We start from the raw sequence: 57,671 nt of genomic DNA on the forward strand, positions 1-57,671 counted from the left end.
AACGCCAAGTAGTTGTTTTAAGTCTTGATATTAATCCACCATAGCGAATGTCAAGTATTTCCCAGCCAAAGGGTTTGTTAGATGTAAACCAGATTTTTTTATGAATACTGTGCAAATGATCAGTTAATTCAATAAGACAGACAGCTTCTTTTTCTAAAAGTGGAAGTAACTCTTTGGAATCTGTTTGATAAGCCTCTCGCAAACGGGGACCAAAAACAGCTTTTTTTGCTAATAATTTTGCAAGTGAGTAATAGAATGTGAATAAATCTGTTGTATTTTTTGTCACTGTACAATGTGCGAGTTTTTTTGCCAATTGTTCATAATGTCTATGCAAATGAAATGGAGAAATTGTTTGATCATAGAGACCGATGAGAGGGTCTTGATAGAAAATAAGCTTGCTTACAGCAGAAGCATGTGGATTGTTCTCAGAAACACCAGGTGTTTGATCAAATTGGTCTAACAAAAGAAAGCTTTCCATTGACTCATTTTGATAGAGTGAAAATTGCTTCTTTAACAAATCCATTGATACAGAACAATTGAATTGATGTTCAGCAAAAAGCTGTAGACCTAACAAAGCAGTATCAAAAGGAGTTTCTGCGCCGTCATCTCCCCATAAGGTTGCATAGACAGATTGGATATTCGCCTCTTTGCAGGCAGAAAGTCCAGCATTTGTCGTAGCAATCGTCTTTCCGTAGTTTGGAGCAATCCCGTTCCAAATCCAAATACCTCCGGCAAAATGAATAGGCTTTTTTAGTGTTTGATGTTTTTTCAGAAGCTGCAGATACTGTGCCTTCTCATGATGATAGTAGTCCCAATAAACCATTGAGACATCTGGCATCGCAGAAATAACCTCAGCGGTGATAATTGAGTGTTCATCATAATAATCGCCAGTCTTTGAACCGAGTCTAAAAAACATATCGCTCCACATTTCTGGCTTTAAGTTTAATTTATTCGTTATCTCTATGACTCTAGTTAAATGATCATTCATCAGCTTGAACCGATTTTGAAAACCATGCGCTTCCAGTGACTTTCCTAATCCCAATTGCTGTGCTTCGTCCATCCCAATATGAATATGTGAGGACCTGAAGGGTTTTGTTGCGGCTTTGATTGCTTTTTCTAAAAACTGATACGTTTTTTCTTCATTTACTAATAGTATTTCTTCTGTATCACGAATTTCTTGACTGAAATTCCATTTCAGAGGATTTTTCAAATGTCCGAGTACCTGAATTGCCGGAATTACCTCAATTCCCAAGTTATAGCCAAAATCATCTATTTCTTTTAACTCTTGATAGCTGTAAGCTCCCCTGAGATAACCAAAATAGGGATATTCTGGAATTTGATAGGTATCTTCCATATAAAGCAACAGTTGGTTTAAACCCAAGGTACTGCATGTTAAAAGAATTTGTTTTATTTTATCAATACTGTAGACGGCATTTCTAGAAAGATCTAACATAGGACCAATCTTTTTGAAATGAGGGACTTCTTCATAATCTGAAAGGTTCTCCCAGTCATTTAATAATCGAGTGAGCATTCTAAACAAATGTGCAGGTTCTGAGTAGAGTATCTGAATCTTTTTTTCTCTACGTATTACGTGTAAATTTCCTTCTTGTTGAATGAGTTTGATGGATTCTCCAGAAGATTCAATGGTAAATGATAATTTTTTCTGCAAAAGAATAAGCCCTTCTTGTACTGGTTGGATGTCCCCATAAAAAAATAGCGTTTTCATTTTTTTCTCCTCTCTAGTTCTTTCTTCCATTATAAAAATTGTAGAGAGAACAATCTACGCAGAGCGCAAATTCACATAGTGAAAGAAAATTTTACATAGTGCTGGGAAAGAGAAACGTCTTTTTTGTCACACAAACGTACCCGTAACTCTTACTATAGCTGGATTTTCTTGGTGAACAAAACTACATATTGAGTACCATTTAGATAATTTATAAAATGGAAGCGTTAACAAGAATGGAGGAGGAGTCATGGAGCTTGTATCGAACAAGCCAAAAGCGATAAGAGGAAAAGAAAGTAGAAAGAAGAAGTTTATTAGAAGCCGACAACTATACTTATTTATCCTTCCAGCTTTTTTGGTCATTTTTATTTTTTCATATATTCCAATGTATGGTGTATTGATTGCATTCAAAGATTTTGTTCCTAGCTTAGGTGTATGGGACAGTCCATGGGTTGGATTAAAACATTTTCAGAGATTTTTTGATTCTTATTATTTTTGGGATTTATTAAAGAATACATTAGGAATAAGTGTTTATTCCTTGATTGTTGGATTTCCATTGCCAATCATTCTTGCTTTAGCGCTGAATGAAGTAAAAGATGGACCATGGAAAAAATTTTCACAGACAATCACCTATGCACCCAATTTTATTTCGACTGTTGTCATGGTGGGGATGATTATTGCTTTTTTAAATCCTTCTACAGGAATTATCAATAATGCATTGAATTTTTTTGGTATAGATTCAATTTCATTTATGGAAAATCCAAGATGGTTTAAAACTGTCTACGTCTTATCAGGTGTTTGGCAAGGGACTGGTTGGGCGTCTGTCATTTACTTAGCGGCACTTGCTGGGGTAGATACGCAACTACACGAAGCAGCGATTGTTGATGGGGCAAGCAGACTCCAGAGAATCTGGCACATTAACTTGCCAACCATTCGACCAACGATGGTCATTTTATTGATTATGAATGTTGGTTCAATTATGAACTTAGGTTATGAAAAGATTCTGCTCATGCAAAATCCTCTAAATATGCAATCATCAAATGTGATTGCAACATTCGTCTATCAGCAAGGGCTGTTAGAAGCACAATATAGCTATGCTGCGGCAGTTGGGGTCTTTAATTCTGTGATTAATGCAATTTTGCTTATTGCAGTAAACAGAGTGGCTTCAAAATTGGGCGAATCAACTTTATTCTAAGGAGGAAAATATGAATAATCGACTAGTAAAAGACACAAAAACAGATAGACTATTTATGATATTTACTTACATTTTTGTTATTTTATCTGTATTGATTGTCTTATATCCACTAATCTATATAGTAAGCGCATCGATTAGTGATCCGCAAGCAGTGAATTCGGGGAAAATGTATCTGTTTCCTAAAGGAGTTACTTTGGAAGGATACAAAATCATTTTAGAAAACAACAGTATTTGGCGTGGTTATTTAAACACAATTTATTATACAGTGCTGGGAACAAGTATTAACTTACTGGTTACATTACCTGCAGCCTATGCTCTATCAAGAGCTGACTTTTATGGTCATAAGGTTTTTACCTCTTTTATGTTGGTCACGATGTTTGTGAGTGGAGGTTTAATTCCGAGTTATTTACTAATTAAAAATTTGGGTATGCTGAACACGGTATGGGCACTGGTCATCCCGGGAGCAGTTTCCGTTTATAACATTGTGGTTACAAGAACATTTTTTCAATCGACCATCCCTAGAGAAATGGAAGAAGCTGCAATCATTGACGGCTGTTCAGACTTTAAACTGTTTTGGACAATCATTTTACCTTTATCTACGCCAATTATTGCAGTTATGGCTTTGTTTTATGGCGTTGGGCACTGGAATGGCTTCTTTAGCTCATTAATTTATCTTTCTGATAAAACCATGTATCCACTTCAAATGGTTCTAAGAGAAATACTCGTGTTGCAGGATTTTAGTTCAAATGCGACGAATGGAAGTATGACAGGAGAAATGGCAGAATTAATGTTTAGTCGTCAACAATTATCTGCTGTAATCAAATATGGTGTCATGATTGTATCTACTTTGCCAATTATTATTATTTATCCGTTTTTACAAAAATATTTTGTAAAAGGAATGATGGTTGGCTCAGTTAAAGGATAGGAATAACGGGGGAACCCGTATTTATAAAAATAGGAAAGGGGAAAAATAATGAAGTTCAGAAAAAAATCAGTATTTTTAGTAGGCCTTATTACGTGTGGGTTATTACTTTCAGCGTGCGGGGGAGGGGAGACGAATAAAAAGAATGAAAAAAATGTAGAATTAGGAACAGTTGGTGAATTTCCAATTACTAAGGAAAAAACGACGATGTCAATGATGGGGCCTCATGTAGGAGAAATAGAATGGAAAGACATGGCATTTTTTAAAGATTATGCAAAGAAAACAAATATTGATTTTACTTTTACGACGCCTCCAATGGATGATTTTGGGACTAAATTAAATTTAGCATTTGCAAGTGGTGATCTGCCCGATGTCATCATTGGAACAAGCTCTGCGACTTTAACGCCTGCTATGGAGATGGATTATGGTGATCAAGGGATTCTAGTTGCACTAGAGGACATGATTGATGAAAATATGCCTAATTTAAAGAAATTATTGGACGCAGAGCCGGAGATTAAAAAGTCCATCACAACACCAGAGGGACATATTTATTCCTTACCGATGATTTCACGTGATTCAACAGCGATTTGGCCAAGAGGACCTGTATGGTATCGTGGGGACTGGCTAGAAAAACTTGGGATAAAAGAGTTACCGAAAACAACCGATGAATTTTATGACTTACTTGTTCGTTTCCGCGATGAAGATCCGAATGGAAATGGTAAGAAAGATGAGATCCCCTTAACTGATGTCAAAATGGACAGCACTAGACCTTGGATTATGGGTGCATTTGGAATGAAGGAACGAGGTATTCAAGAGGTAGACGGAAAAGTGGAATATACACCGATTACTGAAAACTATAAGGAATACTTGAAATATATGAATAAATTATATTCTGAAAAGCTATTGGATCAAGAAGTTTATAGCCAATCAGATGAACAAAAGAAAGCCAAGGGACAAAATAATCAAATTGGCTTGTTCCCAGATTGGTATTCATTCTTTACTACTGGAAAAACAGAAGAAGAAGCTATGAGCGATCCTATGTGGCAGCCATTAACTTCTCCTGTGTCAAAGACAGCGGTTGTTCCAGGAAGTCCACGATTATCACGTGGAACGTTTGCTATCACAAATAAGTGTGCCTCCCCAGAAGCAATGCTTCGTTGGGTTGATTACTTCTATAGTGAAGAAGGCTCATTTTACTTTAACAAAGGGCCTGAGGGTGCTTTTTGGGAATGGGCAAAAAATGATAAAGGGGACAAGGTTCGTGTATTTACAGATAAAGTGGACTTGGATGACTTAGAAAAAAGCAGATCAAAAGTTACGCCAAATTTTGGTATCACTGTTCCGACAATTGGACTGCCAACTACACCGGAAACCACTATTCTTAAGTCTGTAAATGATGTTCCAAATACAAGCTTTACTGATTTTATCACTAAAGAAACCGAGTCTAAAATTACGCCAAATGCACAAGTTCCATTTCCATTATTGTATTTGACAAAAGAAGAGACAGAGAAAACTCGTGATGCTGGAACGGATATGTCTACGTATGTAGAACAAATGGAAGCTAAATTTATTACAGGTGTAGAGCCGTTATCAAATTGGGATAATTATGTGAAAACACTTGAAGGCATGGGTGTAAAAGATTATGTGGCTGTTTATCAAACAGCATATGATCGATGGGCAGAATCAGAATAAGCAGCTAATAAGAGTGGCTGGGGCAGTGGAAGCCTTCAAAGCGATAGACAGAGTGTCTTAGCTGTTGATAAATTTCTTCTGTCCCGACCTCTTCTTGTTGCTGAGTTAGTTGAAAAAAATACTGGAAACGACCGACTTTGGAACTCGTTTGAGTAAAATTAATTTTTAAACATTCTTCATTATAGTTTATGACTGTATAGAAATGGGGTTAATTGGAAGAGGGGATTAAAATGGGAGACTTAAAAGGAATCATAAAAGGGAGTTATGTTATTGGAGAAATAGTGATACAGGCAATGAAGTATCAGATATTTTTTTTCTTATTTGTATTACGCGGAGGGATTTTATTTGGATTATTTCCCAGTATAGCAGCAGTTTCCCAAGGGATATATCAGCAAATCATTGAAGAAGAGTCTATTTCTCTGAAAAAATTTTCAACACATTATAAACAATATTTTAAAATAGGCAATCAACTTGGTTATACGGTATGCGGAGCACTTGTCTTTTTATGGATAGATTTAAGAATTTCTGCTACATACATTCAACTGCCTATTCTTCACTACTTTCTGCTTTTTTTATTCATCCTTTTTATGGGGGGAAGCCTATATATTTTTCCTTCTTTATGTCGTTATGAATTAACGTATCGTCAGTATATTCAGCGTAGCGGACTTTTGGTTTTCTGTAATTTAATAGAAACGATCGCAATTATTTTTGGCCTCTATTTATCTACCATTCTCATGGCATTCTTTCCGATTTTGCTCGTTGTTGCTTCAGTTGCTCTGTATGGATTCCCAATAGTGTGGTTTGGCATACAGTCAATGAAAAGAGCGGAAAGAAAGGCTGCTAAGTTATGAGGAAACCTTTGCTAGCTAAAATCAAATTCAAGAAAAAGAATTTTCAAAGATATATTTTATCTTATTTGTTAGTATTTTTGGTTCCTTTTTCTTTAATCTCTATTATTTGGTATAAAACCTCTATAGACAGTTTAAATGACCAAATTCGTTTATCTAGCAGGAACTACCTTTTGCAAGTTCGTTCTATTATAGCGAATAACATGAGTCAACTAGACATGTTGACAAAAGAAATTGGCGCAAATCCAAAAACAACGGAGAAGATGGCGAAACATCCCTATTATTCTGTGGAAATGATGAAGGAACTGCAGCGTTACAAAATAACTAGCAATATCATTGATGAAATGTATATCTATTATTATGATGAACCAAATAAATTTTACTCCTCAGCAGGAAGTCTTGACTTAGAGACTTTTGGAAAAGTGAGGTATCAATCCTATAACATTGATAAGAAGCAAATGAAAAAACTATTGGATACCAAAGTACCCAGTATAGAAACTATTCCCAGCGGTAATCAGGCTTTGGGCTTGTTAACGTATTTAGTTCCGCTTACTTCAACGAGTGGAAGTGCCTACGGATTAGTCATGTATACTATGAAAATGACAGACATAGAGGGGATACTAGATAAAACGGTAGACAAGGATACAGGCAGAGTCTATATGGTGGGTGAAAATAATCATTTGCTTGCCTCATCAAGCGGCGAAAAACTTCCTAGTTATTTTAAAGAACCAAAAGAAATTCAATTGGCGATGAACTCTTCAATGATTAAAACGTCAGATGGTGTGATTCGTATGAATCGTCTTAAGGACAACGATTTTGGGATTCAGTATGTCTCTTTTACCAATACAAGTCAGATATTTAAAGAATTAAATCGGACAAATGCGCTTGTATTGCTTGTTGTATTTATCGTGTTGATAACGGGGATTGGCGCTATTCTCATTATTGGAAGAAAACAATATCAGCCGATTAGAAAAATTGAGCGGATGATTGACAATCGAGTAGATGCCATTGTTGAACCAAGCCATTTATCTGATTTTGATAAGTTTGAATATCATGTAACCCACTTTTTAAAGCAAAATGAACAGCTCCATCAAGAAGTATTGCGTCAGACACCTTATGCGAGAGAACAAGTTATTCGGCGCTTGTTAATGGGGAGATTCAACCAGCTAGAGGAGATTCAATTGCTGCTGCAATCCGTGAATATCCATCTATTTGATGCTGGTTATTTCGTTATGCTAATTGATACAAAAATGGTGAATTCTAAAACGAGTATTCAAAATCAGGAATTCTTAATGAGCTTTCTAGATGATCTTTCAGGAGAAAATTATCAGGCATATGGCTCAGAGATGCTTTCTGAACAGGCCATTGCACTATTTGTCAGTCTAGACAAAAAAGTGACACAACAGTCTGCTGTGACAGATATTCTAAAAAAGATTGTTTCAGCGAATAGTGTTGCCCCAGCTACAGGAATAGGCAGTGTGGTAAAAGAGTTAAAAAATATTAATCGAACTTATATTGAGGGGCTTGCGGCACTTGAATATAGTACGGTATTTGAAAAACGAACGAATATCCACTACTACGAGGAGATTTCTAAAAAACAAGAGGTAGATGGTTTTGAGTATCCAAAAGATGAAAAGTTAAAGCTAAATCAGAGTTTACTTCAAGGGGATTTTGAAATTGCAAGTGAAACAATTGAACTGATGATTACTAAAGCCATTAAAAGTCAGTTAAATCCAACAGAATTGAAACTTTATACATTTGATTTATTAAATTCCGTTGTTGGAATTGGCGTCGAGATTATTGGCCCCTCTCTTATAACAGAAGTAAATGTAGAATTTCGCAATCTTACAGAGTTAAAATTAGAGTTAATTCATATGAGTAAAAAAATCTGTTTAGCTGTTCAGGCAAAACCAAAAAGCCAAGAAACTAAGTTGCATAAAGAAATCTTTGACTATCTGAATCGTGAGTATACTTCCCATGATATTTCATTAGAACAGGTAGCGAGTGAGTTTGACGTATCTATCTCTTTTATCAGCCGTTTTATAAAAAAAGAAAGCGGTCATACATTTTCTAAATATATTCAAGAGCTGCGTTTGGAGCAAATCAAAAAAGAACTAATTGATACGGACAAACCAATTAAGGATATTATTGTTAGCGTAGGCTACTATGATGTTTCAAACTATACTCGAAAATTCAAATCAATTGTGGGGATGACACCTGGACAATTTAGAAATGCTAATCGATGAGAAGAGTTATGTTCATTTTAAATCGAATGATTTGTACTTATAGAGAAAAATAGAAAAAAAGTAAAACAAAGAGAGCGTGACGAGATGAAGGAAACAAGTATACGCAAGGATATTGAGCAAAATTTGGACACAGAATATCAAGAATATGAATCTTTACCCGAAAACCTGATGAAAAAATTAGAATGGTTTCAAGATCAAAAATTAGGGGTTATTTTCCATTGGGGATTATATGCTATAGCAGGGATAGTTGAGTCGTGGCAGCTTTCAAAAGAAGATGACTGGGCAAGAAATCCAGGCTGGAGAAATAGTGTACAAGAGTTGAGAGAAGATTACTGGGGCTTGAATCACTCGTTTAATCCTTATGAATTTCATCCAGAAGAATGGGCAAAAATGTGTAAAGATGCAGGGTTTCGCTACATGATATTTACGACAAAACATCATGACGGTTTTACCATGTATGACACACAATACAGTGACTACAAGGTAACTGCTTCGCCGTGTCCGTATGCAGATAATGCACAATCTGATATTTTTGCTGAGGTTTCTGCTGCCTTTAGAAAAGAAGGTCTTTCTGTGGGGGCGTATTACTCGAAGCCAGATTGGCATTCGCCACTTTATTGGGTACCTGAAGAACAAGCCAAAGGGCGTCAAGCAAGTTATGATCCAGAAGTGTTTCCTGAGCGTTGGCGTGAGTACAATGATTTCGTGACTAATCAATTAACAGAACTCAGTGAAAATTATGGAGAAATCGCTATTTTATGGCTGGATGGCGGCTGGGTAAATGCTCGGAAGGAACAACTGGACATGGCTACGATAGCCAAACGAGTGCGGTCAGCTCAAGCCGATATGCTAATTGTTGACCGAACCATTGGCGGCATCTATGAAAACTACGTGACCCCAGAAAGAAAAATTCCGGATATTCCACCCAAAAAAGTTTGGGAAAGTAATATTCCATTAGCCAATAACTGGGGGTTTTCTCCTAATGACAAGTACAAATCCATTGATGAAATTTTACAAAGTCTTGTTCAAGTCGTTTCATTGGGTGGAAATCTTATTTTAGGTGTAGGACCTAAACCAAATGGACAGCTACCCGTTGAAGCAGTAAATATTTTAGCGAAACTGGGCAGCTGGCTCGACCGCTTTGGAGAAGCAATTTATGATACGCGTGCGGTGAAAGAGTTGAGTTATCAGGGTTGGCTCTTTACAAAAAAGAGTACTATGATCTATGCTTTTCAAGAACAAGACGCACCCCCGTTAAACTTAAATGAGCTTAGTCTTTTTGTAGAACAGGTGGTTCATTTGAATACCAAGGAGATTATCAAAGAAAGGATAATCCAGCCAATAGCAGGTGAAGAGCTTTATCAAGTCTATAAAATTACTCTACAAAAAACATGAGGGGAGGAATGTAGTGAGATGATTACTTTTTCAAAAGACTTTCTGTGGGGAGCTGCAGCATCTGCACCGCAAACAGAAGGGGCAGCATTAGTAGATGGGAAAAGCCCGACTGTCTGGGATAAATGGTTTGAGTTAGAACCGGAATTATTTTATGAAGGAGTCGGACCTGAACAAACATCAAACACCTATTATCAGTATAAAGAAGATGTTGCGCTAATGAAAAAAATGGCGCTAAATTCGTATCGAACATCTATCTCTTGGGCAAGAATATTACCTGATGGGAGAGCGGTGAACGTAAAGGCAGTTCAGTTTTACCGAGACTATTTTCAAGAAATGAAATCAAATGGAATTGAACCAATAATCAATTTATTCCATTTTGACATGCCTTGGTGGCTAATGGAAAAAGGTGGCTGGGAAACGCGTGAGTCTATAGAGGCATTTGCATTTTATGCACAAGTCGTATTTGAACAGTTTGGTGATATAATAAAAAAATGGACGACGTTTAACGAGCCACTCGTTCATGTCGAATGCGGGTATCTTGGTGAAGCACATTATCCAAAGGTAGTGGACTTTACACGTGCGATTCAAGTTGGATATCATACTTTGTTGGCTCATGCGATGGCTGTAAATAGGTACAAAAATAGTAAATATAACGATGGAGAAATCGGAATTATTTTAAATCTATCACCTGTTTATCCTAAAAGTACCCATGTAGAAGATAAGAAGGCGGCACATATCACTGATTTAATTTATATCAGAAGCTTTTTGGATACCGTTGTACATGGCTACTTTCCTGAAGAATTAATTCAACTTTTTAAAACACATCAACTGCTACCAAAAGTTGAAGAAGAAGATAAGGAAATTTTTCAAAGGAACATCGTTGATTTTTTAGGGGTTAATTATTATCAACCCTTGCGTGTACAAAGACCTAAAAAGGAGCAATTTCCAGCACAATTTCCTAGTGCATTTGCTAGCCACTATGATTGGCCGAATAAAAAGATAAATCCATATCGAGGTTGGGAAATTTATCCAGAAGGAATTTATGATTTAGGTATGCGGCTGAAAAATGAATACAAAAATATTTCATGGTACGTGTCAGAAAATGGGATGGGTGTATCAGAAGAAGAGCGATTTTTAGATGAGTCTGGAGTTGTTCAGGATAGTTATCGAATTGATTTTTTAAAGGAGCATTTGATTATGTTGCAAAAAGCAATCAGTGAAGGAAGTAATTGCTTTGGCTATCATATGTGGACATTTGTAGACTGCTGGTCTTGGTTAAATGCTTATAAAAATAGATATGGGTTTTATCGAATTGATTTAGAGAATCAGTTTAAGCGATCAGAAAAGGCAAGCAGTCTTTGGTTAAAGCAAGTCATTGTAGAAAATGGGTTTCCAATGACTGATGAGAGAAAAGGGTGACTCACTAACATAGTTCTGTATATGATTTCATTGCAGGATGAAAAATGAATGCGGTGGATTCATCATTTATAAAGTGCATGCGCTCATAAATGAAGGTATGACAGTAATCTGCTTTTCGAATAGAAAGTCAATAATCTAAATTAAGGTTGTATAAATCAGTTTTTCTCCTTTTAAAGGACTAGCCAAATGGAATATTTGAATTTACTACGAAACTATGCTATAGTTATTTATGGTAATGATACTAATTGTGAGTGAGCGGATTTTTCGCTCACTCTTTTTAATGGAATTACGGAATTAGACTCTTAAAGGAGGCGAAAAATTTTGAGTAATGTGGTAGAAACGGTGACCGATTTTCTAATGCCCATCTTAGATGAACAAAATTTTGAACTTGTAGAAGTGGAATTTGTAAAGGAAGGAAAAAATTGGTTTCTTCGTGTGTACATCGACAAAGATGGTGGTATTGATATCGAAGAATGTGCGCTAGTGAGTGAACGATTAAGTGAAAAGTTAGATTCTGCCGATCCAGATCCTATCCCACAAGCATATTTTCTAGAGGTTTCATCTCCTGGAGCTGAACGTCCGTTAAAAAAAGAAGCTGATTATGAAAAAGCTATTGGAGAATATATCCATGTTTCACTTTATCAAGCAATTGATGGAGAAAAGATTTACCAAGGATTTTTACAATCTGTTACTCCAGAAGAGCTTGTTTTAAAAATCAGAATCAAAACGCGGGAAAAAGAACTTGTTTTAGAACGTAAAAATATTGCGAAAGCTCGTTTAGCTATTCAATTTTAATATCGGAGGAATTAAAAAATGAGTAAAGAAATGTTGAACGCTTTAGATGCTCTTGAAGCTGAAAAAGGCGTATCTAAAGAAATCGTCATTGAGGCTCTAGAAGCAGCACTAGTTTCTGCATACAAACGTCACTATGGTCAAGCACAAAACGTTGTTGTAGAATTTGAACAAAAAAAAGGAAACATTCACGTATATGCAGTAAAAGAAGTAACAGAAGAGGTAATGGATTCTCAGTTAGAAGTATCATTAAAAGATGCGTTACTGATTAATCCAGCTTATGAAATTGGTGATACAATTCGTTTTGAAGTTACACCAAAAGATTTTGGTCGAATTGCGGCACAAACAGCAAAACAAGTGATTTTGCAACGTGTTCGTGAAGCGGAACGAGATATTATCTACAATGAATTCAGTGCATACGAAAAAGATATCATGCAAGGAATTGTTGAAAGACAAGATCACCGCTATATCTATGTAAATTTAGGCAAAATTGAAGCTGTCTTATCAAAGCAGGATCAAATGCCAAATGAATTTTATCAGCCACATGATCGTATTAAAGTCTATGTTGCTCGTGTTGAAAAGTCTTCAAAAGGACCTCAAGTATTTGTTAGCCGTAGCCATCCTGATTTATTACGTCGCTTATTTGAGCAAGAAGTACCAGAAGTTTATGATGGGATTGTAGAAATCATCAGTATTGCACGTGAAGCAGGCGATCGTTCAAAAATTGCTGTTCATTCTATGGATGAAAACATTGATCCCGTGGGTACATGTGTTGGACCAAAAGGACAACGAGTTCAGGCAATTGTTAATGAATTAAAGGGTGAAAATATGGATATTGTTGAATGGAATGATGATCCAGCAATCTATATTGCCAATGCACTAAACCCTGCACAGGTAGTAGATGTTATATTTGATCCTACAAATAGTAAAGCGTGCACAGTGGTTGTACCTGATTATCAATTATCATTAGCTATTGGAAAACGTGGTCAAAATGCGCGTCTTGCAGCGAAATTAACTGGATTCAAAATTGATATTAAGTCAGAATCTGATATGGCTAGTTTCTATGAGCAAGAAGCAGAAAAATCGGATGAGATTATTGCGTCAGATATGACTGCAGATGATTACGAAAATATGGAATTTAATGAAGCAGAGACAGAAGCACTTGAAGAAGCAGAAGCTGTCGAAGAAGCAGAAGTAGTTGAAGAAACAGAATAAATAGTTTTGGGAGGCGAAAATAGATGAAAAAACGAAAAATCCCTTTGCGAAAATCAGTTGTATCTGGGGAGATGAAGCCTAAAAAAGAAATGATTCGTATTACACGTTCTAAAGAAGGCGAAGTCGCCATCGATCCAACCGGAAAATTACCAGGGCGAGGAGCTTATGTTTCTATTGAGCCGGCAGAAGTTCAACAAGCTTGGGATAAGAAAATTCTTGATCGCGTGTTAGAAACAACACTGTCAGATGAATTTTATCAAGAACTGCTGGACTATGTTACACACCAAAAAGCGCGAAGAGAGTTATTTGCAAATGACAAATGATCAAAAGGCACTGAATATGTTGGGGTTAGCTATGCGTGCTGGAAAACTGGTCACTGGAGAAGAGATGACAATACAAGACATCCGTCGCCAAAAATCAAAATTAGTTTTTGTTGCGAGCGATGCCAGTGAAAATACTAGAAAAAAATTACAAGACAAGAGTTCTCATTATGAAGTGACTTGCTTAGAATCGTTTACCCACGAAGAGCTTAGCCAAGCAATTGGAAAGGCGCGGATGGTTATCGGAATCAACGATCAAGGGTTCGCGAAGAAGATCAAGGAACTAATATTAGGTTAGGAAGGTGATTGCATGGGGAAAAAACGAATTTACGAACTTGCAAAAGAAATTAATAAATCAAGCAAAGATGTTGTGGATAAGGCACAAGCTCTAGGCATGGATGTTAAAAATCATATGGGGTCAATCTCTGGAGATGATGAAAAAAAATTGCGTCAAGCATTATCAGGGGGAACTACTATGACAACATCAAATACAAATCAAGCACGTCCACAAAATCAGAAACCAGCAAATCAAAAACCAGCTAACCAGAATCAAACGCAAAGCCAACAAGGACAACAACGTCCGCAAACAAATCAAAACCGTCCAGCAGGACAAGGACAACAGCGTCCACAAACAAACCAAAACCGTCCAGCAGGACAAGGACAACAACGTCCACAAACAAATCAAAATCGTCCAGCAGGACAAGGACAACAACGTCCACAAACAAATCAAAATCGTCCAGCAGGACAAGGACAGCAACGTCCACAGACAAATCAAAACCGTCCAGCAGGACAAGGACAGCAACGTCCACAAACAAATCAAAATCGTCCAGCAGGACAAGGACAACAACGTCCACAGACAAATCAAAACCGTCCAGCAGGACAAGGACAGCAACGTCCACAAACAACCCAAGGAACTAGCCAAGGACAACAAAGTAACCAAAACCGTTCAGGCGGCGGACAAGGAAATACTCAAAACCGTGGTGGGCGTACAAACAACTACGGTAATCAAAATCGTAATAATTTTGGTGGAAACCAAAACCGTAACAAGTTTAATAAAAAAGGGAAAAAAGGAAAGCATCAACCACAATCCAATAAACCAGCAGTTCCACCACGTAAATTCCGTGAACTTCCAGAAGTGTTAGAGTACACAGAAGGGATGAATGTTGCTGATATCGCGAAAAAGATCCATCGTGAACCTGCTGAAATTATCAAAAAACTCTTTATGATGGGTGTAATGGTTAACCAAAACCAAGCACTTGATAAAGATACAATCGAATTACTTGCAGCAGATTATGGTATGGAAGCTGAAGAAAAAGTACAAGTGGATGTAGCCGATATTGATAAATTCTTTGAACCAGAAGCTTTAGTTGAAGAAAATCTAGTTTCTCGTCCACCGGTTGTAACGATTATGGGACACGTTGACCATGGGAAAACAACATTGCTTGATACTCTACGCCATTCACGCGTAACAAGTGGTGAAGCAGGTGGGATTACTCAGCATATTGGGGCATATCAAATTGATATTGATGGCAAACCTATTACATTCTTGGATACTCCAGGACATGCGGCATTCACAAGTATGCGTGCACGTGGTGCTAGTATCACTGATATCACTATCTTAGTTGTAGCAGCTGATGATGGAGTAATGCCACAAACAATTGAAGCAATTAACCATGCAAAAGCAGCAAACGTTCCAATTATTGTTGCGGTGAATAAGATTGATAAACCGGCAGCTAACCCTCAACATGTAATGCAGGAATTAAGTGAATATGAGTTAATCCCAGAAGCGTGGGGTGGGGAAACCATCTTTGTTGAAATTTCAGCGAAATTTGGCCAAAACATTGAAGAACTTTTAGAAATGGTTCTTTTAGTGGCAGAGGTTGAGGATTTAAAAGCTGATCCTAAGATGCGTGCAATTGGTACTGTTATTGAAGCTCGTCTTGATAAAGGAAAAGGACCGGTTGCAACTTTACTTGTTCAACAAGGAACCTTACATGTAGGAGATCCTATTGTTGTAGGAAATACTTATGGTCGTGTGCGTGTAATGACCAATGATATAGGCCGTCGTGATAAAGCTGCGGGTCCTGCAACACCAGTTGAGATTACAGGATTGAATGATGTACCACAAGCAGGAGATCGTTTTGTTGTCTATGAGGATGAAAAAACAGCTCGTGCTGCTGGGGAAGAACGTGCTAAACGTGCATTACTTGAGCAACGTGCAGTAAGTAGTCGTGTAACATTGGATAACTTGTTTGAAAGCTTAAAAGATGGTGAGTTAAAAGATGTTAACGTCATTATTAAAGCGGATGTTCAAGGATCTGCTGAAGCCTTGGCTGCTTCATTGAAGAAGATTGATGTTGAAGGTGTGCGTGTGAAAATCGTCCATTCAGCAGTTGGAGCAATCAATGAAAGTGACGTAACACTTGCAGCAGCAAGTAACGCAATTATCATTGGATTTAACGTTCGTCCTACAACTCAAGCAAAACAACAAGCAGAATCAGAGGAAGTAGATATTCGTTTACACCGAATTATTTATAAAGCAATTGATGAAATCGAAACAGCAATGAAAGGCATGTTAGATCCTGAATTTGAAGAAAAAATTACAGGACAAATGGTTGTTCGTGAACTTTACAAAGTTTCTAAAGTTGGAACAATTGCCGGTTGTTATGTAACAGAAGGCTTCATCAGACGTGATAGTGGCGTACGTGTCATCCGTGATGGTATTGTTATCTATGAAGGAGTTCTAGCAAGCTTGAAACGTTTTAAAGACGATGCAAAAGAAGTAAAATTAGGCTATGAATGTGGCGCGATGATTGAAAAATTCAATGACTTAAAAGTTGAAGATGTTATCGAAGGCTTCGTCATGGAAGAAATTAAAAACGATTAATTAAAGGAGGCCGCTCAAATGGCTAACTATAGAGACCGCCGAGTCGGTCAAGAAATTTTGAAAGAAGTAAACGCAATTCTACGAAAAAAAGTACGTGATCCTCGAGTACAAGAGGTAACAATTACGGACGTTCGTGTGACAGGTGATTTACAGCAAGCAACCATTTACTACAGTTTATTATCAGATTTAGCATCTGATCAACAAAAAGCACAACAAGGATTGGATAAGGCAACAGGTCTGATTCGACGAGAGTTGGGTCACGCACTGAGCTTATACAAAACACCTGAGCTAATTTTTGAGTTAGATGAATCCGTAAAATACGGTAACCATATCGATGATTTGATTCGTAAACTAAATACACAAGACTAAAACGAAGCGGAAAACCCTATGTCGATTGGGGTTTTCCGCTTTTTTATTTTATACGAATTGATTGTCCGGGGATTAAATTGAAATTATCTGGACTCATACCATTTAGTTCAAAGATAGTTTCTACAGGGACACCGGTACGTTCCGCAATTTGATCTGGCCCTTCTCCAACTTGTACTACCGTATACTTTTCACCAGCTAAACGCTCACTTGATTGTAGAACCTCAGAGTATGCTGTGGGGGATTCTGATTTTTCTGTTTGTTGAGGAGATTCAACAGTATATTCTTCATATGAAGGTTCACTAAATTCTGGTGCTTCAGGTGTAGAAGATGCCATATATGCATCGAAAATTTTTTGAGCTTCTTTAGAATAAACATCTATTAACTTGCCGACCCATTCTTCATAAACAGAATAGTCATCTTGTGTATTTAATTGTATTCCAGCCATTTTTGTTACACCTTCATTTGAAATTTCGGCAAGTGTGGCCACTTTTTTATTTGATAATTCGGCTAAAGCATTTATTCCACCTTGAATAGATGGATATTCTGCATTATATTCATCAACTAATTTAGGTGCTTCTTCTTGCAACTTTTTAGTATATTCATCAAGAACGGATTGGTAGGTCGTTTTTAATTCTACTTCTTTTGTAGTTTCTTCTATTTTAGTAGAAGACTTAGTTATGTTTGCTTTAGTATTGCTTGTTTTAGTACCATTTGTTTTAGTATCACTTGTTTCAGCTAGTGATGTTGACGAATGACTAGAATTACTAATTTGTTCATTTTTATTGTTTGAGCATCCACTCAAAAAAATCACTGCTAATAGTGTGAATATCAATCCTGACTTTTTCAATTTCTTCCCTCATTTCCCTATTTTAATCACTTTCATTATAGCAGATTATACATAAAAAATACTATCGTAATAAAATGATATAATTGGATAATGTACTTATTAAATCATTTTATTTGATAAATATATATGCCATTTTCAAGAATATCAATATAAAAGTGCTTGTTATTTATTTTTTGTGGTAGAATTACAGTTAAAGTTTCATTTATAAAAGAGGTAAAAATGAGAAAGAAAATAATTTTTGGAATAATGTTAGTTTTATTTATAACAATAGTGGGCATAAATCTCTATACACCATTGTATTCAGATGACTTATATATGACTCAATATAAATCGGTTATGGATATATGGAATGCAAGTGTAGATGACTATTTCAATTGGAACGGTCGTTTTATAGGACAGACTTTATTTAGGCTGTTAGTTTATATCCCTTCATGGTTATTTGCACTCGTAAACGCTGCAATATTCTGTATTTTTGTATTTGTGACGTTTCTACTGTCTTCAAAAAATTGGAAAAATTTATCCCCATTAAAGCTAGTTATTGTTATCAGTTTGTTTGTTCTATTTATCCCTTCGTTTGGGCAAACCATATTATGGAGAGCTGGCGCAGGGAACTATTTATGGACGACAACTATAATCTTATCAATGATACTGCCTTATTACAGTCATTTTTTTGAAACTCATGAGGGGTTATTATTTCCCAAAAGGATATTATATCCTTATCTAACTATTTTTGGGATTGCTGCTGGACTGTCAAATGAAAATACGTCAGGCGGTTTACTACTTTGTTTACTTGGTTTTCTAGGTTATGAATATTTTCATAAAAAGAAGGTGGCATGGTGGCAAGTATATGGTTTTATGGCAACTTTATTTGGCTTTCTAATCTTATTGATGTCTCCAGGAAACAAAATTAGAACTGCTGCAACAGTTGGATCAGACTACTTAACACTAAAAAATATGGTTTTATGGCTATTAAATATTATGGAAGCTCTGTATAATGAGCATCTTTGGTTGTTTGTCGGTATAGCTGTTTGTGCCACGTTATCCTTACTATTTTGGTTTGATAAAAAGAAGTACCTTATGGGTGTTTTTTTTACAATTATCGGTTTAGCAACTATCTATGCATTAATAATGTCTCCGTTAGGGCATGAGGGTGGTCGTCCGTTTTTTGGCGGATTAGTATTTTTAATTCTTGGACTTTTGAACTTCTTTCCAGATGAAAAGACTAGTGATGTTACCCGAAAAATATACTATCCATTCGTATCTGCCTTACTTGTTGTCACGTTGTTCACTGCAGTTGTAGGATTGAAAGATTACTATTATTCTAGCCAAGCGATAAAAGCCAGATATGATTTTGTGGAAAGCCAAATTGACTCTAATGATAGAATCGAAGCGCAAGAACTAAGCTATCAACCGCAAAGTCGTTTCTCGATTAATTATGGATTAGAAGATATTGGTGAAGATGAATATGCATTTCCAAACTCTGGATACCAAGTTTATTTTGGCATAAAAGGGATTATTTTGAAGGATTAACAATCACGGTGAAAGAAGAAATAGATATGTTATTTGTTGGAATGGAAAAGAGAGTGGGACATAACTAATTAAGTTGTTCCCCACCTTTGTAAAACCTTAATAAAGGTTGGGAACGGAAGGAACTCATCTCCACTGCGTTTCGCTCTCAACAACTTCTACCTAGAGTTGAAGGCTTCGAAAATAAGCTGAACATTTCTGTCCCGACCTCTTTCCTACGATTAGTCAAGAAGAAAATCTAACGATCTTCTTACGTTTTAACTAGGGCAAGAATAACCATCAAAGCACACACCAAATAAACCAGATGTCTACCTAAAATTTTTATCTGGTTTGTGGTATAATTTGCTCATAAGGACTTGTCCTTATTGGTCGTTAGAGGCCGTATACGCATAAGCGTACCTTGTATGATTCCTGACCATGGAATACATGCACTTCAGAAGCTTGTTGATACAAGCAACTGTGGCAACCTTCTCTTTCTTAGGAGCAGGTTGCTTTTTTAGTTTATAGTAATAATCTACTAAGTGATTAGGAGCAGCTCGCTGCTGTCGAATCATGTTTCGGATGGTGAAGTAAAGAATTTTTCGTGCCTTTGGATTCCCTCTCTTGTTGATGTGGTCTTTTCCAACATACTTTCCAGATTGAAAGCGTCGAATATCAATCCCAACAAAAGCATTTAGCTTATTTGAAGTAGAGAATCGTTGGATATCGCCTAATTCGCCAAGTAAAAGCACAGCGGTCAATTCCCCAATTCCTGGGATTGACTGATATAATTGAAACGCTTCAAAAGACTGCGCACGTTCAATCATCTGTTGTGCCAACTGGTCCTTTTGTTCAAGTAGGTCTTGAAGCAGACAGGCGTAGTATCGGACTTTTTGACACTGAATACTGTCAGAGTCAACGGCAGGATATGCACAGGAAGCGTAGGCCAAAAGTTGATCCGCTTTTTGCCATGCTCTATTTTCCGAGATCTTTTTTCGAGTTGCTTTCATTAAGCGATTTTTGATTTTCGTTCGACTGGAAGAAAGAGCAAAGGCGGGATGAGGGAATAGTTCAATAAGGGACAAAGCATAAAGGGTCACACGACTGGAAAAGAACTGTTCTACTTCTGGAAAAGTCAGTTGTAAGGCATTGTGTAAGTCCATGCGAATGCGTTTGATTTTTTCCTCTATTTCTTGATAGAAGCGGGAAAGATCCCGTAAATCCAAGTAGTGTGATTGTTGGAGTTGTTTGATAGGTCGCTGATTTTTCCAATGAGTCTGAGCTAATTGATGGGCATCGGCTTGATCGGTTTTCCAACTACGCAAAGAGCCTTCCTCCAACTGCTTTTTTGCTTCTAAAGGATTTAACAGACTATAGAATAGGTGATTGTCCTGACAAAATTTTTCTAACGGACGAGAGTAGACTCCTGTCGCTTCAAAAACAATTTCAGGTGTATCAGGTAACGACCGAATTTCTTCCAATAACAGATGAAATCCTTGTTGAGTATGCGTAATTTTCCCTTCTGAAAGACAATATTCGTCTTGGTAAAGCACTTTGTAACTTTCCCCTTTTGAGACATTAAAAGCTAAGATAAACGTCATTATTTTTTCTCTTTTCTTTTTTATTGAAAGACCTTCACTGATTCCTTCCGATTCTACTTTCCTTTACACGGACTCGTAGTCCCAACATACTTAAACCTGATTCTAAAAGGATAGTGAAGGAGCTCGGTTTATATTTCGGACTCGTAGTCCTTGAGGTCTTGTTCGAACTTCCTTTCACCCTCACTATACGCTATAAATAGAAATTAGTGGGTAAGATATTCCGGCGAATATCCTACCCACTAATCTTAGTATGTTTTAGTTTAGTTATATTGACGAGTGATTACACCTATAGAACTAAACTAAATTTTAGAAGAAGGAAAGAAATTTTAATTGCTAAAAAAATACACGGGTCATCCTCTTTGATACATACAGTGAAAAAATTAGTTTAGGAAAGATTTCTTTACTCAAAAAGAGATAGATCATGACAGAATCTAAGACTTCTAAAATAGATATAAAGAGGTACCTATTTGTTTCTTATAAAACGCTTCTTCTCATATGTCAAATTTGTTTCTGTTTTGAATTCATTCTTACTTTTCTTATGAATAACATTATAGATAACGACGGATTTAAAATTGCATGACCAAGAAAGCATATAGACAAAATTGTTGAACCGATACCAACATTTCCATCAGGTGGACTACTAAAAAGATAAATCATCACAGCATAAAGCAAACTATATGCTGATAAGAAAAACATACATAAAATCGAAATGACTACAAAAAAGTATTTCTGTTTAACTAATGAAATAAGATAAATAGCAAGTAAGATACTGACTATGTAAGCGGATAATGGGTGTACAAACAAAAAAAATAGAATGACTGCAGTGTTAATTACTATCAATAATATGTATAGAAATTTTTCCATGTTAAGAAACCTCCAATTCTTATTAGTGTGACATAAAGAGACCACCATGTATCGAATACATAGTGGCAACAGACAGTATGCTGTTTCATTATAGCCAAGTCTGCTTTAAAACAAAATAGCTACCTCTAATTTCTCCAGCAAGTTTTGATTTTTGTTTAGCAAATTTAAATTTTCCTTCTAATTCTTCTGGAATTTGCATACCCTCTGAGAGTTTAATCCCCACTGCTCGTTTAGGTTTCTCGCCATTCTTTGTATATAGAACATTAAGAACCATCCCATTCTCAAAGTAAAATTCAGGCCAATAGATATTTTCGTCTTCATAAATGGCAACTTCTAGAACCTTAGACTGAAATTCTAAATTACGCTCCTCGATTAAAATCTTTTTAAGCCAGTTAACTTCTTCTGGTTTCTTTTTGGCTGGAAAGGTTACATAGTCATATTTAAACTTATTCCAAAAATAACGAGCTTCGTTCGCTCTTAAGCCAGCCAACGCTTCAGCAACAGGTGAAGCTTCTAATCCTATGGTTTCTATTTCATTAAAATTTACTTTGTATGACATGTTTATTCATCTCTCTTTCTAGGTTTCATTGCTTTTCTGACTTCACCATATTTTAAAATGAAAGAAAAAATTCCTTACTGTGCTGTGGTTGTAACAGCTAAACTCTTTTCTTATTCTATCTTCTCATATAAAATCAGGATTCTCTTCATCTTGTCAATAGTATATGAACACCAGTTCACTTTGTAAAGTAAAATGAAAATAAAGATTTTATAGAAAAGTGACAAATTTTATAAAGGGTAGGTTCATTTACAATCAGAAAATTCTCCACTGTTTTTTACAACCTTTGTAGCGTGCTACGACTTGATGTATACAAGAATGAACCCTCTAACAATTTATTTTACAATTGAAAGCTGCAAGAGTGAAAAAAAAGGAAACAAGTGGAAGAGTTCTATCTTTATTATTAATAAGGTATATAATAAAGATAAACGTATGAAAGATGAGATTTAAATGGGGAATTACATAGTGAAACATTATAATTTTTTTATTAAAGTAAATTGGATTTTAAGTGTAGTAACTGCAGTAGCGAATATATTTCTTTATACTAAACTACCTCAAATAGTTGGTAATCACTTTAACATGTTGGGAATCCCTGATAGTTCAGGTGGAAAAGCAATTATATGGGCGTTCCCATTAATCTTTTTGGTATGTGCATTTTTATTTAATGAAGCATATATTGATAAGTTAAGTCTTGGCTGGATTAAAAATAAAAAAATAATGAAAATTTGTATATTGGGGGTACAAATCATTCTGTGGATAGCTATACTAAGTCCCTATATTTATTATTTTTCGATAATATAGTAACGATAAAAAAAGTATGAGTAAATCTGAACAAAAGTGGAGACCATTCATTCTTAAAGCGTTTGGCTTTTAGAGATTGATGAGAGCAAACGCAGTATCTTTATTAAGAATTTACGAGGATGAGACATAACTTAAACAGTTATGTCCCATCCTTTTTTTACCAGGTTTTGTAAGTAACGAGGAAATTTGGGAGAAAAAATTAATTCTTTCTCCATTCGAACTTTTCTTTCACTGAATCTGCATAATATAGCCCCTCATTGGATTTTTTTAGTGCCTAATCTCTTTTTTTAAATTATTTTATCGGCCGTCTTTTGTTCGTATTGGACACGCAAATGATTTATAAAAACACTTTGTATGGTTTTTAAAAGGGGGAGTTCATTTCTGCATAGAATGGGTCTAAGTTTGTCTTACAAATGGAACTTGGGCTAAGATCAAATTTTAAATTGCGTAAAAAATTGGGGAATAGTACATTTATAAATTTAATATATAGAGTAGTGGGAACGTGTATAGAATAATAAATACTCTCTTGATTAAGTTGATGAATGGATAGAGGAATAAAGGAATTATAGTTAAATAAATATCAACTGTTATTTATCATCTATCTTTCTCATGGTATACTGGGGAAGTATCATATTTTTAAGGAGGATATTATGAAAAAAGTTATAACAGGAGTTATTTTGACGATAGGTTTGGTATTGGTTGGCTGTTCTTCGGTAAAAACCGAAGTGTTCACTCAAGTGATGACTGGGATGAAAGCTGAGGTCAAGATTGGTCATAAAAAAGATACTATTGAGTCTATGGAAATGACGATAAAGTTTGATAATGAGGCATTTGGTATTGACGATAAAGAGGCTGCCCAAGAAGTTGTAGACACAATGAATAAGCCAGAAGAACTGGAAAAAGCGAGCATGGATTATAATAACAAGGAGACAACGATTACTTTTAAAGCTTCTGATAAGATGTTAAAAGATGGAGAATCGTATACAGATGTAGAAAAAGAAATGAAAGATCAAGGATTTAAAAAGAAATAATAGTACATAGTCAATACATTTTGCCTGAGGATGGGGACAGAAGAGATTAACTCCGAGAAATAGGAGAGAGTCATTTCAGTCCCCACCCTCATTTTTTTCCGAGTCTCCCTTTAAAAAAAGTATTGGAACGTGCAGCATTATTGACGGGATAGCTCTTTACCGATTTTTAGGCTAAGATGTTTAGCAATTTTTCCGACTATGTTATAATGATACAGTTGAATTCATAGGAAATGAGGATATGTGATGGAGGGCATTTTGCCATTATGGAAAGAGCGTGGCATGACCAGTCATGACTGCGTATTTAAACTAAGAAAGATTTTGAAAACCAAGAAGATTGGTCATGGGGGGACTCTTGATCCTGATGTAGATGGGGTGTTGCCAATCTGTATAGGTAAAGCAACCAAGGTGATTGAATATATGGTAGACTCCGGAAAAATTTATGAAGGAGAAATTACATTAGGCTTCTCTACGACCACCGAAGATCGTTCGGGAGAAATAGTTGAAAAAAAAGAGGTAGAAACGCCTCTAACCAATGAACAAATTGATGCAGCTATGAATCAGATGAATGGAACGATTACTCAAATTCCTCCGATGTATTCAGCGGTTAAGGTGAATGGAAAACGCTTGTATGAATACGCTAGAAATGGTGAAACAGTTGAAAGACCCAGGAGAACGGCGGAAATTCATTCATTTGTCCGAACAACAGAACCTACATGGGATGAAGAAGCCAAAACACAATCTTGGCGATTTAAGGTGATTTGCGGAAAAGGAACCTATGTCCGTACGCTTTCAGTTGATACAGGAGCACTTTTAGGTTATCCCGCGCACATGTCAGATTTGAGTCGATTAGCAAGCGGAGGACTTTCTAAAGAACAATCCTTAACCTTAGAGCAAGTCGCACAAGTAATGGAAAATCATACAATAAATGATGTACTGCTACCAATTGAATACGGAGTTTCTTCGTTAAAAAGAGTGGATATCACTGAAGAAGTGTGGGAAAAAGTAAAAAATGGCATGCGTCTTTCTTATGAGGTATTCAGTTTAAAGAAGATGCCTGAGGAAGAAATTGCTTTATTTTATGAAGGAAACGTAGTCAGCATTTATTTGCCCAATCCGAAAGAAAAAAATATTTTAAAACCAAGTAAGGTTCTTAGAAATGAATAGAAGGTATAGATAATGAAAATTATTAAATTAAGACATCCATATAAACAAACAGAAATTCCAACAGAAAAAGTCGTACTTGTACTTGGTTTCTTTGATGGCGTTCATAGAGGGCATCAAAAAGTAATTGAGACAGGGAAAAAGCTAGCCGAAGAAAATCAGCTGAAACTTGCGGTTATGACCTTTAACCAACATCCGTCCATTGTTTTTCAAAAATTATTGCCTGAAAATATGCGTTATCTGACTAGCCTTGAACAAAAGGAAAGACATATGGCTGAGTTAGGTGTTGATTATTTGTATGAAGTAGAATTTACCTCTTCATTTGCAAGCTTACCGCCACAAGCATTTGTCGATCAATATATTGTTGACCTTCATGCTGAATATGCAGTATCAGGATTTGATTATACGTATGGTCCAAAAGATATAGCAGATGTTAAACATCTTCCTGAGTATGCGAAAGGTCGATTTGAAACGATTACTGTACCAAAAGAAGAAGATGAAGGAGAGAAAATCAGCTCCACTCGTATTCGTGAATTAATGGCGCAGGGAAATATGGAAGAGGTAACTAATTTATTAGGCTATACTTATGAGATTGAGGGAACTGTGATTCATGGTGACGCTCGAGGCCGCTTATTAGGCTTTCCAACTGCAAATATAAAAACAAAAAGTACCGTACGCTTACCGGAAGAAGGTGTATATGTATCTGAACTAAAAGTTGGGGATACATGGTATCCGGCAATGGGTTCAATCGGGCATAATGATACATTTGGTGCCGGACGAGAGCTAACGGTTGAAGTGTATATTCTTGATTTTCATCGCGACATTTATGGTGAACAAGTTGCAGTACGCTGGAATCATCTCTTACGTGAACAAGTGGCATTTGATGGTGCAGAAGCACTGGTTAAGCAATTAAAGCAAGATGAAGTAGACACACGAGCCTATTTTGAAAAAAGAAATGCCTAGTTTTACGTTAAATAAATGGACCCATTCCAGTGGATCTTTTTGAATAAATGACGAAAGAAGTTTGGACAGATGTGTTCAAGCTTTTTTCGGCGTTTGTATGAGGAAAATGTGTTCCTATTTAAGTGAATCAGTGAGTATTTGAAATGAACGACCTGTTTCTTATCTTTTCCTATTTTATCTACTCACGGGTTCTAACATTTGTAGCTATCTAAAAAAATAATAGTTGTCTGAAAATTATTTTCTGAGATTTCTTGATGATATAGACCGTTGTTTTTTTTGACATAATAGCGTATATTTTTCAAACCTAGCCCATTTGCTACTCGATCAATTCGAGTAGTCTTTTCTTTTTCATCAAATTTATTTATAAGCTCAATTTTAATTTTTCCATCGAAAGAATGAATGGTAAAATAAACCACTTTCTCCTCTTTTTTCTCATTTCGTATCGCTGCTTCAATTGCGTTGTCTAGCAAATTTCCCAATATCATGACAAATATATCTTGATTTAATCTAGTTGTTTCTGGAAGAAGAACCTCGGCTATCAGACGGACATCATTTAATTCAGAAATTCGAGCTTTTTCATTGATAAGGTAATTTAAACTGAAATTATGCGTATAGAATATTTCAGAAGAATGAATTATCTCGAGTTCACTTTTAAGATATTCTTTTACTTTTTCTAAATGAATAGGGGAAGGACGTTCTAATAAACTAAGAATATAAATGTATTGGTTTTTCAAATTATGTCGTTGTGTATCTATTTTTTTCTGATTTTCTTTCATTGAATTCAGGTATTTTAATTCTCCTATATACCGCTGATTCAATAAGGTCATCTCTACTTCTTTGGATAGTGCGTTTTCTAAAAAGATAAAAATATAGATGACAGAAAAAAAGAGAATAGAAAAAATGATAAGAATGATTATCTGTAATTCTTTGCTTAATGAATAGTTTAGTTGTTTCCACATAAAGGAAATAAGGATACTTCCTAGGATCAAAATGAGTGAAATGAAGATCAGTAAAGGTCCTGATTTTCTTCTTATATAGTTTTGTGTGAGTCTCTCTTTGAAAGGCACAAGACATTGTATAAGCAGAATTTTTAGTAAGAATGAAAAGATGGAATAGAGCACTCGTTCTGTCACTATTGAATGGGGATTAGGTAGAATGAAATATAATAGCGTAGTCGCATATGCGTTTGTCAATAAGAATAGATTTGATAAAAAGAAACTCCAAAAAAACATATTTTTGTGAAAAGAGTGTATTTCCTCACTAAGGATCATACAGAATAAAAAATAAAGAATATACTGCAAAATCGTTTGATAGATTATGTACCAATTCTGGAGGTGAATCAGTAGAAATCCTGTAATAATATAATTTTCAGATGCAAATTGTAGAGCCAAAACAGCGCATAAGAAAAACAATATAGTCATACGTTTTTTTTGACTGATTTGTTTCCCTTTAAAAAAATAGACTAAAAGTAAAAAGGGAAGAATTGTATCAAGAATACTCAGCACGAATTCTAGTGAGTCAATCATTTTATTATAAGACCTCCTTTAATTTTAACAATAGTTCTTTACGTATATTGTCTGAAAATTTTCTTCCAATAGGTAGTTCTATGACAGATTCGCCATCTGACAGTGTAATGAGCTTAGAAGAGAGTTTACAAACGTATTTGGTATTTAGGATGTAAGAATTATGACATTGTAAAAAATTATTATTTAATTTATTCAGTAGCTCTGCGTTTGACATGATTGCTTTATGAATTTTATTGCGCGTATGAATGTATACCCATTTTTTATTTTTTTCAAAATAAATAATCTCTCTAAATTTGAGACTGTGTAAATTTTTATTGAAAGTGAAAATAAACCGTCCCTCATCAGCTTCGGTGTAGTTGATTAAGCGATTGAGTACTGGGAAAAGTTTCTCTTTAGTAATTGGTTTGAGCAAATAATCAAAGGTTCTTATAGAAAATACTTCAGGCATGTATTTTTCAAAGCTTGTAAGAAAAATGATGAGAGTTTGCTGATTGGTTTCTCTTAAAAATTTAGCTAGTTCGATACCAGAAAAATCAGGCATTTGGATATCTAAAAGTAAAAGGTCATATTCATCGTTGTCAAACGATTTTTTTAATTTTTTTGAAGAAGTAAACACATGAATATCGAATAATTCACTATTGTACATCCTTAATAAGCGTTCCATAGTAACAGTTGTTGCTAAATCATCATCACATACGGCAATTTTTATCATCTATTTATTCCTTCTTTACTGTAGTTTGTGCCATCAACGGTTTTTGCTGGTAGTTTTATTATATAAATAAACTACGTTAAATAAAGAAGGAATTCGATAAATGAAGAAAAAATTATTTATTTTTTTTATTCTTACCATTCTTTTTGTTTTGGCAATAAAAAAATATGACACAAAGCCAGTCTCTCATCTAATTAATGTTCCACTTGAAAATCAAAATAGTGATGAAAAACTTGGAAATGGCTGTGAAATAACAGCTCTCAGTATGTTGTTAAAATATGAAGGCTATAAGGTAAATAAAAATGAACTAGCAGAAATTCTTGAGTATGTGCCTGTTAAAATTGATGCAAATACTTACGGAAACCCTCGCGATGGGTTTGTTGGAAATATTTATGGTGGACTTGATGCGATGGGTGTCTTTGTCGAACCTATTGCTAAGGTTGCAAAAACCATTGTAAAAAAAGAGAAAGAGATAGTTTTTGGTGAGGAAATTCCTTTCTCGAAAATCGAAGATCAAGTAAAAAATGGAAATCCTGTTTGGGTTTTGACGACCATTGACTATCAAATTCCCCAACCTGATGATCTTTTTATTTGGCATACAACAAAGGGAGAAGTACAGGTCAACAGGCTCTGTCACTCTGTGGTCATTACAGGGGTAGATGATACACATGTTTATGTAAATGATCCTTATGGAAAGAAAAATAAGTCTGTGCCTAAATCAAGGTTTATAAAAACTTATAAAAGTATGAATGAGCAAGCCCTATATTTTAACCAGTAAAAGAGGGAGAAGATAGGTTAAAAAATAAAGTTAGATAATCACAGTAGGAAGGAATGTGAAGAAATGAAAAAAATAATATTAATCGCAGTAATATTTATCGGAGGGATTTTTTACAGCACCACAGCAAAGGCATCAGTCTTTGGAAGAGAGGAGATACCAGCAGATACACAAGAAACCTATTTCCAAGAAAACTTTTTATCAGAATTTTCTGATTCAGATAAGTTAACTGTGCTTCCAGATGGAGGTGTTTTGCATGGACGGGCAACTGTTTCTTCTGTGGACGATCCGTCAATTATTATTAGTACGTATGATAGTGCTACTGATAGTCAAGCTATCAGTGTTGGAGAATTAAAAAAATTATACAAAGCGGAAAAAGAATTGTCTGACTTGGGCTATGTTTATTTAAGTACCGATGATAAGAGTACGAGTGTTCCAACAAAAATAATGTCATTGGACTATGGTGCATCGTATTCATCAAATAAGTTCACTGGAAGTGGCTGGCGATTTGGCGGGTTTCTTTTTAAAGCCATTAATTCCCCATTCCCCAATCTAATTTGGTCATCTCATGTGGATAGCGGGCTTGTGGGTACAAAATCACAAGCAAACTATACCCATGACAATGGTAGTCAAAGTGTATACCAAGGAGTTTTTGTAAATGTTGATCAGCGCTTGTCTGTTTCAAATACTCGAGTGTACTATAGCTATTCACCAAAGGATGGAACCTATTATTTTGTTGGGAATGTAGATAGCAAGCTTTAGTTTTAGGCTTAAATAGAACTGTCTTTTCTGTATGTAAACTAAGCCTTTAAATAGTTTTTTTGCTGATAAATATAGGGTTTGTCAATGAAGAAAACTATTTAGTGAACAGCAATCAGAAATTTTCTGAGGATAAAGTGAAGAGATCTTAGTCAAAGGCTGTTGTTTTTAAATTAAGTCAAAAAATTAAACTATTTAGAAGCGAGATCCGAAAGTTGGACAAGATAAGACTGGATGATATGACGCAGCTATCTAAGTTATATCTTAATAAAAGTTGGAAATAGAAGGCATAACGTCTAAAATACACAAAAAATAGTTATTTGTTATCTCTCCCTCGCAATTTGAAAAATCCAGCCACTTTTCTATAGAAGCCTATCAAGTGAATAAAATTTGGGTTTTCTTTTATTGGACAAATTATTATGGGAAGTGTAAATGATATTAAAAAATAGCCGAATAGATGTTGATGTACTGTTGATTGTAGTCATTATCTAATCAGCTATTTTTTTGTACGTCACTAACAAATAAGGAACATTCTGCTTGTTGTATTGTTTAGAATGAAGGGATATTTGATATAAAAATGGAGAGTAGAAATAGTAGAAAATAATGCTACATTAATTCTTATGAATGCTTAGAGGAGTGTTCTCTTTTTTTATAATAGCCTCTTTTTTATTAAAGAGCTTGGAATGGTAGTGAGTTTAAGTGTTCGATTGAATATCTGCATTTTGGCACCCACTATAAAGCTAGATTCCAAGCTTTTTTTGTACCTTTTTTATGGTTTTCTCCTCAGTAGAAATTAGTCAATCTGCTTCAAAGCTTCTTTTGGTACTTCCTCTTTTGGTACCTCTTCATAAGTTTCCACATGGGCACCCTTATTACTCAACTTTAAATAACGGTCAGTCTTTAGTTCACTAATGCCATTAAACTCAATAGTCCTTGTTTTTCCACTCGGAGAAGAAGCAAGTTGTTTATATGCTGCTGTTCCATAGCTATTGACTGAAACTGGTTTTTGCGTTTTTACATAAACTTCACCTCTTGGAACTAAAGGGTTCAGCTGATCTATAATCGCGGCAAACTCATTTGAAGCATTTTTTGTGTAGAGCATTGTTCCTCCTAATAAGATGGCTAATGATACAATACCTGTAAGTAATTTTTTCATAATAATGAATCTCCTTTTCGATTTAATAACAAAATGATAGCAACGAATTATTCACAAGAAATCAGTCTAGAGGTGTATATTCATCTAACATTGTTGTTAGCTAATTGTTAGATTTTATTCTTGACTGAAAGGTTCAGTTTTTTGAAATGAGTAAAAAGTCCTAAGTTTGATCATTTTTTATGAATTAAAGAGCTTTTTTCTATAGATTATTGGCTATTTTCGATATAATTCACTGACTTTATCAAAGTTTTTCTAGTAGAAAAAAATAATGAGAAAAAAACTAAGAAATATGGGTTATTTGCTTAAAGAAAAGAAGTAAGCTATTAAGGAAAGTTTTTTTAAGCAATATAATTTTTATTTGTAGAATTGAAGTGAAGGATGGAGAATAGTAAAGATATGAAAAAAACAACAACATTTATGATGCTGGGCTTATTGCTATCGACAAATATAGTTCCGCTAATCGCAACAGCTCAAACAATTGAAGAAAATGCAACACAACCGTCAGATGTAGAAAATGTGACAACCGTTGAATCTTCTACCGTATTTCCTAATCAAGTAGATTCAAGTGAAATGATTGAGAAAGAAGAGTCAAATGAGACTCATAGTGAAGCAACGGCAACAGTTGCTAGCAGTGATGAAATAGAAGTGATAAATAAAGAAGAAGTAAATAAAGAAGAAGTAAATAAGAAAGAGGATCGTGCGACTCCACCAGAACAAGAATTAAAAGAAGAACGCTCTTTGCCAACAGAAGAAGAACAGGAATCTATTGATTCTTGGATGCCTGATAAAAACCTTCAAAAAGCTATTTCAGAAGTTATAAAGGTACCTGTTGAGTCAATGACAAAGAAGGATATGTTAAAGGTTAAAACGCTTTATCTTTCCTCAAAAAATATTTACTCACTTAAAGGATTAGAGTACGCTACAAACTTAGGTGGAGATGTAGGCTTTAATTACAACCACATAAGTGATATTTCCCCTCTATTCAATTTGAAAATTACTTATCTAAGATTGGCTGGAAATAATATTTCTGATGTTCAGCAATTTCTTAACATGCCTTATCTCACTTCTCTAATAATTCCTGAGAACCATGTCAAAGATTTGTCCCCCATCCAAGGGAGTAACTATACAACAATCGCTGCACTCGATCAGACTATCTACCTAGATGAAAAAACGGTATTTCCAGATGAAGAAGTTGGAACAACTGCCGGAATTGTCCGTCCTAATGGGGATCAAATTACATCATTTACTGGTATGACTACTTATGATGCTCAATCTGATTATTTGTCATGGCAGTTAACGGGAGGTAAGCCCAAAACAGTTAATGCCAAGTGGGATGATAGTGTTTGGGTTCGCGCACACTATAATGCAAAAGGAACAGGATATGCCGGCTTTTCTGGAAAATATATTCAACCGCTTCAATACAAGGATGATCAGACGGCTATCAACGTTCATGACTCCATTGTTTACATAGGGGATAGCTGGGATCCAAAAGAAAATTTTGACTCTGCTTTTGATAGAGAAGGCAATCAAGTGGACTATTCAGAAATTTTGGTTGATGACAGTAATGTCAACCTATCGAAACCAGGGATTTACAAGGTGACATATACGTATAAAGGAAAGTCAGTCACGGCTGTTCTTACAGTCAAAGACAAATCAAAAGTTTCTGTACATTATATGAATGAACAAGGGGCTGAAATCCATAAGAGTCAAACCTTGTTAGGGAAACCAAAAGAAACTTATGACACGAGTCAAGCTCCCTATTTTATTCAACAAATTGATGATTATTACGTTGATACCCAAAATCTACCAACAAATAGAAGTGGAGAGTTTACAGATGTCGCTCAAACAGTCATTTATAAGTATAAAAAAGATGTATCTTTACTGAGCGTTCATAATACTACCTTAACAGTTGGAGATACTTGGAAAGAAGAAGACAATTTTGATAAGGCAGTCGATATCTGGGGGAATCCGGTGAGTTTTAATCAACTAACCCATAGTGGAACTGTGGATACTACAACGGCTGGGGTTTATAAGGTTGTCTATGAGCAGTCTGTACCGGAGATTATAGAGAGTAAAGTAGAAGGAAAGCATTTTGCTACAGCCATGATTACAGTTTTACCAAAAGATGAGACACATGTGAAAGTTCATGATTCTCAGCTAACAGTCGGAGATTCGTGGAAAGCTGAAGACAATTTTGATTACGCCAAAGATTTTTATGGAAATGATATACCGTTATCAGCGATACAGGTGACTGGAAATGTTGACACGATGACTCCAGGAGAATACCAAGTAACCTACTCACAATATGTACTTAATATTTTTATGCGAGGATTAACAGAAGGAAAATATGAAGCGACAGCGACCATTACGGTAAAGGAAAAAGAAGTTGTCCCAGCAGCGCCTGTTACAGTGAAATATCAGGATGAAAAGGGAAATACACTACATGAAGAAAAAACAATTTCCGGATTAGTCGGAGAAGCATATGATGCAACTACATCTGAGTATCAGCTTTCAATTGAGGGCTATATACTAACAGGCGTTTCGGATAATGTAAAAGGGACACTCTCTGAAAAAAATCAAGAAGTTATTTATACCTATATAAAAGATTTAAGCCAAGTAAGTGTTCATGACTCGGAGATAACAGTAGGTGATGCATGGAAAGCCGAAGATAATTTCGACCGAGCAATTGATGAATCAGGAGAAGAGGTTTCGTTTGAACAGATTATTGTCACTGGACAAGTGGATACCAATACTGCTGGAAGTTATAAGGTACACTATCAACTACCAAAAACAATAGAAAGTCGACAATCAGCAACGGAAGCAATCGCAACGATTACAGTTTTACCAAAAGATGAGACACATGTGAAAGTTCATGATTCTCAGCTAACAGTCGGAGATTCGTGGAAAGCCGAAGACAATTTTGATTACGCCAAAGATTTTTATGGAAATGATATACCGTTATCAGCGATACAGGTGACTGGAAATGTTGACACGATGACTCCAGGAGAATACCAAGTAACCTACTCACAATATGTACTTAATATTTTTACGCGAGGATTAACAGAAGGAAAATATGAAGCGACAGCGACCATTACGGTAAAGGAAAAAGAAGTTGTCCCAGCAGCGTCTGTTACAGTGAAGTATCAGGATGAAAAGGGAAATACACTACATGAAGAAAAAACGATTTCCGGACTAGTCGGAGAAACATATGTAGCTGAGGAATTGGAGCTAGAGGGGTATCGATTCGTTCGAGTAATAGGAAATGAAAAAGGGATGTTCACAAATCAGGAGCAGTTAGTTATCTATGTTTATGAAAAAGTAAGAGATGATGAAACAACAGTAGACACAGGGGAAAGTAAGACGCCAGATGAAACTACAGGAAGCCAATCAGATAAAGGCAATGTAATCATACATTATACAGATGAAGAGGGGAATTCATTAGTAAAGGATAAAGTGATTACTGGAACTGTTGGTTCGAGCTATGAGACAAAACCAATCTCATTTTTACCAAAAACAGGAGAAAGCCAAGTGCTATCTAGTATATTTACAAAGATAGGAATAGGAATACTGGTGATTATTATGGGGATTTGGGGATTTTTCAAAAGAGAATCAATAAAAGAAAAAAATGATAGGTAAGAATCGCGCAAGGCATAAAAGGTGAGGTCAAAGCGTAAGTAAAAATGTATATGGATTGTGATTGAATCAATAGACTGATAATTTAGATGGAGGAGAGCCAAACAGAGGTGTGCAGAAATCCGCAAGCAAGTGGGTGCTGTCAATCATCAAAACGAAAATTTTGCTGATTGAAATGCCAAAGTAGAAGCATCTCCACATCTATTTTCTATAAAAAGAGTGTATCGACACACCTTCATCTTATTTTTGAATAAGCAATCAAACTTTGGAGATTGATGAGAGTGTAGTGGAGAGTACTTACTTTTTTCACACTCCTTATTTATTCGAAAATTAGATAAAAAAGAGGCTGAGGTTTCGTTCTACATCAGACTCACCTATCATTTTATAAGTTAGAGGGAAATAGATGATTTTAGATATGTTAGAAGAAAATAATCGTTATGAGCTGTTGTTTGCTCGCTTAATGGAGGAGTATAATTATCAAATATTGACGGAAAAATATGCATGCGATTATTTAAATGTGTCCAGATACAAGCTATATTATTTTATCAATGAGCTAAATAGTTACCTTGAAAATAATGAGATTAAAGTAAATGATGAGAGTGTGATTCTCTATTCTCCGATTACCACGATTGATTTGGAGAAATTAAAATATACTTTTATCCTTCAGTCAAAGAATTTTTTACTTTTACATTCCATTGTTGAAGGAAAAAAGAGCATCAAGTCATTTGCAAAAAAGGAATATCTTAGTCTTCCTCAAGCCTATCGAAAACGAGGACAATTAGCTGCAATTTTAGAGGAAGAAATTGAAATAACTATAAAAGGGATGTCCTTAATTTCAGAAAATGAGCTAGCCATTCGTAATGGATTATTTGATATATATTTTTATTTTTTTGGTGGGTTTGAGTTCCCTTTCCCACAAGAAATAAGTGATAAATATGTAGAAATTGAACAGTTTTTGCTCGCTGGATGGCGTTTACGTTTGTCAAAAACAGATGCACAAAAATTAAAATTATTTCTTTTCATACAACTTTCTCGAATTTCCTCGAATAATGTATTAGCTGATATTGAGGCAGAGCAATTAAAAGAATATATTCAGTTTCAATCAGATACACCGTATGTTCTTCCTGAGAAGATTAATTTTCCCAAAAATGAAGAACTGTTTTTAATGACCTATATTGGGCTGAATTTTGATAAAGACAAGTTATCCATTGTTCGACAAGGTGAGCTAGGAAGACTTGTTGAGGCATTTATTACTGTATTAGAAGAGAAGCTACAAGATAAATATCCTATTAAAGAGCAGTTGTTACATCAAAGTGCACTAATTTTTGCAAATTGGCTAACCTTTTCCAATCAGGCGACCTCTTTTATTGAGGAGTCCCAGATTGGCTATTTTAGCGAGATGTATCCATTATTTCATACGATTGCATTTCAGTTTGTCAATGAATACTGTCGAATACTCGACAGTGCAGAAATTACTAATAGTCAGCTGACAAAGTATTATTTTGATATTATCTTTTTGCTGATTCGCAGTATCTCACTAACTGAGGTTGAACCGGTTGTGACAATCTGTGTAGATTTCTCGCATGGTGAAATGTACAATGCTTTTATTAAACGGAATCTTGAAAATTATCGAGACTTGAATATTCAGCTACAGGATGTGTTTGATAGGAATACGGATATTTATTTATCAGATATTTATCTCCCAAATCTAGTCGTTAAACAAATCATTTGGAGAGATCCGCCTACAAAAAATGACTGGACAAATTTTGGGGATTCAGTGTTAGCTATAAAGGAGAAAAAGATTGAAAAAAGAAAATAAAATTTTAGTTAGTCTATTACTTTTCTTTACAAGCGGACAAATATTTATAGCTAAGGATACAGTCGAATCTTTTGGCGAGTTAGTAAAAGAGGGAATGAAAATTTCTTTAAGTAATCAATATTTTATTGAAGAAAGTATTTTATGGGAGCTAATCGAACAACCAAAAAATGCGAGTGGAATAATCGCTAAAGAAGATACTGACGTAAATTATGTTTACCGAAAAGTTGATAAACGAATCTGGAATGATAAAAAAGCAGAACACTTTGAAAATAAAGCAACGATGCCTCAACCGTTGATGACTGGGGGAATGGATGGGGAAATTCATTCTCACGTGGGGGCTTTGATGAGTGAGCTGAGTGGTAAAATTATTTATGGGGAATATAAAAATGATAAAGCAAAAAGAAGTTGGTTTTAATTGCTAAATATTTTTTGAAACAAGTAAATGAAGGATAAGTGTGGACAGATAGTATACTGTAAAAAGATTTCAACAAAAGAGACTTGAAGCTATCTCTATATCCGAAAATTCGCTTGTTACGTCGACTTAATTGACAAAAAAGAGGCGCAACGATTATGCTTAAGATAGATAGACAGAGGAGGAATCAATAATGGACGAGACAGTTTTCTTTAATCAAGGCAATGCAATGAACACAGATGTAGATATTAAAGCATTATATGTAGCTGCACAAATTGAAAAAGATCGAAGCGGACTACACAAGGAACTAATTATTGTACGCGACTCAAAAAATAAGCAGTACATCCTTTTTGAAAAAGAAACGTTCGATAAACTAGAGAACAAAGAATCCTACAAAATTATTGATTATCTTTCTTAAGTCAAATGAGGATACGAAAATTGAGGTCGAGTCAGAAGTACCTAGCTCTGAGAACCAAGTAAGTGAAGTCGGGACAGAAGCCTTTAACTCACGCATGGGACATGCATAGAAGTTGTTGAGAGCGGAACAAAGTTGGGAGATGCGTTGCTTCTGTTCCCAACCTGTATTAAGAATTCACGAGGGTGAGCTATAATTTAGTTATAGTTCACCCTCGTAATTTTTGTTGTAATCGTTACTCTAGTTCTCAGTCATTAGGCTAAACAAGCTGAAAAGGGACAATTCGATCCGCGATTCTTGCAAGCTCTTCTGGAGATTCTTTTTTTCCGCTATCCAACCACTCTTGTAATAAACCAAACATCGCATTGCTAAGGTAGGCGAGTAGGTATCTTTCTTCGGTTTTGTCACTTATCTTTATAGAGAGATGTGGCAAGATATTTACTTGTGCATTCTGTTTTAACAGCTGCTTCACCTGTATTTGTATTTCCGAAGTACCGTTGTTGGATAACAACAAGGACAACAATTCCCCTTCTGTTGAAAAAAACGCAACATAACCACAAAAAATTCTTGTCGATTTTCATGTGAAGTTATTTCAAAAAGAAGCTGTGCTTTCTCAAGTAGTTCCTCTTGATATTTTTCTACAAGCTCATATTTATCTTGATAATGCAGATAAAAAGTACCACGGCTGATGTCCGCTTTTTTGCTGATGTCATTTATTGTAATTTTATCAAATGATTTTTCCGTCAATAAGGAAATCATCGCTTGATGAATGTTCTTTTTTGTTCGAAGAACACGTAAGTCTGTTGTCTGGTGTGCCATGAAAAACCCTCCATCTATTGAATAAGTATTGGAATAGTCTATGCTAAGTTTATAAGAAAATGAACGTAGTGTCTATTTAATAAAAAAAGGACTAGTTTCTCATTAATAGAAATTAAGAATAAATAAAAAGAGGGCAGAGAAAAGAAAATATGCTATACTCAACTTGAAAAATTAAATACTAGAAACATTTGGGGTGCCTTTGCGCTGAGATAATACCCATTGAACCTGATGCAGTTAGAACTGACGAAGGGAAATGTTTGAACACACTCATTTTTATATTATGAGAAGAGTAGCCATTAATAGGCAGTTTATTTGTGACTCTTTGAAAAGAATGCGTTCAATAGCCGTATCGGCACCTCTTTTGCTTCTAAACCGGAAGTAAGGAGGTGCTTTTTTTAGTTTCTAAAGAATAAAAAAGGAAAGAAGGAAAAGAATATGAGAGAATCAAAACTAAAAAAATTAACGATTTTATCTATGATGATTGCACTAGATGTAGTGTTATCCCCGTTATTTCGGATTGAAGGGATGGCTCCGATGTCTAGTGTCATGAATGTGATTGCAGCAGTTTCATTAGGACCCTTTTATGCAACCATTATGGCATTTGTTTGTGGTATTTTACGAATTACGCTTTTGGGGATTCCTCCCTTGGCATTAACTGGCGCTGTATTTGGTGCGTTTTTAGCAGGTATATTTTATCAAATAAAGGCATCAAACTGGTTAGCGGCTTTCGGAGAAATCATTGGGACTGGGCTTTTAGGGTCCTTGCTTTCTTATCCTGTAATGGTGTGGTTTACAGGAAGTACAAATGGATTATTCTGGTTTGTTTATACGCCACGCTTTTTCGGAGGAGCAATTTCTGGGTCTTTTATTGCTTTATTTGTATTAGTGAAGCTAGATAAAATAGGTGTATTTCAAAAGGTAAAAACGTTATTCCAATCGTCAGTCATTTATAAAAAGAATGAAAGCCAATAGAGAAACCTACAGGACGATTTTAAAATCCCTCTTTTTGATTAGTCAGCTAAATAATTGATTCTATGAGGAAGTGTAATACAGAAAATCATTTAAAGTGATACAGTTGATGCAGGCATTAAAGTTGCAATAATTTGAAAAAAAAGACATGATAGGACTGTTAATATTAGAAGAGAGGACGAATAAGATGCGTTACTTTATAATGGATAGTCAAGATATCCGAGTGAATCTTGCAACAGAAGAATATTTAATGAATACAGCAGATGTTTCTGAACCATTGCTTCTGTTCTATATACAAAAACCGTCTGTTATCATTGGTCGATATCAAAATGCTTATGAAGAAATCAATCTTGATTACTTGCGGGAACATCATGTAGTTTTGACGAGGCGAATATCAGGTGGTGGTGCCGTTTATGATGATTTAGGAAACTTAAGTTTTAGTATTGTGATGCAAAAAGATGATACAACCTTTGGCGACTATCAGCGCGTGACAATGCCAATTTTGAAAGGGCTTCAAGCAATGGGCGCGCGGTCTGCTGAGATGGGTGGAAGAAATGATTTGTATATTCATGGTCAGAAATTTTCTGGAAATGCTATGTATACCAAAAAAAATCGAACCTATTCTCATGGCACGTTAATGTATGATGTGGATTTATCTATTTTGGAATCAGTTTTAACTGTTTCTAAAGAAAAATTTGAATCAAAAGCAACAAAATCAGTCCGAAAAAGTGTATCAAACATTAAGCCCTATTTAGATGAACGCTACCAGGCAGATACAACAGAGGAATTTCGAGATGAGCTACTTTGTCAAATTTATTCAGTATCTTCTCTAAATGAAATTTCAGATAAGCAATTAAAACTAACGGATAAAGATAATGAAGAAATTCAAAAATTAGTTGATACGCGTTACAGCAATGATGAATGGATTTTCGGTGAAACACCTGAATTTCATTTCAATAAACGCACGAGAATTCCTTCTGTTGGAATCGTAGATATTCATGTTTCTACAAATAAAGGAATAATTCAAGAGTTGGCTATTTATGGAGATTTTTTTGGTGAACAAGAGATAGACATACTTCAAAATCAACTGATAGGGGAACCCTATATTTATGAAGTGCTGAAAAAGCGACTTCAAACGTTCTCTGTTTCAGACTATATTTTGAATTTAACGAATGAAGAGCTGCTTTCTTTATTATTTTCATAGGAGGAAATAGATGATTCAGTTGCATCATGTTTCAAAAGACTATCAACAAATAAATGCATTAGATGATTTAAACTTCCAGATTGAGCAGGGGGAAATAGTTGGAATTATTGGGAAAAGTGGTTCAGGAAAATCAACGTTGCTTCGTATACTCAATTTAATTGAAACACCAACTAAAGGGGAGATTTATTTTGGGGAGAAAGAGATTCAGACTCTTACAAAAAAGCAGATTCAACAAACCAAACAAACGATTGGAATGATTTTTCAGCACTATAATTTATTAAGTAATTTAACTGTTCATCAAAACGTAGCTCTTCCTTTAAAGTTACTAGGGAAAACTAATCATGAAAAAGTAGATGAATTACTTGATTTTGTAGGAATGCGTATGAAAAGTCAATATTATCCTGCGGAATTATCAGGAGGAGAAAAACAGCGAGTGGCTATTGCTCGTGCACTGGTTAGAAACCCAACGTTATTACTTTGTGATGAACCAACTAGTTCTTTGGATGAAGAAAATACAGAAGAAATTATTCGATTGTTAAAAAGGACTCATAAAGAGTTTTCTCCCACGATTTTGTTTGTCAGTCACGAATTAAGTTCAGTAAAAACTTTATGTGAACGGGTGTTGGTACTTGAATCAGGTAGGATTACAGACGAATTCTTTAACACACCTAAAGACGTATCTTCCCCTGTACTTTCTTATGCAGAGAGAATAAAGCGGGGGGTAAAAGATGTCCGTAATTGAAAATATTCAGTATTACTTACCGGAATTTATTGTGTCTTTAAAGCAAACAGGTATCATGATGAGCATTAGTATGGGGGCTGCGTTACTTGTTGGGCTCCCATTAGGAATTGGGTTGTTTTTGTCCAATCCCAAAGGACGCAAAAAAAACGTAGTCAATTATTGGGTATTAAATTTTTTGATTACTTTGATTCGTTCCTATCCCTTTTTACTATTTGTCATTTCATTAATACCGGTCACTCGTCTGATTATTGGACGAGCATTCGGGCCATATCCTGCCTCTTTTCCATTGAGTATTGTAGCATGTGCCATTTTTGCCCGGCTGGTAGAACAAGTACTTTTAGATGTACCTAAAGAGATAGGCGCGTTAAGTGAGTCATTAGGAGTGAGCCGCTGGCAGTACCTGTGGCATTTTTTATTGGTAGAAGCAAGGAGTGGTATTTTATTAGCATATACGACTACGATTGTCAGCATGGTTTCTTACTCTACTGTAATGGGGATTGTTGGTGGCGGTGGAGTTGGAGATTTCGCCATTCGTTATGGGTATCAAAGCTACCAATATGGCATTATGTATTTTGCGATTGTTTTTCTGATTGTTTGCGTATTTATTCTCCAAATGACGGGGAATTATTTTGCACAAAAACTAGATAAAAGAAAGTAGGAGAAATAGATGAAAAAAGTGATTTTAGCAGTGTTAGCATTGAGTGTCCTTGGAGCCGTGACTGCTTGCGGTACAGAAAAAAAAGAGAGTGCGGGAAAAGAAGATAAAATAATCAAGGTAGCTAGTCAAGCACCGCCGATGACAGATGTAGTAAAAGTGGCTGCAGAAGTAGCAAAAGAAGATGGCTGGGAAATTGAATTAGTGCAAGTGAACGATAATGTCGCTTATAATGATATGGTTTCAGGGAAAGAGGCAGATGCAAGTTTTGCTCAACATGAACCTTTCATGATGAAGTACAATGAGGAAAAGAGAACAAATTTGGTTGCTATTCAGCCTATTTATGATGCAAAGGTTGGGTTTTATTCAAAGGACTATCAATCAGTAGATGAGCTTCCTGAAAATAGCAAAATAGCGTTACCAAGCGATGTATCAAATGAAGGACGTGCATTAGCTATTTTACAGGAACAAGGATTAATTAAGTTAAAAGAGGGCGTTGGTGTGAATGGTACAACCAAGGATATTATTGAGAATCCGAAAAAATTTGACTTTCTGTCTGTGGATTTATTGAATCTAGCTGAAGCATATAGTGAACCGGGTGTTTCTTTGGTTTATAATTACCCTACCTATATTTCAAAAATCGGCTTAACACCTAGTGATGCACTATTCTTGGAAAAAAATATTGATGGACGATTTTCCATTCAACTAGTTGCACGAGAAGATAATAAAGAGAGCGAGAAAATAAAGGCACTGAAAAAAGCGATGACAAGTGATAAAGTAAAAGAATTTTTAGAAGGGGAACATAGTGAGACGCTCGTTGTTTCATTTTAAATAACTAAAACGAAGACAGTAAAGGTTCTCATAATGAGTAATCTTAAATCTGTCTTCGTTTTTATGTTAAATCATTAATTGTTTTTGTTCATTATAGTAGCTCTTATAGGCTAAGTACGTAGCAAGAACTGAGCCGATACTTGTTGCCGAAAGTAGCATAAAAGTTACCATAATTTGATATTTAATAGCGTGAACGGGATCGACACCTGCAAAAATTAGTCCAGACATCATTCCAGGAAGGCTGACTATCCCAACGGTTTTTGCTGAATCAATGGTAGGAGACATTCCTGTTCGGATGCTTTGTCGAAGAATTGAAAGAGAAGCAAGCTTGATATCAGCACCTAATGAAAGCTTCTCTAAAATAGCCTGACGTTGGTCGTGGAACAGACTATCCAGACTTCGATAACAAAGACCGATGGCGACCATTGAGTTGCTGGCAATCATTCCACTGATAGGAATAATTTGGGAGGGAATAAATTTTATAGAGCCAGACAGAACCAGCACACCGATGGTTACACTCGTACTTGCACCGATTGCAATAAACGAGAGAAGAAAACCGTTTTTGATATGCTGACTTCTTTTTTTTGCATTTTGTGCTGCATTTATCACAATAATAAGCGCCATTGAAACGGTTAAAAACTCATTATTTACCCGAAAAAGATAACTTAACACATAGCCGACAAGTACCAGCTGAATAATTGCGCGAAATACACTGAAAATAATGTCTTTTGTAAATCCTAATTTTTCTTTATAACTAATTCCTAAAGCGACCATAACCAACATAGCTGCAAAAAATAAGGAGAGATTATTGACTGCTAAGTTCATTTGATGCCTCCATTCTTCCGTTCACAATACGAATCGTTGACTTTGCTTGTTGAATTTCTTCATTGTCGTGGGTGACACGGATAAGTGTAGTACCATTTTTCTGATTTAATTGATTTAGCCATTCATTTACAATTCCTTTGCTTTCCTCATCTAACCCTGTTGTCACTTCATCTAATAAGAGAATTTCTGGTAAAAAGAGCACATTTCGTAATAAAGCAACACGCTGTTTTTCACCACCCGATAGTTCTGTAATCTTTTTTTGTAGATAGTCTTTAGAAAGCTTGACTTCTTGAAGAAGACTTTTAGCATGGGCTTCATCAAAGGGCTTATTTCTAACGGTATAAGGAAACAGTAAATTGTCAAAGACTGTTTCACCAAATAAGGTAGGCTGTTGAAAGCAATAAGATACCTTCTTTCTGTAGTCCTCAGGTTTGTAAGAAGTACTTGGTGTCCCTTGGAAAAATACAGTACCACTTGTCGGGCTTAATAGTGTAGCAAAAATTTTTAATAAGGTACTTTTTCCTCCACCAGATGGACCTATGATGGTTGTTTGACTGCCTTTTTCTATTGAAAGGGTAATGTCAGAAAGGATGTTCTTATTTTCAATCTCATAAGAAACTGCCTCTGTAGCTAATAGTATGTCCATAAATGCTTAGCTCCTTGTTCGTATTAAAATGTGTGCTTGTTGTTCCCAAAATATCATAGCACAGAATCGCTGAAAGTGGGACTCAAGGATTGATGTAGAAAAAAATTGTGACTGTATCGTCAGATTGCTTGATGTTTTCGTGCAACTTGTAGAAAGAATAGAGAGCACTGTAAAAGCAATTAGGGACGTGCTATCATGAATAGTGAAGAAAATAATTGTTGGAAAATAAGAATCGTATGATTCGTTTCCAAAAATGAAAGCGATTAACTGTAAGTGGATGTTAGGAGGAGCAAAGTAATGGAGACAGAAGAAATTTTTAAGAAGATGCATAGTGGAGAAATATACTTTGAAAATGCTGAAACAGGAAGTTTGCAAAAGAAGTTTAATGAAATTCTTTATGATTTCAATCAAGTCAGACCGTCAGACGAAAAAGAAAAACAACAATTAATGAAACAGTTATTTGCAAGTGTAGGAGAAGGCGTGTATATTGAACAGCCTTTACGAGCAAATTGGGGTGCTAATACGCATTTAGGAAATCATGTGTACGCTAATTTTAATCTAACACTCGTAGATGATACACGAATTGAAATTGGAGACAATGTCATGATTGGGCCAAATGTAACCTTGGCTGCAGGAACTCATCCGCTAAATCCTGAGCTACGAGTAAAAAAGGCACAGTATAATCTTCCTGTGGTTATTGGTGAAAATGTCTGGTTGGGTGCTGGGGTAATTGTTCTTCCAGGTGTGACAATTGGAAAAAACTCAGTCATCGGAGCAGGTAGTGTAGTAACAAAAGATGTTCCAGAAAATGTTTTAGCTTTTGGCACACCCTGTGTTGTTCAAAAGACGATAACGGAATAAATATTATTAGGAGGTCGGGACAGAAGTGTTCAGCTCCGAGAAATAAGAAGGAATTCACGAAGATTGTTCCTCAAATCTTTGGGAATTTCAGCTTATTTTCGAAGCCTTCAACTCTAGCATGTCTCATGCGTAGAAGTTGATGAGAGCGAAACGCAGTGGAGACCTTCAACTCTAGCATGTTTCATGCGTAGAAGTTGATGAGAGCGAAACGCAGTGGAGACCTTCAACTCTAGCATGTCTCATGCGTAGAAGTTGTTGAGAGCGAAACGCAGTGGAGACCTTCAACTCTAGCATGTCTCATGCGTAGAAGTTGTTGAGAGCGAAACGCAGTGGAGACCTTCAACTCTAGCATGTCTCATGCGTAGAAGTTGTTGAGAGACAAACGCAGTGGAGATGAGTTGCTTCTGTTCCCGTCGTTTATTAAGATTTTACAAAGGTGGGGAATAACTTAATTAGTTATGTCCCACCTTCTTTTTATGGAAAATTCAGTAGAGAGAAAGAAACTAGAAATTGTTCTTTTGGTGTTTTTTTTAGGATTTTCTGTGAAGAGAAAATTTGTTCATTTATAATGAATAAGCAAGCGCACCTCAGCATTCTCTTTCTTATACAGCGAAATATACCGAAAAGAGGTACGTTGGGGACCTGGTTCGTGCGTAGAAGATGGTGAGAGACAAACGCCGTGGAGATGAGATTCTATCTTCACTCTGTCTTTTAGTAATCTTTTAAAAATCTGGTAGTTTATCGTTAGGTTCCAGAATCATTACATCGTATAAAAATTAGCATTCATTTGTAGAGGTAGGAGAAAAACATTGTTAGTAAAGATGGTTATGACATTCGTAGTAGGACTGTTGGGCGGTTGTCTGGCAAAACGACTGAAGATGCCAGCTGCATTTATGACAGGAAGTATGATTGCGGTGGCTCTATTTTCTATTCTTACTAATCAGTCAGCTATGCCGGGCTCTCTGAAAGTATTTGCACAAATTGTTAGCGGCGCTTATATTGGGCAACAAGTTTCTAAAGCAGACTTACTTAATTTTCCCAAATTGTCTAAGCTTATCGTACTGCTTTTAAGTTTTTTTACAGTCAATATGTTTGCAATGGGGTTACTTTTTCATTATCTGTTTTCCATTGATTTAGTGACGGCACTTCTTAGCTGTATGCCAGGTGGTATTATGGATGTGTCACTAATTAGTATTGACATGGGGGCGCAGTCAGAAATTGTTGCGACCATGCAGCTTGCCCGTCTTGTGGGTATTCTCTTGATACTTCCAGCTTGGATTCAATTTTTGTTGAAACGGCTTGGAAAAGATGATGTATCCTCAGTGAATAAAACAAAAGAAAAGATGCAAAAAATCCATCCCTTTGGCACAAATAGAAACTGGACAAATGATAGTCTCATTTTGATTATTGCAGGAATCGGGGGGCTATTGGGAGTCTATTTAGAGATTCCTGTCGGTGCCCTCATCTTTTCCTTAATTTTTTCAAGTCTATTAAAAATCGTCAAAAATACAGCACAGTTAAACAGCTCGATTCGCTATCTTGCTCAAATTCTTGCAGGTTCAATTATCGGAAGTACGTTTACACATCATAGCGTACAACAAATGTCACAATTAATTGTACCAGCACTTCTTCTTTTAGGAAGCTATTTGATTATTAACGTTTTATTTGGATTTATCGTTTATAAAAAAGGTGACTTAGATTTGAAATCTGCTTTATTTGCTTCCTCTCCAGCTGGAGCTACCGATATTTCACTTATTGCGGGTGAACTAGGTGGTGATATGCCAAAAATAGCAGCTATTCAAATTAGTCGGACCATCTACACCATTGTTGTTCTTCCAAATCTTGTCCGTTGGTTTGTTGGCTGGATTAGTTAAGACAATGAGTAGCTGAGAAGTCTATAAAATGTCTGTTTTGGAATAAAAAAGAATGAAAAATGAGTAAAGACAGGGTTAATGTCCAAAGTGGTCACTAGCCCTGTCTTTTTATTGAGAGTTTTTTTGAGTGAGACAGATGAGCTGAAAAATCTGCCGACTCAGTTCTGTAATATTTTTTAGTGTATAGGCGGTATCCATTGCTTGATTTAAGCTGACGGGTTCATGCTGTATTGAAAAAATACCGTCAAATAACGTCTGCTTTGGAATTTCTTTATAGCTTCCACAAAGCAGCAGTGTATGCGTCCTATATTTTTTTGCAAGATTTGCTACTCCATAGGGAACTTTTCCCGCACTCGATTGTGCATCCAGCCTTCCTTCACCAGTAATCACCCAATCACTCGTTCGTAGATGTTCTTCTAAACCAATTAAGTCAGCCACTAGGGAAAATCCAGACTGCATCTCTGCTCCTAACCAAGCAAAAGCCCCTCCAAGTCCTCCCGCAGCACCTGCCCCAGAAGCCAATTTCAAATCTTGATAACCTTGATTCTGCATTGATTCTGCGATTTTTGTCAATTTTTCATCAAGCAAAACAACTTCTTCTTCTGTTAGCCCTTTTTGGGGACCAAAAATATATGCTGCTCCATTTGAACCACAATAAGGATTTTGTACATCATTTGCAATAATGAGATGAATGTTTGCTAATTTTTCTTTTAAGGAGTCTAACGAGAGACTGTGCGCAGATAATAAAGGATTAGAGTGGAGACTAGGCATGAGTCGATTGTTTTTGGCATCAAAAAGTTCTGCTCCTAAGCCCTGAAGCATCCCTAATCCGCCATCTGTTGTTCCACTACCACCTAAAGTGATAATGATTTGTTTAATTTCCTGATCGATAATAGCAGAAATCATCTGGCCTAAACCGTAGGAGCTAGTTGAATAAGCTTGATTTTTTCGATTGTTTGAAAAGTGGATGCCAACGACACTAGAAGATTCAATAACTGCTGTGGGAAGACCGTTAATAATTGTTAAAAAGTAGTTCGCACGAATGTCTTCTCCAAACGAATTGACTGTTTTCAGAGAACAAATTTCACCAGGGAGAGCAGCGGAAATTGCTTCTATTGTACCTTCACCGCCATCAGAAATGGGAATAGGGATTACTGTTTCCACCAAGTCCTCAATTCCTTTTTGTATTGCATGGGCGAGTGCAAAAGAAGTTGCACTTTCTTTAAATGAATCAATCGCAATTGTTACTTTCATCTAGATATCCACCTTCCTTTTGTTCATGATACCATTGATTGAATAGAGAAAATAGTCTTTTGACAGAGCTGTAGCGCTATTGAGTCGGGGTGGGTTTGGAAATTGCATTAAGAAGCTATTTCTTTTATACTAAACTGTAGTTGAGTAGATTGGAGAGGAAGGAAAAGAATGAAAAACTGTTTAGACATTTACTTACAACATCACGCGATGACTCGCTATGATGTATCAAAAAAATCAGGTGTTTCAGAACAGACACTTTCAAAGGCAAGTAAACGCAACCCCAACACATTAACCGCAAAAACGTTAATTGCTATTTCAAAGGGAACCGGTGAATCACCAGGAGAGGTCTTAGATGCTCTTTTAAAAATATTAGAATCAGACGAGCTATACATAGTGACAACATTAGTAGAACTTCGACAAAAGATTAACGAACAAGAGGATGAATTTATTGTAAGAGGAGAATACGGGGAGCTTTTAAAAGAAATTGAGAATAGTCGCTTATCAGAAGAAAGTCTGCTGGGCTTTCAACTAGGAAGCAGAGGAATGGGCGACTTGATTGTTTGGGGGTTAAATCGTGTGAGACAAACCCTTGCTGACGATCCTAAAATGGAAAAATTAAAGCAAGATATTTTGGATTTATATCAGTTAAAAATAATGAATGGTACTGAGATGAAGCTAAGATTGAAACAATTAGATTATTAAAGAAAATTCAATAGATAAAAAACTGCTAATTGGATGGATAAAAAAACACCCAATTGGCTGTTTTCAATCCCCTTAATTTCCATATAATGAAAGTAAGGAGTTGAGTGTATGACAAATACCCTATTAACGATTGCAGGTTCTGATACACTTGCGGGTGGTGGAGTACAAACGGATTTAAAAACAATTGAAAACCATCAGATTTTTGGCGTAGCTGCAATTACCTGTATAGCTACGCAGAATGAACGAGGGTTTGAAATACATGATGTATCGACACAATTGGTGGAGGAACAGCTTTCTAGTATTGATAGAGCAATGGCTATTTCAGGAATTAAAATTGGTTTGCTCCATCAACTATCTACGATAACAAGAGTGGAACAGTTTATACAAACATTTACAGGGCCGATTGTGCTAGATCCTGTGATGGCATTTAAAGAAACAGAGGCACAGTATCATGCCACATATAAAAATGAGCTCGTGTCTCGTCTATTTCCATATGCAACGATTATTACCCCAAATTTAAAAGAAGCAGAGCTACTTTCTGAAATGACGATTCATTCAATCGAAGAGATGAAATGTGCAGCAAAAAAGATTCTTCGTTTAGGTGCAAAATCTGTAGTCATAAAGGGTGGAGAGCGAATATCTGGGAAAATAGCTTATGATTTATTTTATGATGGGCAACAGTTTGTCCTCTTAAAAAAAGAAAAGCTGAAAGAAAAGACGATAAATGGTGCAGGTTGTTCATTTGCCTCGGCAATCGCCTCAAATTTAGTTTTAGGTAATGAACTAATTTCTTCTGTTGAAAAAAGTAAAGAGTTTGTTTACCAATCGATTAAGCATGGAATTCTATTGAAAAATGGTGAAGGTAATGTTTGGTTTGGTCAGACTGTTGAGGAGGGGAATTATGAAAACACGTGAGTTAACAAAGCTAGCTTTGATGGTGGCACTAACGGTATCACTATCTATTTTGTTTATTATTCCTGTCCCCCAGACAAAAGGCTTTGTCACTTTATGTGAGGTAGGTATCTATTCATCGGCCTTACTTTTTGGTCCAACAGGTGGCTTATTTGTAGGCGCTTTGAGCGGTGGACTCATTGATTTGATTTCTGGCTATCCTGAATGGGCATTATTTTCTGTACTTATTCATGGATTACAAGGATGGCTTTTGGGTTATTTGTATCAGAAGTTTCCTAATAAGAAAGGGATGATTGTTGGTTTTGTATTGGCAACGTTCTTAATGGTTGCAGGTTATGCATTTGCCACAACTTTGCTCTATACATGGCCTGCAGGAGTCGCCTCAATACCAGGAAATTTGATTCAGAACTTTTTTGGTATTCTGGTCACTGTTCCTTTGTATCAAGCATTACAAAAAATCCTTCGTCATCCTCAATATAAATAGAAAGAAGTTTGATTGATTATGGAAAAAGAAACCTTGCAAAAAGAGTTAACTGTTATTGTAAATGATGTATTGAAAGCAGCTAAACTGAAAAAAGGAAATGTCTTTGTTTTAGGCTGTACAACAAGTGAAATTGTTGGTGGACAAATTGGTAAAAATTCTAGTCAAGAAGTCGGACAATGGGTCATCGAGACGATGAAATCAATTCTTGATTCATTAGGCATTTATCTTGGTGTACAGGGCTGTGAGCATATTAATCGCGCCCTTGTAGTTGAACGTGAGCTTGCAGAAGCAAAAGGTTGGGAAATTGTTTCAGTAAAGCCTGCATTGCATGCAGGTGGAGCATGCTCAGTGGCTGCGTTTGAACAGTTTGCTGATCCAGTTGAAGTTGAACATATTCTTGCGCAAGCTGGAGTGGACATTGGCGATACGTCAATTGGCATGCACGTGAAACATGTACAGGTGCCTGTTCGTCCATCTGTCAAAGAGTTGGGTGGAGCACACGTAACTGCCCTTCGAAGCCGTCCAAAATATATTGGTGGACCAAGAGCGATGTATGAATCGATGGACTAAGAGGGGGAAATAAGTAATGGAGGAAGAAGTTTTTTTCAATTATTTAAAAGTCGCACTTCAAAATTTAGACAGCACGAAAGCCTTGCAGTTTAACATTGAGATGGAGATTCGCCGCTTACTAAAACAATATTCACCAGAGCAAATAAAAGAGAAAATAAAATAAAAATGAATAGAAACAATTTGAGAATCACTTTCAAAAGCTGAAACTTGGCTTTTGAAAGTGATTTTTTTCAAAGAATTGACAGCATCAGGAAATTGATGAGAGCAAATAACCGCATTTCACTCAACCAATGTACGTTGGACTCGCCATTAGAAGAGTTAAAAATTTATTCGTATCTTCCTATCTGTATCTAAAAGAACAACAAAAAAAGGTAGAACATATCAAAAATAGGTAGCGTTCACAAAAATAATTTGTTGAATGCTAAAGTGAGGGGGCTATAGCGATAAAAAAATTAAGGAGATGGATTATGGTTACATTTTAAATAGCTATCTTTTGCTTATTCACTAAAAATCTAAATAAATGCTTTGATTGATTAAAAAATTATTGCATATTTATTCACTTTTTTTATGAGCTACCGCGCGCTGTTATTGATATGAGCGCGCAAATGGCTTATACTACTTGATGTATTAAAAAAGGCTCGTGAAAAGAGTAGGATGAAAAAGAGTGTGATGAAAAAGAATATGATGAAAAAAAATAGAATAAAAAAGAGTGTGATGAATAAGAGAACAGTGGCAATAACTGTTGGAACTATAGGCTTATTTCTGTTGGTTCTTCCATTTTTGCCTAAGGAAATTGTTGTACATATTGACGGAAACGGATTACCAACGAATTTTCAGAATAAATATCTTTTCTTTCTTTTTTTCTCGGTAATAGATATTGTTGGTTCGATCTTGTGGGTAACATTGTTAAAAACAAGAGTGGCCTTTTTGGAAATGGTGAGCCACAAACTTAATGAGCTAATTGTGCTTTATTTTCCAGTACTTATGCTAACTTTGCTTTTAATGAGTCTGTCAGCGACACTTAGATTAATCTCGCCAATGATAATTTTCTTCAGTATTCATGGCTTATATGCAGTGGCATTAGTTTATGCTATTTTTGTAAACAGGAATAGATAAAGAAGTAGAACAGAAACAGCTTGCTTCGAGAACCAAACAGGTACCGTATACATCGAAGGTAAAATTTTTCGTGTTTTAGAGCAATAAGAAGGAGCCGCTTTTGCTTCTAATCTTTATTAAGATTTTACGAGGTGAAACGTAACTTAGGTTATGTTTCACCTTTTTTCGTTAAAAAAAAAGATAAATCTTTGAAAAAATCAGATAGTTTCTTGAATGTGGACTTACTGAAAACAGGAGAATTGCTGTTATTTGTGAAAAAGATAGAAAACTTTTAAATTTCCCCTTGACTTAAAGTTCACTTCAAGGAGTAAACTAACGAATGTTGAAGGGGGAATTTTTATGTTTTTAGAAAAAATAAATAATCCAGAAGATGTTAAAAAATTAACAAGAGACGAGCTATATCTATTAGTAGACGAGGCAAGAGAAGCATTAATAAAAAAAGTAAGTCATCATGGAGGTCATAATGGTCCAAATTTAGGTGTAGTTGAAATGACAGTTGCACTGCATTATGTTTTTCAATCACCTGTTGATCAATTTATTTTTGATGTCTCACACCAATCATATGTTCATAAAATGTTGACCGGAAGAGCAAAAGCATTTTTAGACGAGACACACTATGACGACGTATCAGGATATACTAACCCAAAAGAAAGTCCACATGATTTATTTACGGTTGGTCACACATCTACCTCTTTGTCTTTAGCAAATGGTGTAGCAAAAGCAAGAGACTTGAAAAAAGAGACCAACAACGTTATCGCAATCATTGGCGACGGCTCTATTTCCGGCGGTTTAGCTTATGAAGGATTGAATAATATTTCTGAGCTTGGAACAAATACAATTGTGATTGTAAATGACAACGATCAGTCGATTGCAGAAAATCATGGAGGAATTTATGAGAACCTCCGTTTGCTTCGTGAAACAAAAGGAAAAGCGAAAGATAATTTCTTTAAATCTCTAGGATTTCACTATGAATATTTAGAAGAAGGAAATAATTTAGATGCGTTAATTGAATTGTTTCAAGCGGTAAAAGATACCAAGTCTCCAGTAGTTCTTCATATTCATACAATTAAGGGGAAAGGATTCGCTTTTGCAGAAGAAAATCGCGAAAAATTTCATGCAGGAGGTCCGTTTAGCTTGGAAACTGGTGAATATATAAGCACTGGAAATCAGTTATCTTATAACCAGCTAACAACTGAGTATTTACTGGAAAAAATGGCAAAAGACTCATCAGTTGTGGCTGTTAATGCAGGCACGCCAATGTTGTTGTTTTCTGCTGAACAGCGCGCGAAGGCTGGTAAACAATTTGTGGATGTAGGAATCGCAGAAGAACAAGCCGCTACTATGATTGCAGGATTAGCTAAAAATGGTGTAAAACCTGTTTGGGCAGTTTATTCAACCTTTATGCAAAGAAGTTATGATCAAATATCTCACGACTTAGCATTAAATAATTTGCCAGGAACTATTTTAGTTTATGGGGCTTCTGTGAATGGTATGAATGATGAAAGTCATCTAGGAATTTTTGATATTCCATTTCTCAGCCATATTCCCAACTTAGTTTATCTTGCGCCAACCACGAAAGAAGAATATTTAGAAATGCTTGATTGGTCAATCGAACAAATGAATCATCCAGTAGCCATTCGAGTGCCTGTAGGGGGTGTAAAATCAGAAGAAGTAATCAAAGAGTTAAAGCATCCGGATATTTTGTCCAATCAAATTAGTCAAATGGGCGCAGATGTAGCTATTTTTGGGATTGGAAATTTTTATCATTTAGCAAAAGAGGTAGCAAACAAATTAGAAGAAATAAGCCAACTAAAACCGACCCTCATCAATCCAAGAGTGATTTCTCAGTTAGACAAAGGAGTATTAGAAGAGCTGAAAAAAGCACATAGACTAGTGGTGACGCTGGAAGATGGAATTTTAGAAGGCGGGTATGGGCAAACAATCGCTAGCTATTATGGAGATTCAGGTATGAGAGTACAGAACTATGGATTGGATAAAGCTTTTCATGACCGCTATACAGCAAGTGAACTGATGGAGGAAAATGGATTGACTGTCGAAACGATTTGTCAAAAAATTTTAACGAACTTCCCAGCGGTAGATTAATCTGTTTATTCCTTTTTTATTTTCCATTAAATAAATCTTCATTCTCTATTGACTTAAAGTGCACTCTAAGGTCTATACTTAAAGTAGGTAAAAGATAAGGAGGAAGGCTGAATATGGAGTACGTAAAATTAGGAAATACAGGACTAGACGTTTCAAGAATTTGTTTAGGTTCAATGAGCTTTGGTGATCCAAAAAATTGGATACATAAGTGGGTTCTGGAAGAAGAGGATAGCCGTCCGTTGATTAAACGTGCGTTAGAGTTGGGTATCAATTTTTTTGACACAGCAAATGTTTATTCTTTAGGCCGTAGTGAGGAGATTCTAGGGAGAGCCTTGAAGGACTATGCCAAAAGAGATGAGATTGTACTGGCAACAAAAGTTCATCAAAAAATGTTCGAAGGACCCAATGGACAAGGTCTTTCAAGAAAAGCCATCATGTCTCAAATAGATCAAAGCTTGCAGCGGCTTAAAACGGATTATGTCGATTTATACATTATTCACAGATGGGATTATAATACACCAATAGAAGAAACCATGGAGGCACTGCATGATGTAGTGAAATCAGGAAAAGCCCGTTATATTGGCGCTTCTGCTATGTATGCTTATCAGTTTCAGCAAGCAAACACAATTGCTGAAAAAAATGGCTGGACAAAATTTGTTTCCATGCAAAATCACTTAAATCTTATTTATAGAGAAGAAGAGAGGGAAATGATTCCTTACTGTCGTTCCGAAAAAATTGCATTAACCCCATATAGTCCGATGGCATCAGGGCGATTGATTCGAGATCAGGAAGAAAAAACAAGTCGTAGCTTAACAGATACTGCTCAAAAAGCAAAATATGATGAAACAGCTGAAAAAGATCAATTGATTATCAAGCGTGTCGCTGAACTAGCTGATAAATATGAAACAAATCGTGTAAACATTGCTTTAGGATGGCTCTTGCAAAATGACTTAGTTGCGGCTCCCGTAGTAGGAGCAACTAAGATGAGTCACATTGAAACAGCTGCAGGAGCAGTTGACTTTCATCTAACAAAAGAAGATATTTCTTATTTAGAAGAGCTATATGTTCCACACAAGGTAATTGGACATGATTAAACTAGTCAAAAGTGAGAGACTTTTTCCATTTGGAATAGAGAAAAAATAAGAGAGGATGCTGTCAAATGAATATCTCTGAGGCTGCCAAGAAATATAAGTTAACACCTGCAACACTTAGATATTATGAAAAAGAAGGCTTAATTCCTCCTGTAACTAGAAATTCTTCCGGTGTTCGCGAGTATCAAGAAGAAGAGTTAAACTGGATTGAATTTATTAAATGTATGAGAGATTCAGGACTATCCATTGAATCCTTGGCTAAATATACTGCTCTTTACCAGATTGGGGAAGAAACACTTCTGGAAAGAAAAGAGATTTTAGTGGAGGAGTATCAAAAGCTGTTAGAAAAGCAGCAATTAATGAACAAAACCATTGAGAGACTAGAAACTAAGCTTGCGATTTATGATGTGGAAATTAAAGAAACAGAACAATCGTTAAGTCTGTAATTCGTGATAGTAGGCAGAAATTGAACGCTTGCAGAGTGATTAATAAAACAAACCGTTGGTATTGTTTTATTAATTGCTCTTTTTTTATTGAAGACGAAACTATCTGTTTGAAAAGTAGCAATAGAGAAAAAGAAATTCCATTGCTCTTTCATCTATTGCTCTTTTTTAGGAAAATACGCGCCCAAAAGGAAGCTTTTTAGCTGTTATGGAGGACGCGTAAATGTTTCGATTTTTTAGTTAGTTTATAAAGAATCAATCTTACTACAGTAATAATCCCAGCGTTTATAAGATTGGATAAATTCAATTGGACTTTCGTCTTCTAAAAAAGTTGTTCGTTCAACAAAACTTGTTGGTTCCTGAGTGTCAATTTCCAGTAGCTGAGCAACTCGATCTGGTGTAGGAAAACAAATGCGGTAGTATTCAACAGATGGTGCGGTAGTCATATGGAAATTGTAATCTTTGCGTAGTTTATCATAAATAGATATGAAACGTTCAGGATCGTTAATTTCATCGGAATGAATATAGCGAGCGGACAAGTAAGAATATTGCAAGAAAAAAGGAATATTGTTACTTTTTCTCACTCGTTCAATGCAATAAACTATTTCATTTTCAGCCGCATGCAAGATTTTTCTGATTTCAGGATTGGTTGATTCTGTGATAGAGATAACTTCAACAGAGGTTTCTTGGTCAGGATATTTTTCAACATCTGTAAAATGAACTGTTTGACCTAACTTTCCTTTTGAAACAAATCGTCCTTTTCCTTGGATACTAAACAGATAACCTTCAGAGACGAGCTCTTTTAGCGCCCGGATTACTGTAATCGAGCTCACGTTATACATATTCACTAACTCAGATTCACTATAAAATTTTTCGCCAGGTTCAAATTCTCCGTCCCTTAGTTTTTGTAAAAGGGTGTTTTTTATTTTTAAATATTTGGGGATCAAATATGAGTCAGTCCTTTCCAAAATAGAATGTTCATTTCTTAATATATTAAGAGTATAGCATATTTTAAAAAATAAATATTGAAAACGATTTCTACACGTGCTATTATCTTAATATATTAAGATAATAGGTTGGTGGAACAAATGAATTCAATAAAAGTAAATAAAGAGTTTGTCATCAATGGAGAAAACACAAAACTCGTATCAGGTGCAGTTCATTATTTTCGACTTGTTGAAGAATACTGGGAATATGCATTAGATCGATTGGTGGAGTTAGGCTGTAATACAGTAGAAACGTATATTCCTTGGAATTATCACGAAACAAATGAGGGAGATTTTGATTTTCATTCCTATGGACATAACATTGAAACGTTTATCCAACAAGCAGCAGATAGAAATCTTTTTGTTATTTTAAGACCCTCACCATATATATGTGCAGAATGGGAGTTTGGCGGCTTACCTTTTTGGCTGTTAAATAAGACGTGCAAAATTAGAAGTAGTGATCCTGCTTTTCTTACCTATGTGGAGCGATATTTTGATAAACTGCTTCCTATATTAAAGCCATTCCAATGGTCAGCAGGTGGACCTGTTATTCTGATGCAATTAGAAAATGAATATGGTTCTTATGGAAATGATAAAACCTATCTTCAAGAAATTTATCGAATAATGCGTAAATATATTGATATTCCGATTTTTACGTCAGATGGCGCATGGCAAGAAGCATTAGAAGCAGGAGCCTCTCCTAACAAAGACGTTTTTCCAACTGGAAATTTTGGTTCACGAGTGACAGAGAATATACAAAATTTAGCTCGATTTATGGACAAACATGGTATTGAAGCGCCTTTGATGTGTATGGAATTTTGGGATGGCTGGTTTAATCGTTGGAATGAGCCAATCATCCGCAGAGATCCTATAGAGCTCAGAAATGCAGTGAAAGAAATGTATGAGTTAGGAAGTTTGAATCTGTATATGTTTCAAGGTGGAACTAATTTTGGCTTTATGAATGGCTGTTCAGCTAGGGGAACGAGTGATTTACATCAAATTACCTCTTATGATTATGATGCTTTAC

General features: G+C 35.7%; 54 protein-coding genes and 1 riboswitch (2 of these 55 cut by a window edge). Of the genes, 41 read left to right on the top strand and 13 right to left on the bottom strand.

The genetic code is table 11. From position 1 onward, the window contains the following. Positions 1-1,726 carry the 5' portion of a beta-N-acetylhexosaminidase gene (locus I589_RS15865; RefSeq protein WP_010767322.1) on the bottom strand. It extends 146 nt beyond the left edge of the window, so only the first 1,726 of its 1,872 coding nucleotides appear in the window; the start codon lies at positions 1,724-1,726; its stop codon lies off the left edge, out of view. A 247-nt stretch (positions 1,727-1,973) separates the two neighbouring features. Between I589_RS15865 and I589_RS15870 the strand changes: the two genes are divergently transcribed. The 13 genes from I589_RS15870 to rbfA all read left to right on the top strand — a co-directional run bounded on the left by I589_RS15870 (position 1,974) and on the right by rbfA (position 17,023). After that, on the top strand, positions 1,974-2,918 hold the full coding sequence (locus I589_RS15870) for an ABC transporter permease (protein ID WP_010767323.1): 945 nt from the start codon (positions 1,974-1,976) through the stop codon (positions 2,916-2,918). A 10-nt stretch (positions 2,919-2,928) separates the two neighbouring features. Next, a complete protein-coding gene (locus I589_RS15875) occupies positions 2,929-3,843 on the top strand; it encodes a carbohydrate ABC transporter permease (protein WP_010767324.1) in 915 nt (304 codons plus the stop codon). 48 nt (positions 3,844-3,891) lie between these two features. Next, positions 3,892-5,532: an extracellular solute-binding protein gene (locus tag I589_RS15880; RefSeq protein WP_010767325.1), complete on the top strand. Its 1,641-nt coding sequence runs from the start codon at positions 3,892-3,894 to the stop codon at positions 5,530-5,532. A gap of 230 nt (positions 5,533-5,762) precedes the next feature. Next, positions 5,763-6,383 carry a YesL family protein gene (locus I589_RS15885; protein WP_010767326.1) on the top strand — a complete coding sequence of 207 codons (621 nt, stop codon included), beginning with the start codon at positions 5,763-5,765 and terminating at the stop codon, positions 6,381-6,383. A 200-nt stretch (positions 6,384-6,583) separates the two neighbouring features. After that, the gene (locus I589_RS15890) at positions 6,584-8,626 is read left to right on the top strand and encodes a helix-turn-helix domain-containing protein (RefSeq protein ID WP_162140358.1); all 2,043 of its coding nucleotides are present in this window, start codon (positions 6,584-6,586) and stop codon (positions 8,624-8,626) included. Positions 8,627-8,710: 84 nt separating this feature from the next. Next, a complete protein-coding gene (locus I589_RS15895) occupies positions 8,711-10,021 on the top strand; it encodes an alpha-L-fucosidase (protein ID WP_010767328.1) in 1,311 nt (436 codons plus the stop codon). An 18-nt stretch (positions 10,022-10,039) separates the two neighbouring features. After that, the gene (locus I589_RS15900; RefSeq protein ID WP_010767329.1) at positions 10,040-11,440 is read left to right on the top strand and encodes a glycoside hydrolase family 1 protein; all 1,401 of its coding nucleotides are present in this window, start codon (positions 10,040-10,042) and stop codon (positions 11,438-11,440) included. Between the two features lie 321 nt (positions 11,441-11,761). After that, entirely contained in the window at positions 11,762-12,235 is a 474-nt protein-coding gene (gene rimP, locus I589_RS15905; protein WP_010767330.1) for a ribosome maturation factor RimP, read from the top strand. Between the two features lie 18 nt (positions 12,236-12,253). Next, positions 12,254-13,447, top strand: coding sequence for a transcription termination factor NusA (nusA, locus tag I589_RS15910; RefSeq protein ID WP_010767331.1), 1,194 nt, complete (start codon positions 12,254-12,256; stop codon positions 13,445-13,447). A 23-nt stretch (positions 13,448-13,470) separates the two neighbouring features. Next, positions 13,471-13,770, top strand: a complete 300-nt coding sequence (gene rnpM / locus I589_RS15915) for an RNase P modulator RnpM (RefSeq protein WP_010767332.1) — start codon at positions 13,471-13,473, stop codon at positions 13,768-13,770. Beyond that, positions 13,760-14,065 carry a YlxQ-related RNA-binding protein gene (locus I589_RS15920; protein WP_010767333.1) on the top strand — a complete coding sequence of 102 codons (306 nt, stop codon included), beginning with the start codon at positions 13,760-13,762 and terminating at the stop codon, positions 14,063-14,065. Before rnpM ends, I589_RS15920 begins: the two co-directional genes overlap by 11 nt. Positions 14,066-14,077: 12 nt before the next feature. Beyond that, entirely contained in the window at positions 14,078-16,654 is a 2,577-nt protein-coding gene (infB, locus tag I589_RS15925) for a translation initiation factor IF-2 (protein ID WP_016250112.1), read from the top strand. Between the two features lie 18 nt (positions 16,655-16,672). After that, the gene (rbfA, locus tag I589_RS15930) at positions 16,673-17,023 is read left to right on the top strand and encodes a 30S ribosome-binding factor RbfA (RefSeq protein WP_010767336.1); all 351 of its coding nucleotides are present in this window, start codon (positions 16,673-16,675) and stop codon (positions 17,021-17,023) included. A 43-nt stretch (positions 17,024-17,066) separates the two neighbouring features. On the opposite strand, the gene I589_RS15935 is transcribed toward rbfA, so the two are convergent. Then, positions 17,067-17,870 carry a LysM peptidoglycan-binding domain-containing protein gene (locus I589_RS15935; protein WP_010767337.1) on the bottom strand — a complete coding sequence of 268 codons (804 nt, stop codon included), beginning with the start codon at positions 17,868-17,870 and terminating at the stop codon, positions 17,067-17,069. A 219-nt stretch (positions 17,871-18,089) separates the two neighbouring features. On the opposite strand from I589_RS15935, the gene I589_RS15940 reads away from it, so the two are divergent. Continuing rightward, positions 18,090-19,400: a DUF3329 domain-containing protein gene (locus I589_RS15940; protein ID WP_010767338.1), complete on the top strand. Its 1,311-nt coding sequence runs from the start codon at positions 18,090-18,092 to the stop codon at positions 19,398-19,400. A 359-nt stretch (positions 19,401-19,759) separates the two neighbouring features. Here the strand turns inward: I589_RS15940 and I589_RS15945 are convergent, their stop codons facing one another. Both I589_RS15945 and I589_RS15955 read right to left on the bottom strand, forming a co-directional pair. Next, positions 19,760-20,977: an IS110 family RNA-guided transposase gene (locus I589_RS15945; RefSeq protein ID WP_010767339.1), complete on the bottom strand. Its 1,218-nt coding sequence runs from the start codon at positions 20,975-20,977 to the stop codon at positions 19,760-19,762. Between the two features lie 952 nt (positions 20,978-21,929). Beyond that, the gene (locus I589_RS15955; RefSeq protein ID WP_010767341.1) at positions 21,930-22,400 is read right to left on the bottom strand and encodes a hypothetical protein; all 471 of its coding nucleotides are present in this window, start codon (positions 22,398-22,400) and stop codon (positions 21,930-21,932) included. Positions 22,401-22,862: 462 nt separating this feature from the next. Here I589_RS15955 and I589_RS17965 point away from each other — a divergent pair, with 462 nt between their 5' ends. The 4 genes from I589_RS17965 to ribF all read left to right on the top strand — a co-directional run bounded on the left by I589_RS17965 (position 22,863) and on the right by ribF (position 26,353). After that, entirely contained in the window at positions 22,863-23,198 is a 336-nt protein-coding gene (locus I589_RS17965; RefSeq protein ID WP_162140359.1) for a DUF1648 domain-containing protein, read from the top strand. A gap of 650 nt (positions 23,199-23,848) precedes the next feature. Next, on the top strand, positions 23,849-24,229 hold the full coding sequence (locus I589_RS15965) for a hypothetical protein (RefSeq protein WP_010767343.1): 381 nt from the start codon (positions 23,849-23,851) through the stop codon (positions 24,227-24,229). A gap of 243 nt (positions 24,230-24,472) precedes the next feature. Next, entirely contained in the window at positions 24,473-25,393 is a 921-nt protein-coding gene (gene truB, locus I589_RS15970; RefSeq protein ID WP_010767344.1) for a tRNA pseudouridine(55) synthase TruB, read from the top strand. Between the two features lie 12 nt (positions 25,394-25,405). Continuing rightward, positions 25,406-26,353, top strand: coding sequence for a riboflavin biosynthesis protein RibF (ribF, locus tag I589_RS15975; RefSeq protein WP_010767345.1), 948 nt, complete (start codon positions 25,406-25,408; stop codon positions 26,351-26,353). Positions 26,354-26,544: 191 nt separating this feature from the next. On the opposite strand, the gene I589_RS18435 is transcribed toward ribF, so the two are convergent. Further along, positions 26,545-27,312: a GHKL domain-containing protein gene (locus I589_RS18435; protein WP_162140360.1), complete on the bottom strand. Its 768-nt coding sequence runs from the start codon at positions 27,310-27,312 to the stop codon at positions 26,545-26,547. A gap of 571 nt (positions 27,313-27,883) precedes the next feature. Beyond that, positions 27,884-28,591, bottom strand: a complete 708-nt coding sequence (locus I589_RS15985) for a LytR/AlgR family response regulator transcription factor (RefSeq protein WP_010767347.1) — start codon at positions 28,589-28,591, stop codon at positions 27,884-27,886. A 100-nt stretch (positions 28,592-28,691) separates the two neighbouring features. Here I589_RS15985 and I589_RS15990 point away from each other — a divergent pair, with 100 nt between their 5' ends. Continuing rightward, positions 28,692-29,366, top strand: a complete 675-nt coding sequence (locus tag I589_RS15990) for a C39 family peptidase (RefSeq protein ID WP_010767348.1) — start codon at positions 28,692-28,694, stop codon at positions 29,364-29,366. A gap of 63 nt (positions 29,367-29,429) precedes the next feature. Beyond that, positions 29,430-30,125, top strand: coding sequence for a hypothetical protein (locus I589_RS15995; protein WP_010767349.1), 696 nt, complete (start codon positions 29,430-29,432; stop codon positions 30,123-30,125). Positions 30,126-30,915: 790 nt separating this feature from the next. On the opposite strand, the gene I589_RS16000 is transcribed toward I589_RS15995, so the two are convergent. Then, the gene (locus tag I589_RS16000; RefSeq protein WP_010767350.1) at positions 30,916-31,278 is read right to left on the bottom strand and encodes a YxeA family protein; all 363 of its coding nucleotides are present in this window, start codon (positions 31,276-31,278) and stop codon (positions 30,916-30,918) included. A gap of 396 nt (positions 31,279-31,674) precedes the next feature. Between I589_RS16000 and I589_RS16005 the strand changes: the two genes are divergently transcribed. The 4 genes from I589_RS16005 (at position 31,675) to I589_RS16020 (ending at position 37,560) form a co-directional block, all read left to right on the top strand. Next, complete coding sequence (locus tag I589_RS16005) at positions 31,675-34,914, top strand: bacterial Ig-like domain-containing protein (RefSeq protein WP_010767351.1); 3,240 nt, start codon at positions 31,675-31,677, stop codon at positions 34,912-34,914. 400 nt (positions 34,915-35,314) lie between these two features. Beyond that, positions 35,315-36,730: a helix-turn-helix domain-containing protein gene (locus tag I589_RS16010; protein ID WP_010767352.1), complete on the top strand. Its 1,416-nt coding sequence runs from the start codon at positions 35,315-35,317 to the stop codon at positions 36,728-36,730. Continuing rightward, positions 36,714-37,145, top strand: coding sequence for a MucBP domain-containing protein (locus I589_RS16015; protein ID WP_010767353.1), 432 nt, complete (start codon positions 36,714-36,716; stop codon positions 37,143-37,145). The genes I589_RS16010 and I589_RS16015 overlap by 17 nt, the downstream gene beginning before the upstream one ends. 190 nt (positions 37,146-37,335) lie before the next feature. Further along, positions 37,336-37,560: a hypothetical protein gene (locus I589_RS16020; RefSeq protein WP_010767354.1), complete on the top strand. Its 225-nt coding sequence runs from the start codon at positions 37,336-37,338 to the stop codon at positions 37,558-37,560. 256 nt (positions 37,561-37,816) lie between these two features. On the opposite strand, the gene I589_RS18640 is transcribed toward I589_RS16020, so the two are convergent. Both I589_RS18640 and I589_RS18645 read right to left on the bottom strand, forming a co-directional pair. Continuing rightward, positions 37,817-38,080 (bottom strand): TetR-like C-terminal domain-containing protein, encoded by a 264-nt coding sequence (locus I589_RS18640; protein WP_342662914.1) that lies wholly within the window; start codon positions 38,078-38,080, stop codon positions 37,817-37,819. Further along, positions 38,026-38,376, bottom strand: a complete 351-nt coding sequence (locus I589_RS18645; protein WP_010767356.1) for a TetR/AcrR family transcriptional regulator — start codon at positions 38,374-38,376, stop codon at positions 38,026-38,028. Before I589_RS18645 ends, I589_RS18640 begins: the two co-directional genes overlap by 55 nt. A gap of 179 nt (positions 38,377-38,555) precedes the next feature. Further along, a riboswitch (TPP riboswitch) is annotated at positions 38,556-38,645 on the top strand. A gap of 166 nt (positions 38,646-38,811) precedes the next feature. Here I589_RS18645 and thiW point away from each other — a divergent pair. The 5 genes from thiW (at position 38,812) to I589_RS16055 (ending at position 42,777) form a co-directional block, all read left to right on the top strand. Next, the gene (gene thiW / locus I589_RS16035) at positions 38,812-39,348 is read left to right on the top strand and encodes an energy coupling factor transporter S component ThiW (RefSeq protein ID WP_010767357.1); all 537 of its coding nucleotides are present in this window, start codon (positions 38,812-38,814) and stop codon (positions 39,346-39,348) included. A gap of 184 nt (positions 39,349-39,532) precedes the next feature. Next, positions 39,533-40,549, top strand: a complete 1,017-nt coding sequence (gene lplA / locus I589_RS16040; protein ID WP_010767358.1) for a lipoate--protein ligase — start codon at positions 39,533-39,535, stop codon at positions 40,547-40,549. Positions 40,550-40,559: 10 nt separating this feature from the next. After that, positions 40,560-41,291 carry a methionine ABC transporter ATP-binding protein gene (locus I589_RS16045; RefSeq protein ID WP_010767359.1) on the top strand — a complete coding sequence of 244 codons (732 nt, stop codon included), beginning with the start codon at positions 40,560-40,562 and terminating at the stop codon, positions 41,289-41,291. Further along, on the top strand, positions 41,278-41,949 hold the full coding sequence (gene emtB, locus I589_RS16050; RefSeq protein ID WP_010767360.1) for a metal ABC transporter permease EmtB: 672 nt from the start codon (positions 41,278-41,280) through the stop codon (positions 41,947-41,949). Before I589_RS16045 ends, emtB begins: the two co-directional genes overlap by 14 nt. A gap of 9 nt (positions 41,950-41,958) precedes the next feature. Further along, positions 41,959-42,777 (top strand): MetQ/NlpA family ABC transporter substrate-binding protein, encoded by an 819-nt coding sequence (locus I589_RS16055; RefSeq protein ID WP_010767361.1) that lies wholly within the window; start codon positions 41,959-41,961, stop codon positions 42,775-42,777. A 66-nt stretch (positions 42,778-42,843) separates the two neighbouring features. Here the strand turns inward: I589_RS16055 and I589_RS16060 are convergent, their stop codons facing one another. Both I589_RS16060 and I589_RS16065 read right to left on the bottom strand, forming a co-directional pair. Further along, positions 42,844-43,602: an ABC transporter permease gene (locus tag I589_RS16060; RefSeq protein WP_010767362.1), complete on the bottom strand. Its 759-nt coding sequence runs from the start codon at positions 43,600-43,602 to the stop codon at positions 42,844-42,846. Beyond that, positions 43,583-44,248 (bottom strand): ABC transporter ATP-binding protein, encoded by a 666-nt coding sequence (locus I589_RS16065; RefSeq protein WP_010767363.1) that lies wholly within the window; start codon positions 44,246-44,248, stop codon positions 43,583-43,585. The genes I589_RS16060 and I589_RS16065 overlap by 20 nt, the downstream gene beginning before the upstream one ends. Before the next feature lie 297 nt (positions 44,249-44,545). On the opposite strand from I589_RS16065, the gene I589_RS16070 reads away from it, so the two are divergent. Both I589_RS16070 and I589_RS16075 read left to right on the top strand, forming a co-directional pair. Next, positions 44,546-45,109: a sugar O-acetyltransferase gene (locus I589_RS16070; protein WP_010767364.1), complete on the top strand. Its 564-nt coding sequence runs from the start codon at positions 44,546-44,548 to the stop codon at positions 45,107-45,109. An 827-nt stretch (positions 45,110-45,936) separates the two neighbouring features. Then, a complete protein-coding gene (locus I589_RS16075) occupies positions 45,937-46,983 on the top strand; it encodes an AbrB family transcriptional regulator (protein WP_174298974.1) in 1,047 nt (348 codons plus the stop codon). Between the two features lie 108 nt (positions 46,984-47,091). Here the strand turns inward: I589_RS16075 and I589_RS16080 are convergent, their stop codons facing one another. Then, positions 47,092-48,237, bottom strand: coding sequence for a glycerate kinase (locus I589_RS16080; protein ID WP_010767366.1), 1,146 nt, complete (start codon positions 48,235-48,237; stop codon positions 47,092-47,094). Between the two features lie 168 nt (positions 48,238-48,405). On the opposite strand from I589_RS16080, the gene I589_RS16085 reads away from it, so the two are divergent. From I589_RS16085 to I589_RS16120, 9 genes are all read left to right on the top strand, one after another. Further along, the gene (locus I589_RS16085; protein ID WP_010767367.1) at positions 48,406-48,939 is read left to right on the top strand and encodes a helix-turn-helix domain-containing protein; all 534 of its coding nucleotides are present in this window, start codon (positions 48,406-48,408) and stop codon (positions 48,937-48,939) included. Positions 48,940-49,047: 108 nt separating this feature from the next. Further along, positions 49,048-49,854 (top strand): bifunctional hydroxymethylpyrimidine kinase/phosphomethylpyrimidine kinase, encoded by an 807-nt coding sequence (locus tag I589_RS16090; protein WP_010767368.1) that lies wholly within the window; start codon positions 49,048-49,050, stop codon positions 49,852-49,854. Further along, on the top strand, positions 49,841-50,335 hold the full coding sequence (locus I589_RS16095; protein ID WP_010767369.1) for an ECF transporter S component: 495 nt from the start codon (positions 49,841-49,843) through the stop codon (positions 50,333-50,335). Before I589_RS16090 ends, I589_RS16095 begins: the two co-directional genes overlap by 14 nt. Positions 50,336-50,353: 18 nt before the next feature. Then, positions 50,354-50,905 carry a TIGR01440 family protein gene (locus I589_RS16100; RefSeq protein ID WP_010767370.1) on the top strand — a complete coding sequence of 184 codons (552 nt, stop codon included), beginning with the start codon at positions 50,354-50,356 and terminating at the stop codon, positions 50,903-50,905. A 16-nt stretch (positions 50,906-50,921) separates the two neighbouring features. After that, a complete protein-coding gene (locus I589_RS18500; RefSeq protein WP_010767371.1) occupies positions 50,922-51,068 on the top strand; it encodes a hypothetical protein in 147 nt (48 codons plus the stop codon). A gap of 506 nt (positions 51,069-51,574) precedes the next feature. Further along, the gene (locus I589_RS16105) at positions 51,575-52,021 is read left to right on the top strand and encodes a DUF1648 domain-containing protein (protein ID WP_169828840.1); all 447 of its coding nucleotides are present in this window, start codon (positions 51,575-51,577) and stop codon (positions 52,019-52,021) included. A 339-nt stretch (positions 52,022-52,360) separates the two neighbouring features. Next, the gene (locus tag I589_RS16110) at positions 52,361-54,124 is read left to right on the top strand and encodes a 1-deoxy-D-xylulose-5-phosphate synthase (protein WP_010767373.1); all 1,764 of its coding nucleotides are present in this window, start codon (positions 52,361-52,363) and stop codon (positions 54,122-54,124) included. Between the two features lie 113 nt (positions 54,125-54,237). After that, positions 54,238-55,218, top strand: coding sequence for an aldo/keto reductase (locus I589_RS16115; protein WP_010767374.1), 981 nt, complete (start codon positions 54,238-54,240; stop codon positions 55,216-55,218). Positions 55,219-55,283: 65 nt separating this feature from the next. Further along, on the top strand, positions 55,284-55,661 hold the full coding sequence (locus I589_RS16120) for a MerR family transcriptional regulator (protein WP_010767375.1): 378 nt from the start codon (positions 55,284-55,286) through the stop codon (positions 55,659-55,661). 242 nt (positions 55,662-55,903) lie between these two features. Here the strand turns inward: I589_RS16120 and I589_RS16125 are convergent, their stop codons facing one another. After that, on the bottom strand, positions 55,904-56,626 hold the full coding sequence (locus I589_RS16125; RefSeq protein ID WP_342662915.1) for a GntR family transcriptional regulator: 723 nt from the start codon (positions 56,624-56,626) through the stop codon (positions 55,904-55,906). Between the two features lie 120 nt (positions 56,627-56,746). Here I589_RS16125 and I589_RS16130 point away from each other — a divergent pair, with 120 nt between their 5' ends. Next, a protein-coding gene (locus I589_RS16130; RefSeq protein ID WP_010767377.1) for a glycoside hydrolase family 35 protein crosses the window boundary here: on the top strand, positions 56,747-57,671 show its 5' portion. It continues 857 nt past the right edge of the window; 925 of the gene's 1,782 nt are visible here — the first part of the coding sequence; the start codon lies at positions 56,747-56,749; its stop codon lies off the right edge, out of view.

This window comes from Enterococcus phoeniculicola ATCC BAA-412, assembly GCF_000407505.1.
GTDB lineage: Bacteria > Bacillota > Bacilli > Lactobacillales > Enterococcaceae > Enterococcus_K > Enterococcus_K phoeniculicola.

Excerpts from the sequence above, each read along its gene's own strand:
- I589_RS15870 (WP_010767323.1), top strand. The coding sequence starts at position 1,974 with ATGGAGCTTGTATCGAACAAGCCAAAAGCGATAAGAGGAAAAGAAAGT.
- I589_RS15875 (WP_010767324.1), top strand. The coding sequence starts at position 2,929 with ATGAATAATCGACTAGTAAAAGACACAAAAACAGATAGACTATTTATG.
- I589_RS15880 (WP_010767325.1), top strand. The coding sequence starts at position 3,892 with ATGAAGTTCAGAAAAAAATCAGTATTTTTAGTAGGCCTTATTACGTGT.
- I589_RS15885 (WP_010767326.1), top strand. The coding sequence starts at position 5,763 with ATGGGAGACTTAAAAGGAATCATAAAAGGGAGTTATGTTATTGGAGAA.
- I589_RS15890 (WP_162140358.1), top strand. The coding sequence starts at position 6,584 with ATGAGTCAACTAGACATGTTGACAAAAGAAATTGGCGCAAATCCAAAA.
- I589_RS15895 (WP_010767328.1), top strand. The coding sequence starts at position 8,711 with ATGAAGGAAACAAGTATACGCAAGGATATTGAGCAAAATTTGGACACA.
- I589_RS15900 (WP_010767329.1), top strand. The coding sequence starts at position 10,040 with ATGATTACTTTTTCAAAAGACTTTCTGTGGGGAGCTGCAGCATCTGCA.
- nusA (WP_010767331.1), top strand. The coding sequence starts at position 12,254 with ATGAGTAAAGAAATGTTGAACGCTTTAGATGCTCTTGAAGCTGAAAAA.
- rnpM (WP_010767332.1), top strand. The coding sequence starts at position 13,471 with ATGAAAAAACGAAAAATCCCTTTGCGAAAATCAGTTGTATCTGGGGAG.
- I589_RS15920 (WP_010767333.1), top strand. The coding sequence starts at position 13,760 with ATGACAAATGATCAAAAGGCACTGAATATGTTGGGGTTAGCTATGCGT.
- infB (WP_016250112.1), top strand. The coding sequence starts at position 14,078 with ATGGGGAAAAAACGAATTTACGAACTTGCAAAAGAAATTAATAAATCA.
- rbfA (WP_010767336.1), top strand. The coding sequence starts at position 16,673 with ATGGCTAACTATAGAGACCGCCGAGTCGGTCAAGAAATTTTGAAAGAA.
- I589_RS15940 (WP_010767338.1), top strand. The coding sequence starts at position 18,090 with ATGAGAAAGAAAATAATTTTTGGAATAATGTTAGTTTTATTTATAACA.
- I589_RS15945 (WP_010767339.1), bottom strand. The coding sequence starts at position 20,977 with ATGACGTTTATCTTAGCTTTTAATGTCTCAAAAGGGGAAAGTTACAAA.
- I589_RS15955 (WP_010767341.1), bottom strand. The coding sequence starts at position 22,400 with ATGTCATACAAAGTAAATTTTAATGAAATAGAAACCATAGGATTAGAA.
- I589_RS15965 (WP_010767343.1), top strand. The coding sequence starts at position 23,849 with ATGAAAAAAGTTATAACAGGAGTTATTTTGACGATAGGTTTGGTATTG.
- truB (WP_010767344.1), top strand. The coding sequence starts at position 24,473 with ATGGAGGGCATTTTGCCATTATGGAAAGAGCGTGGCATGACCAGTCAT.
- ribF (WP_010767345.1), top strand. The coding sequence starts at position 25,406 with ATGAAAATTATTAAATTAAGACATCCATATAAACAAACAGAAATTCCA.
- I589_RS18435 (WP_162140360.1), bottom strand. The coding sequence starts at position 27,312 with ATGTGGAAACAACTAAACTATTCATTAAGCAAAGAATTACAGATAATC.
- I589_RS15985 (WP_010767347.1), bottom strand. The coding sequence starts at position 28,591 with ATGATAAAAATTGCCGTATGTGATGATGATTTAGCAACAACTGTTACT.
- I589_RS15990 (WP_010767348.1), top strand. The coding sequence starts at position 28,692 with ATGAAGAAAAAATTATTTATTTTTTTTATTCTTACCATTCTTTTTGTT.
- I589_RS15995 (WP_010767349.1), top strand. The coding sequence starts at position 29,430 with ATGAAAAAAATAATATTAATCGCAGTAATATTTATCGGAGGGATTTTT.
- I589_RS16000 (WP_010767350.1), bottom strand. The coding sequence starts at position 31,278 with ATGAAAAAATTACTTACAGGTATTGTATCATTAGCCATCTTATTAGGA.
- I589_RS16005 (WP_010767351.1), top strand. The coding sequence starts at position 31,675 with ATGAAAAAAACAACAACATTTATGATGCTGGGCTTATTGCTATCGACA.
- I589_RS16010 (WP_010767352.1), top strand. The coding sequence starts at position 35,315 with ATGATTTTAGATATGTTAGAAGAAAATAATCGTTATGAGCTGTTGTTT.
- I589_RS16020 (WP_010767354.1), top strand. The coding sequence starts at position 37,336 with ATGGACGAGACAGTTTTCTTTAATCAAGGCAATGCAATGAACACAGAT.
- I589_RS18645 (WP_010767356.1), bottom strand. The coding sequence starts at position 38,376 with ATGGCACACCAGACAACAGACTTACGTGTTCTTCGAACAAAAAAGAAC.
- thiW (WP_010767357.1), top strand. The coding sequence starts at position 38,812 with ATGAGAGAATCAAAACTAAAAAAATTAACGATTTTATCTATGATGATT.
- lplA (WP_010767358.1), top strand. The coding sequence starts at position 39,533 with ATGCGTTACTTTATAATGGATAGTCAAGATATCCGAGTGAATCTTGCA.
- I589_RS16045 (WP_010767359.1), top strand. The coding sequence starts at position 40,560 with ATGATTCAGTTGCATCATGTTTCAAAAGACTATCAACAAATAAATGCA.
- emtB (WP_010767360.1), top strand. The coding sequence starts at position 41,278 with ATGTCCGTAATTGAAAATATTCAGTATTACTTACCGGAATTTATTGTG.
- I589_RS16055 (WP_010767361.1), top strand. The coding sequence starts at position 41,959 with ATGAAAAAAGTGATTTTAGCAGTGTTAGCATTGAGTGTCCTTGGAGCC.
- I589_RS16060 (WP_010767362.1), bottom strand. The coding sequence starts at position 43,602 with ATGAACTTAGCAGTCAATAATCTCTCCTTATTTTTTGCAGCTATGTTG.
- I589_RS16065 (WP_010767363.1), bottom strand. The coding sequence starts at position 44,248 with ATGGACATACTATTAGCTACAGAGGCAGTTTCTTATGAGATTGAAAAT.
- I589_RS16070 (WP_010767364.1), top strand. The coding sequence starts at position 44,546 with ATGGAGACAGAAGAAATTTTTAAGAAGATGCATAGTGGAGAAATATAC.
- I589_RS16075 (WP_174298974.1), top strand. The coding sequence starts at position 45,937 with ATGACATTCGTAGTAGGACTGTTGGGCGGTTGTCTGGCAAAACGACTG.
- I589_RS16080 (WP_010767366.1), bottom strand. The coding sequence starts at position 48,237 with ATGAAAGTAACAATTGCGATTGATTCATTTAAAGAAAGTGCAACTTCT.
- I589_RS16085 (WP_010767367.1), top strand. The coding sequence starts at position 48,406 with ATGAAAAACTGTTTAGACATTTACTTACAACATCACGCGATGACTCGC.
- I589_RS16090 (WP_010767368.1), top strand. The coding sequence starts at position 49,048 with ATGACAAATACCCTATTAACGATTGCAGGTTCTGATACACTTGCGGGT.
- I589_RS16095 (WP_010767369.1), top strand. The coding sequence starts at position 49,841 with ATGAAAACACGTGAGTTAACAAAGCTAGCTTTGATGGTGGCACTAACG.
- I589_RS16100 (WP_010767370.1), top strand. The coding sequence starts at position 50,354 with ATGGAAAAAGAAACCTTGCAAAAAGAGTTAACTGTTATTGTAAATGAT.
- I589_RS18500 (WP_010767371.1), top strand. The coding sequence starts at position 50,922 with ATGGAGGAAGAAGTTTTTTTCAATTATTTAAAAGTCGCACTTCAAAAT.
- I589_RS16105 (WP_169828840.1), top strand. The coding sequence starts at position 51,575 with ATGAAAAAGAATATGATGAAAAAAAATAGAATAAAAAAGAGTGTGATG.
- I589_RS16110 (WP_010767373.1), top strand. The coding sequence starts at position 52,361 with ATGTTTTTAGAAAAAATAAATAATCCAGAAGATGTTAAAAAATTAACA.
- I589_RS16115 (WP_010767374.1), top strand. The coding sequence starts at position 54,238 with ATGGAGTACGTAAAATTAGGAAATACAGGACTAGACGTTTCAAGAATT.
- I589_RS16120 (WP_010767375.1), top strand. The coding sequence starts at position 55,284 with ATGAATATCTCTGAGGCTGCCAAGAAATATAAGTTAACACCTGCAACA.